At 64.6% G+C, this 57,510-nt stretch carries 48 protein-coding genes and 6 tRNA genes; 15 read left to right on the forward strand and 39 right to left on the reverse strand.

Going from position 1 to position 57,510, the window contains the following annotated elements; genetic code table 11:
* Nucleotides 1–112 precede the first annotated feature (112 nt).
* Nucleotides 113–505: a hypothetical protein gene (locus RBR52_RS11240; RefSeq protein ID WP_320377352.1), complete on the forward strand. Its 393-nt coding sequence runs from the start codon at nt 113–115 to the stop codon at nt 503–505.
* Between the two features lie 100 nt (nt 506–605).
* Here the strand turns inward: RBR52_RS11240 and RBR52_RS11245 are convergent.
* From RBR52_RS11245 to RBR52_RS11280, 8 genes are all read right to left on the reverse strand, one after another.
* A tRNA-Asp gene (locus RBR52_RS11245) sits at nt 606–682 on the reverse strand.
* A gap of 22 nt (nt 683–704) precedes the next feature.
* Nucleotides 705–780, reverse strand: a tRNA-Glu gene (locus tag RBR52_RS11250).
* A gap of 42 nt (nt 781–822) precedes the next feature.
* Nucleotides 823–898 (reverse strand) — tRNA-Ala (locus RBR52_RS11255).
* A gap of 220 nt (nt 899–1,118) precedes the next feature.
* A complete protein-coding gene (gene lon / locus RBR52_RS11260; RefSeq protein WP_320377353.1) occupies nt 1,119–3,539 on the reverse strand; it encodes an endopeptidase La in 2,421 nt (806 codons plus the stop codon).
* A gap of 99 nt (nt 3,540–3,638) precedes the next feature.
* Entirely contained in the window at nt 3,639–4,907 is a 1,269-nt protein-coding gene (gene clpX / locus RBR52_RS11265) for an ATP-dependent Clp protease ATP-binding subunit ClpX (protein WP_320377354.1), read from the reverse strand.
* Between the two features lie 28 nt (nt 4,908–4,935).
* Nucleotides 4,936–5,544 carry an ATP-dependent Clp endopeptidase proteolytic subunit ClpP gene (clpP, locus tag RBR52_RS11270; RefSeq protein ID WP_320377355.1) on the reverse strand — a complete coding sequence of 203 codons (609 nt, stop codon included), beginning with the start codon at nt 5,542–5,544 and terminating at the stop codon, nt 4,936–4,938.
* A gap of 181 nt (nt 5,545–5,725) precedes the next feature.
* A complete protein-coding gene (gene tig / locus RBR52_RS11275) occupies nt 5,726–7,060 on the reverse strand; it encodes a trigger factor (RefSeq protein WP_320377356.1) in 1,335 nt (444 codons plus the stop codon).
* A gap of 66 nt (nt 7,061–7,126) precedes the next feature.
* Nucleotides 7,127–7,213 (reverse strand) — tRNA-Leu (locus RBR52_RS11280).
* Between the two features lie 129 nt (nt 7,214–7,342).
* On the opposite strand from RBR52_RS11280, the gene RBR52_RS11285 reads away from it, so the two are divergent.
* Nucleotides 7,343–8,365: a squalene/phytoene synthase family protein gene (locus RBR52_RS11285; RefSeq protein ID WP_320377357.1), complete on the forward strand. Its 1,023-nt coding sequence runs from the start codon at nt 7,343–7,345 to the stop codon at nt 8,363–8,365.
* Nucleotides 8,366–8,371: 6 nt separating this feature from the next.
* Here RBR52_RS11285 and RBR52_RS11290 read toward each other — a convergent pair whose 3' ends face one another.
* Genes RBR52_RS11290 through RBR52_RS11300 form a run of 3 tightly spaced genes read right to left on the reverse strand, consistent with a single transcriptional unit; the run spans nt 8,372 to nt 11,642 of the window.
* On the reverse strand, nt 8,372–10,384 hold the full coding sequence (locus tag RBR52_RS11290; protein WP_320377358.1) for an acetoacetate--CoA ligase: 2,013 nt from the start codon (nt 10,382–10,384) through the stop codon (nt 8,372–8,374).
* Nucleotides 10,385–10,404: 20 nt separating this feature from the next.
* Nucleotides 10,405–10,848 (reverse strand): thioesterase family protein, encoded by a 444-nt coding sequence (locus tag RBR52_RS11295; protein ID WP_320377359.1) that lies wholly within the window; start codon nt 10,846–10,848, stop codon nt 10,405–10,407.
* A gap of 11 nt (nt 10,849–10,859) precedes the next feature.
* Nucleotides 10,860–11,642 (reverse strand): SDR family oxidoreductase, encoded by a 783-nt coding sequence (locus RBR52_RS11300; protein ID WP_320377360.1) that lies wholly within the window; start codon nt 11,640–11,642, stop codon nt 10,860–10,862.
* 189 nt (nt 11,643–11,831) lie between these two features.
* Between RBR52_RS11300 and RBR52_RS11305 the strand changes: the two genes are divergently transcribed.
* The 4 genes from RBR52_RS11305 to RBR52_RS11320 all read left to right on the forward strand — a co-directional run bounded on the left by RBR52_RS11305 (nt 11,832) and on the right by RBR52_RS11320 (nt 16,745).
* Nucleotides 11,832–12,380, forward strand: coding sequence for a phosphatase PAP2 family protein (locus RBR52_RS11305; RefSeq protein WP_320377361.1), 549 nt, complete (start codon nt 11,832–11,834; stop codon nt 12,378–12,380).
* 222 nt (nt 12,381–12,602) lie between these two features.
* Nucleotides 12,603–13,739, forward strand: coding sequence for a GTP 3',8-cyclase MoaA (gene moaA, locus RBR52_RS11310; protein WP_320377362.1), 1,137 nt, complete (start codon nt 12,603–12,605; stop codon nt 13,737–13,739).
* 9 nt (nt 13,740–13,748) lie between these two features.
* Nucleotides 13,749–15,665 carry an asparagine synthase (glutamine-hydrolyzing) gene (gene asnB / locus RBR52_RS11315; protein ID WP_320377364.1) on the forward strand — a complete coding sequence of 639 codons (1,917 nt, stop codon included), beginning with the start codon at nt 13,749–13,751 and terminating at the stop codon, nt 15,663–15,665.
* Between the two features lie 24 nt (nt 15,666–15,689).
* Entirely contained in the window at nt 15,690–16,745 is a 1,056-nt protein-coding gene (locus tag RBR52_RS11320) for a GNAT family N-acetyltransferase (protein ID WP_320377365.1), read from the forward strand.
* A gap of 109 nt (nt 16,746–16,854) precedes the next feature.
* Here RBR52_RS11320 and hemH read toward each other — a convergent pair whose 3' ends face one another.
* The 11 genes from hemH to RBR52_RS11375 all read right to left on the reverse strand — a co-directional run bounded on the left by hemH (nt 16,855) and on the right by RBR52_RS11375 (nt 28,271).
* Nucleotides 16,855–17,964, reverse strand: a complete 1,110-nt coding sequence (hemH, locus tag RBR52_RS11325; protein WP_320377366.1) for a ferrochelatase — start codon at nt 17,962–17,964, stop codon at nt 16,855–16,857.
* A 24-nt stretch (nt 17,965–17,988) separates the two neighbouring features.
* Nucleotides 17,989–18,909, reverse strand: a complete 921-nt coding sequence (locus RBR52_RS11330) for an adenylate/guanylate cyclase domain-containing protein (protein WP_320377367.1) — start codon at nt 18,907–18,909, stop codon at nt 17,989–17,991.
* A 56-nt stretch (nt 18,910–18,965) separates the two neighbouring features.
* Nucleotides 18,966–21,251, reverse strand: a complete 2,286-nt coding sequence (rpoD, locus tag RBR52_RS11335; RefSeq protein ID WP_320377368.1) for an RNA polymerase sigma factor RpoD — start codon at nt 21,249–21,251, stop codon at nt 18,966–18,968.
* 487 nt (nt 21,252–21,738) lie between these two features.
* Nucleotides 21,739–23,619, reverse strand: coding sequence for a DNA primase (gene dnaG, locus RBR52_RS11340; RefSeq protein WP_320377369.1), 1,881 nt, complete (start codon nt 23,617–23,619; stop codon nt 21,739–21,741).
* A gap of 51 nt (nt 23,620–23,670) precedes the next feature.
* Nucleotides 23,671–24,429, reverse strand: coding sequence for an SDR family NAD(P)-dependent oxidoreductase (locus RBR52_RS11345; RefSeq protein ID WP_320377370.1), 759 nt, complete (start codon nt 24,427–24,429; stop codon nt 23,671–23,673).
* A gap of 15 nt (nt 24,430–24,444) precedes the next feature.
* Nucleotides 24,445–25,101, reverse strand: a complete 657-nt coding sequence (gene adk / locus RBR52_RS11350) for an adenylate kinase (protein WP_320377371.1) — start codon at nt 25,099–25,101, stop codon at nt 24,445–24,447.
* Between the two features lie 63 nt (nt 25,102–25,164).
* Nucleotides 25,165–25,959 (reverse strand): 3-deoxy-manno-octulosonate cytidylyltransferase, encoded by a 795-nt coding sequence (gene kdsB, locus RBR52_RS11355; protein ID WP_320377372.1) that lies wholly within the window; start codon nt 25,957–25,959, stop codon nt 25,165–25,167.
* Nucleotides 25,956–26,171, reverse strand: coding sequence for a Trm112 family protein (locus RBR52_RS11360; protein ID WP_320377373.1), 216 nt, complete (start codon nt 26,169–26,171; stop codon nt 25,956–25,958). Before RBR52_RS11360 ends, kdsB begins: the two co-directional genes overlap by 4 nt.
* Nucleotides 26,152–27,201, reverse strand: a complete 1,050-nt coding sequence (gene lpxK / locus RBR52_RS11365) for a tetraacyldisaccharide 4'-kinase (protein WP_320377374.1) — start codon at nt 27,199–27,201, stop codon at nt 26,152–26,154. The genes RBR52_RS11360 and lpxK overlap by 20 nt, the downstream gene beginning before the upstream one ends.
* Entirely contained in the window at nt 27,201–27,620 is a 420-nt protein-coding gene (locus tag RBR52_RS11370) for a biopolymer transporter ExbD (RefSeq protein ID WP_320377375.1), read from the reverse strand. The genes lpxK and RBR52_RS11370 overlap by 1 nt, the downstream gene beginning before the upstream one ends.
* Nucleotides 27,621–27,650: 30 nt before the next feature.
* Nucleotides 27,651–28,271, reverse strand: a complete 621-nt coding sequence (locus tag RBR52_RS11375) for a MotA/TolQ/ExbB proton channel family protein (RefSeq protein ID WP_320377377.1) — start codon at nt 28,269–28,271, stop codon at nt 27,651–27,653.
* A gap of 571 nt (nt 28,272–28,842) precedes the next feature.
* Here RBR52_RS11375 and xseA point away from each other — a divergent pair.
* Nucleotides 28,843–30,216: an exodeoxyribonuclease VII large subunit gene (gene xseA, locus RBR52_RS11380; RefSeq protein WP_320377379.1), complete on the forward strand. Its 1,374-nt coding sequence runs from the start codon at nt 28,843–28,845 to the stop codon at nt 30,214–30,216.
* Between the two features lie 234 nt (nt 30,217–30,450).
* On the forward strand, nt 30,451–31,035 hold the full coding sequence (locus RBR52_RS11385) for a superoxide dismutase (protein ID WP_320377380.1): 585 nt from the start codon (nt 30,451–30,453) through the stop codon (nt 31,033–31,035).
* 408 nt (nt 31,036–31,443) lie between these two features.
* Here RBR52_RS11385 and RBR52_RS11390 read toward each other — a convergent pair.
* Nucleotides 31,444–31,520, reverse strand: a tRNA-Arg gene (locus RBR52_RS11390).
* Between the two features lie 155 nt (nt 31,521–31,675).
* Nucleotides 31,676–31,751: transfer RNA gene (locus RBR52_RS11395), tRNA-Arg, on the reverse strand.
* Nucleotides 31,752–31,970: 219 nt separating this feature from the next.
* Between RBR52_RS11395 and RBR52_RS11400 the strand changes: the two genes are divergently transcribed.
* The gene (locus RBR52_RS11400) at nt 31,971–32,699 is read left to right on the forward strand and encodes a c-type cytochrome (protein WP_320377381.1); all 729 of its coding nucleotides are present in this window, start codon (nt 31,971–31,973) and stop codon (nt 32,697–32,699) included.
* 238 nt (nt 32,700–32,937) lie between these two features.
* On the forward strand, nt 32,938–33,312 hold the full coding sequence (locus RBR52_RS11405; protein ID WP_320377382.1) for a hypothetical protein: 375 nt from the start codon (nt 32,938–32,940) through the stop codon (nt 33,310–33,312).
* Between the two features lie 138 nt (nt 33,313–33,450).
* Here RBR52_RS11405 and RBR52_RS11410 read toward each other — a convergent pair whose 3' ends face one another.
* From RBR52_RS11410 to RBR52_RS11450, 9 genes are all read right to left on the reverse strand, one after another.
* Nucleotides 33,451–35,877 (reverse strand): adenosylcobalamin-dependent ribonucleoside-diphosphate reductase, encoded by a 2,427-nt coding sequence (locus RBR52_RS11410; protein ID WP_320377383.1) that lies wholly within the window; start codon nt 35,875–35,877, stop codon nt 33,451–33,453.
* 67 nt (nt 35,878–35,944) lie between these two features.
* The gene (gene rmuC, locus RBR52_RS11415) at nt 35,945–37,474 is read right to left on the reverse strand and encodes a DNA recombination protein RmuC (RefSeq protein ID WP_320377453.1); all 1,530 of its coding nucleotides are present in this window, start codon (nt 37,472–37,474) and stop codon (nt 35,945–35,947) included.
* A gap of 6 nt (nt 37,475–37,480) precedes the next feature.
* Complete coding sequence (locus RBR52_RS11420; protein WP_320377384.1) at nt 37,481–38,464, reverse strand: D-glycerate dehydrogenase; 984 nt, start codon at nt 38,462–38,464, stop codon at nt 37,481–37,483.
* On the reverse strand, nt 38,461–39,843 hold the full coding sequence (locus RBR52_RS11425) for a sodium:proton antiporter (protein WP_413818321.1): 1,383 nt from the start codon (nt 39,841–39,843) through the stop codon (nt 38,461–38,463). Before RBR52_RS11425 ends, RBR52_RS11420 begins: the two co-directional genes overlap by 4 nt.
* 214 nt (nt 39,844–40,057) lie before the next feature.
* Complete coding sequence (locus tag RBR52_RS11430; protein ID WP_320377386.1) at nt 40,058–40,720, reverse strand: lactate utilization protein; 663 nt, start codon at nt 40,718–40,720, stop codon at nt 40,058–40,060.
* A gap of 10 nt (nt 40,721–40,730) precedes the next feature.
* On the reverse strand, nt 40,731–40,886 hold the full coding sequence (locus RBR52_RS11435; protein ID WP_320377387.1) for a hypothetical protein: 156 nt from the start codon (nt 40,884–40,886) through the stop codon (nt 40,731–40,733).
* Between the two features lie 71 nt (nt 40,887–40,957).
* Entirely contained in the window at nt 40,958–42,175 is a 1,218-nt protein-coding gene (pncB, locus tag RBR52_RS11440) for a nicotinate phosphoribosyltransferase (RefSeq protein ID WP_320377388.1), read from the reverse strand.
* Nucleotides 42,172–42,447 (reverse strand): DnaJ family domain-containing protein, encoded by a 276-nt coding sequence (locus RBR52_RS11445; protein WP_320377389.1) that lies wholly within the window; start codon nt 42,445–42,447, stop codon nt 42,172–42,174. Before RBR52_RS11445 ends, pncB begins: the two co-directional genes overlap by 4 nt.
* A complete protein-coding gene (locus RBR52_RS11450; protein ID WP_320377390.1) occupies nt 42,444–43,184 on the reverse strand; it encodes a nitroreductase in 741 nt (246 codons plus the stop codon). Before RBR52_RS11450 ends, RBR52_RS11445 begins: the two co-directional genes overlap by 4 nt.
* A gap of 146 nt (nt 43,185–43,330) precedes the next feature.
* Here RBR52_RS11450 and RBR52_RS11455 point away from each other — a divergent pair, with 146 nt between their 5' ends.
* Nucleotides 43,331–44,374: a DUF2235 domain-containing protein gene (locus RBR52_RS11455; protein ID WP_320377391.1), complete on the forward strand. Its 1,044-nt coding sequence runs from the start codon at nt 43,331–43,333 to the stop codon at nt 44,372–44,374.
* Here RBR52_RS11455 and RBR52_RS11460 read toward each other — a convergent pair.
* Complete coding sequence (locus RBR52_RS11460; RefSeq protein ID WP_320377392.1) at nt 44,362–48,195, reverse strand: DUF748 domain-containing protein; 3,834 nt, start codon at nt 48,193–48,195, stop codon at nt 44,362–44,364. The genes RBR52_RS11455 and RBR52_RS11460 overlap by 13 nt on opposite strands.
* A 114-nt stretch (nt 48,196–48,309) precedes the next feature.
* Here RBR52_RS11460 and RBR52_RS11465 point away from each other — a divergent pair, with 114 nt between their 5' ends.
* Both RBR52_RS11465 and RBR52_RS11470 read left to right on the forward strand, forming a co-directional pair.
* Nucleotides 48,310–49,590, forward strand: a complete 1,281-nt coding sequence (locus RBR52_RS11465) for a putative Na+/H+ antiporter (protein WP_320377393.1) — start codon at nt 48,310–48,312, stop codon at nt 49,588–49,590.
* 30 nt (nt 49,591–49,620) lie between these two features.
* A complete protein-coding gene (locus RBR52_RS11470) occupies nt 49,621–50,526 on the forward strand; it encodes an NAD(P)-dependent oxidoreductase (RefSeq protein WP_320377394.1) in 906 nt (301 codons plus the stop codon).
* Nucleotides 50,527–50,599: 73 nt separating this feature from the next.
* Here the strand turns inward: RBR52_RS11470 and ppa are convergent, their stop codons facing one another.
* From ppa to RBR52_RS11490, 4 genes are read right to left on the reverse strand one after another with little or no spacing between them, the layout of a single operon-like run.
* Complete coding sequence (gene ppa / locus RBR52_RS11475; protein WP_320377395.1) at nt 50,600–51,130, reverse strand: inorganic diphosphatase; 531 nt, start codon at nt 51,128–51,130, stop codon at nt 50,600–50,602.
* 35 nt (nt 51,131–51,165) lie between these two features.
* The gene (locus tag RBR52_RS11480; RefSeq protein ID WP_320377396.1) at nt 51,166–51,882 is read right to left on the reverse strand and encodes a BON domain-containing protein; all 717 of its coding nucleotides are present in this window, start codon (nt 51,880–51,882) and stop codon (nt 51,166–51,168) included.
* Complete coding sequence (locus RBR52_RS11485; protein WP_320377397.1) at nt 51,879–52,478, reverse strand: phosphoheptose isomerase; 600 nt, start codon at nt 52,476–52,478, stop codon at nt 51,879–51,881. The genes RBR52_RS11480 and RBR52_RS11485 overlap by 4 nt, the downstream gene beginning before the upstream one ends.
* Nucleotides 52,479–52,532: 54 nt before the next feature.
* Nucleotides 52,533–52,907, reverse strand: coding sequence for a YraN family protein (locus tag RBR52_RS11490; RefSeq protein ID WP_320377398.1), 375 nt, complete (start codon nt 52,905–52,907; stop codon nt 52,533–52,535).
* A 7-nt stretch (nt 52,908–52,914) separates the two neighbouring features.
* Between RBR52_RS11490 and rsmI the strand changes: the two genes are divergently transcribed.
* The gene (gene rsmI, locus RBR52_RS11495) at nt 52,915–53,796 is read left to right on the forward strand and encodes a 16S rRNA (cytidine(1402)-2'-O)-methyltransferase (RefSeq protein ID WP_320377399.1); all 882 of its coding nucleotides are present in this window, start codon (nt 52,915–52,917) and stop codon (nt 53,794–53,796) included.
* 156 nt (nt 53,797–53,952) lie between these two features.
* On the opposite strand, the gene RBR52_RS11500 is transcribed toward rsmI, so the two are convergent.
* Nucleotides 53,953–56,211 carry a diguanylate cyclase gene (locus tag RBR52_RS11500; protein WP_320377400.1) on the reverse strand — a complete coding sequence of 753 codons (2,259 nt, stop codon included), beginning with the start codon at nt 56,209–56,211 and terminating at the stop codon, nt 53,953–53,955.
* Nucleotides 56,212–56,880: 669 nt separating this feature from the next.
* On the opposite strand from RBR52_RS11500, the gene RBR52_RS11505 reads away from it, so the two are divergent.
* Nucleotides 56,881–57,381 (forward strand): heme-binding protein, encoded by a 501-nt coding sequence (locus RBR52_RS11505; protein ID WP_320377401.1) that lies wholly within the window; start codon nt 56,881–56,883, stop codon nt 57,379–57,381.
* Nucleotides 57,382–57,510: the final 129 nt, after the last annotated feature.

The following is a 57,510-nucleotide window of genomic DNA, read 5'->3' on the forward strand; positions in this document are numbered from 1 at the left end:
CGATGTCGGCCCCCTTCTCAGCGAGCTCGGTCAGTGCGATAGTTGCGTTGGTCATCGTGGTTCCTTCAGACAAGTTGGTTGGTTCGCACCTCAACCTTATCCGGACTTCACGATGGCCACCCCCATCTCCAGGGACGACCGGCGCGCGGTGAGCTGCTCCGGGCTACGCCCTTCGCAGCTCACCGCACCAAAGACTTACACCACGCCCGGGGACATTACCCCGGCAGAACGCAAAACGCTCTCGGCCAGGCTGCCCAAGGCCCAAGCGTGGCGCCAGCGGCCGGGGCGGGATGCGGCGCTGGCCGCCTGGCGAGGCATCCGCCATCGTGAGCAGCGCCACAAGATCGTGATGCACGACAAGGGGGAAAACTATCTGAAAGCCGCGCTGTGGCTGGCCGCGCAGAAGCATGGCAGCAAGGTGGACATACCGGCGGCGCAGGGGGGATTCTGGGGTGTCCAACAAAGAGACGTCTGGGGCAGTCTGTGGGAATCTTGGAGGAGTTGAAGGGGAATGCGCTCTCCCAAACCTCCGTTTCTGACACAAAAAAAGCCCACGTCGTTCGCGTGAGCTTTTCATTAACTCATTGATTTACTGCGAATTTTGTTGGCGGAGTGGACGGGACTCGAACCCGCGACCCCCGGCGTGACAGGCCGGTATTCTAACCAACTGAACTACCACTCCATGCAGATTCGGTTATCGAACCTGGCGTCCCCTACGAGATTCGAACTCGTGTTATCGCCGTGAAAGGGCGGTGTCCTAGGCCTCTAGACGAAGGGGACTGAACCTTCAACTTTGTTGTTTTTCGTTTTTTTTATTTTGCTTGGTGGAGGTAAGCGGGATCGAACCGCTGACCTCTTGCATGCCATGCAAGCGCTCTCCCAGCTGAGCTATACCCCCTTCAAAGCAAGCTAGCATTCTATACTGGATTTTCTTTTTGATGCAAGCACCCCGTTTGTTCACCTTGGCTCTGTCGGTTCAGCCCAGATCGTTCATCAGGACGCGGGTGCTGGGATACGGACACGAAGCGAGGGAGCAACGACGCCTCAAATCGGCCGCCGGCACCCGCATCCCCCCGTATCCGATAGGAGCAAAGCCTCACCTCATGGACGATCTGGGTTCAATGGCGGGCGCGCTCTGAGACAGGCAGGTCGACGGGCGTGACCGATACTTCGACGGCCTGGGTGGGTGCTTCATCTTCCAGCGCGACGGGAACGCGCTCAAGCGCCAAATCCAGCACCTGATCGATCCATTTCACCGGAATGATGTTGAGGTTGGACTTCACGTTCTCCGGCATTTCCTGCAGATCCTTGACATTCTCTTCGGGAATCAGCACGGTCTTGATCCCCCCGCGCAGAGCCGCGAGCAGCTTTTCCTTCAGGCCACCGATCCCAAGCACCTCGCCCCGCAGGGTGATTTCGCCCGTCATGGCGATTTCGGCCTTGACGGGAATTCCCGTCATTGCCGACACGATGGCCGTCGTCATGGCAATGCCGGCACTCGGCCCATCCTTGGGAGTCGCCCCTTCCGGCACGTGGATGTGAAGATCGCGTTTTTCAAACAACTCGTCTTTGATGCCCAGACGACGCGCGCGAACCCGTACCACGGTACGCGCCGCCTCGACCGACTCCTTCATCACATCGCCAAGCGAGCCCGTGCGCAGGATGGCACCTTTTCCGGGCATGGCCGTTGCCTCGATGGTCAGCAAGTCGCCCCCAACTTCGGTCCAGGCCAGGCCAACGACTTGCCCAACCTGATTCTGCTTCTCGGCAATACCAAAATTGAAGCGCCGCACGCCAAGGAAGTCGTGCAGGTTGTCCTCGGTGACGACGACCTGCTCTGTATACGTCTTCAACAGACGGCCCTTGACGGCCTTGCGACAGATCCGGGAGATTTCGCGCTCCAGGGAGCGCACCCCGGCCTCGCGCGTGTAATAGCGAATGATGCCCCTGATGGCGCTTTCCGTGACGTCGAGCTCGTCCTTCTCCACGCCGTTGTTTTTCATTTGCTTGGGCAGCAGATAACGCTGGGCGATGCTGACCTTCTCATCCTCGGTATAGCCGGCCAGACGAATCACTTCCATCCGGTCGAGCAGCGCCGGGGGAATGTTGAGCGAATTCGAGGTGGCGACGAACATCACATCGGAGAGATCGAAATCGACTTCGACGTAGTGATCGCTGAAGGTGTGATTCTGCTCAGGATCGAGCACTTCCAGCAAGGCCGAGGACGGGTCGCCGCGAAAATCCATGCCGAGCTTGTCCACCTCGTCGAGCAGGAACAAGGGATTGCGCACGGCCACTTTGTTCAGGCTCTGCAGGATCTTGCCAGGCATGGCGCCGATGTAGGTACGGCGGTGGCCACGAATCTCGGCCTCGTCGCGCACGCCGCCCAAGGCCATGCGCACGAACTTGCGTCCCGTCGCGCGGGCGATGGATTGGCCGAGCGAGGTCTTACCCACCCCGGGCGGCCCGACCAGGCAAAGGATGGGTGCCTTGACCTTGTCCACACGCTGCTGGACTGCGAGGTATTCGAGGATGCGCTCCTTGACCTTCTCCAGGCCGTAGTGATCTTCATCCAGCACCGCCTCGGCAAACGCCAGGTCATGGCGCACCTTGCTCTTCTTTGCCCAGGGCAGGCTGACCAATACGTCGAGGTAATTTCGCACCACGGTCGCCTCGGCCGACATCGGCGACATCAGCTTGAGTTTTTTCAGTTCGCCCTCGGCTTTCTTCTTGGCCTCCTTGGGCATGCGCGCAGCCTTGATCTTTTTCTCGATTTCCTCGATGTCCGCGCCCTCTTCGCCCTCGCCCAGTTCCTTCTGGATGGCCTTGACCTGCTCGTTCAGGTAGTACTCGCGCTGGCTCTTTTCCATCTGGCGGCGCACCCGTCCACGGATGCGCTTTTCGACCTGCAGAATGCCGACTTCGCGTTCGAGCTGTTCGAGCAGATTCTCCAGGCGGGCTTGCACATCATGCAAGTCCAGCACGGATTGTTTCTGTTCGAGCTTGAGTGGAAGATGCGCAGCGATGGTGTCGGCCAGACGACCCGGATCATCGATGCCGGAAATCGAAGTGAGAATTTCAGGAGGGATTTTTTTGTTCAGTTTGACATACTGGTCGAACTGCGCCACCACGGCGTGCCGCATGGCCTCAGATTCCGCACTCGACTCCGAACTCGATGCGATGGGAACGGCTTCGCAGGCAAAGAACTCTCCGTTATCCTGAATATTCAGTACCTTGGCCCGTTGTGCGCCTTCGACCAGCACCTTCACCGTGCCATCAGGCAGCTTGAGCATCTGCAGAATGCTCGACAGGCAGCCGATTTCGAACAGATCCTCGGGCTTGGGCTCGTCCTTGGCCGCCGCCTTCTGCGCAACCAGCATGATCTGCTTGCCGCTTTCCATGGCCGATTCAAGCGCCCTGATGGACTTCGGACGCCCAACGAACAATGGAATCACCATGTGAGGAAAAACGACCACATCGCGCAAGGGCAGCAAGGGCAGCGCGGTCAGATCGATGTTTTGTTCAAGGGTAGCGGACATAGAGGTCACCCGAAAAGAAGTTGGTGTGCAAATGGGGCCGTGCAGAGGATTTGCAAGCGGGGATCAGAGTGCCATCGAGATTGCCACCACCTGAGCGCCTTACGCTCCCGATGCCTTCGCGGCATCCTCATAGATGAGCAGCGGCTTGGCGCCCATCGTGATGACGTTCTCGTCGACGACGACACTGGCCACGCCCTTGGCATTGGGCAGATCGAACATCAGGTCGAGCAAAGCCTGCTCGACGATGGAGCGCAGCCCGCGCGCGCCCGTCTTGCGCTCAAGCGCCCTGCGAGCAATCGCATCGAGCGCCGCCGGACGAAACTCCAGCTTGATGCCATCCATCTCGAACAGCTTCTGATATTGCTTGACCAGCGAATTCTTCGGCACGGTGAGAATTTCGACCATGGCGGCCTCATCGAGTTCTTCCAGCGCGGCCACCACGGGCAGACGGCCCACCAGCTCGGGAATCAGGCCGAACTTGACGAGATCGTCGGGTTGCACTTGCTGAAAGGTCTCAGACACGCTTTGGTCGGACGGGGTTTTGACCGTGGCCGAAAATCCAATGCCGGACTTTTCGGAACGATTGCGGATGACCTTCTCCAGGCCATCGAACGCTCCACCGCAGATGAACAGGATATTGGTCGTGTCAACCTGAATGAAATCCTGATTCGGATGCTTGCGCCCACCCTGTGGCGGCACAGAGGCCATCGTGCCTTCGATGAGTTTGAGCAAAGCCTGCTGCACGCCTTCGCCCGACACATCGCGGGTAATGCTGGGGTTGTCCGATTTGCGGGAAATCTTGTCGATTTCGTCGATGTAGACAATCCCACGCTGCGCCCGCTCGATTTCATAGTTGCAGTTCTGCAACAGCTTTTGAATGATGTTCTCGACGTCTTCACCCACATAACCCGCCTCGGTCAGCGTGGTCGCGTCGGCGATGACGAAAGGCACGTTGAGCAAGCGCGCGAGCGTCTGCGCCAGCAAGGTCTTGCCCGAGCCGGTGGGCCCGATCAGCAGGATGTTGCTCTTGGCCAGCTCGACGTCGCCGTTCTGCCCGATGTGCTTGAGCCGTTTGTAGTGGTTGTAAACCGCGACGGCCAGAATGCGCTTGGCCGTTTCCTGGCCGATCACATACTGGTCGAGGATGGCCTTGATTTCAGACGGCGTCGGCAAATCGGTGCTGACCAACTTGCCATTGGCATCGGTCGCAGCCACTTCATCACGGATGATTTCGTTGCACAGGTCGATGCACTCGTCACAGATGAACACCGAAGGACCGGCGATGAGCTTCTTGACCTCGTGCTGGCTCTTTCCGCAGAACGAGCAGTACAGGGTCTTTTCACCGGAAGATGATTTTTTCTCAGCCATGGACGTATGTCTACTTTGAGGGTCGGGATCAGGCGCGCTTGGCGATGACTTCGTCGATCAAGCCATAGTCCTTGGCCTCGTCAGCCGACATGAAAAAGTCGCGCTCCGTGTCGATACCAATTTTGTCCAGGCTCTGACCAGTGCGCTCGGCAAGAATGCCATTGAGTCGTTCGCGCAGATAAAGAATTTCGCGGGCCTGGATCTCGATGTCCGTCGCCTGTCCCTGCGCCCCGCCGGAGGGTTGATGGATCATGATGCGCGAATTGGGCAGCGAATAGCGTTTTCCCTTGGCGCCGGCCGCCATCAGGAAAGCGCCCATGCTGGCCGCAATGCCGGTACACAAGGTGGACACATCGGGCTTGATGAACTGCATGGTGTCGAAAATCGCCATGCCGGCAGACACCGAGCCGCCGGGAGAATTGATGTAGAGCGAAATATCCTTGTCTGGATTTTCCGACTCGAGGAACAACAACTGCGCCACGACCAGATTGGCCATCTGATCATTGATGGCGCCAACCAGAAAAATCACCCGCTCACGCAGCAGGCGCGAGTAAATGTCGTAGGCGCGCTCACCGCGGCCGCTTTGCTCGATGACCATGGGCACCAGGCCCAGGTTTTGAATGTCAGTAGCGCTCATGGAAAAAAAAGACGTGAAGGTAGACACAGATTAGCACGCATGCGGCGCTGCCGATGCAAGCACGCAGGATTTCCGCATCGGCTTTGCGCTGGGCACGACAACGCGCCCAAAAACAAAAGCCACTGCACACGCCTGGGCGGACAGCGGCTTTCGAATGTGGATTGACGAGGCAGGTCAGCGATCAGCTTTTACCCATCAGCTCATCGAAACCGAGCGCTTTGTCCGTTGTCTGCGCCTGAGCGAACACGAATTCGGTCACATTGTTCTCCATGACGATGGCCTCGGCCTGCGCCAGGCGTTCCTGATCGGCGTAATACCAGCGCACCAGTTCCTGCGGCTGTTCGTAACTGGCCGCAATCTCCTCCACATAGGCGCGAACCTGCTCGGGTTTGGCCTGCAGATCGTGCTGCTTGACCAACTCGGAAACGATCAGGCCCAGACGGACGCGACGCTCGGCCTGCTCCTTGAACAGATCCACAGGCAGCGGCGCCTTGTCGGCATCTTTCATGCCGCGCTCGGCCAGATCCTGACGGGCGCCGGCCATCAATTCGTTGATTTCGTTCTGTACCAGTGCGCTGGGCAAGTCGACCGGCACGGCTTTTTGCAACAGCTCCATCACGGCCAGTTTGTTGCGCTGCATCAGGCGCGATTTGACTTCGCGGCTCAGGTTGTTGCGGATATCGTCGCGCAGACGCTGCACATCGCCGTCCTCCACGCCGAGCGCCTTGGCAAAATCCGCATCGACTGCGGGCAGCAACGGCCATTCGACCTGGGTGACTTTCAAGGTGAACTGGGCCGTCTTACCGGCAACGGCACGGCCTGGGTAGTCCTCGGGAAAGTGCAGTTCGAAAATCTTGCTCTGCCCGGCCTGCAGCCCTTTGGTGGCCGCTTCGAACTCGGGCAGCATGCGGCCCTCACCTTGAATGAAGGTGAAGTCTTCGGCCTTGCCGCCCTCGAAAGCGGTGCCGTCGATACGGCCTTCGAAGTCCACCGTGACGCGGTCGCCATCCTGGACTTCCAGCCCTTCGGAAGTCTGGCCATCCGGCGCCGATTGGCCGCGCACGAAATATTCGGTGCGCTGCTTGCGCAGCACATCGAGGGTCTTGTCGATGGCGGCCTCGTCCACCTCGGCGGTCACGCGCTCGATGCCGTGGGTCGAGAGGTCGGGAATCTGCACGTCGGGATAGACCTCGAACACGGCATCGAAAGCCATCACATCCGCTTCGACCCCTTCGGTCCTGGGCGTGAACTCGGGCGCACCGGCCACGCGCAGACGGGCGCTGGTGGCGACGTCGTAAAACGCATTGCCGATCTTGTCCTGCAGCACTTCCATCTCGACGGACGGGGCATAGCGCTGCGTCACCATGGACATCGGCACTTTGCCCGGACGGAAACCGGGCAGGCGCAGCGTGCGGCTCAGGCTCTTCAGGCGGGAATTGATTTCGTTCTGCACTATGGCCTTGGGCACGGTCACGGTCACACGGCGCTGCAGTTTGTCCAGGGTTTCGACAGTCATGGGAAAATCCAGTGTTCAAAAAGGGGTCAAAAACCGGCGAGCCTGCGCTTGTCGGCTGGTGCTGTCTGGTGCGAGAGGGGGGACTCGAACCCCCACGCCCGTGAAGGCGTCAGGACCTAAACCTGGTGCGTCTACCCATTTCGCCACCCTCGCCAGGTGATCTGTTGCCAAAAACATGATGCTCGTTTGTCCAGTTTCGTCCCCGTTTCTCTCCACAGGGGGATGAGAACCCGGCGGCATTGATTTTTGGGCAATCGGCTATTCTAGCCGCCTCCGGAGGGTGTGAATGAATCCGGCGTGGCCGAGCAGCGCGCCCAAAGCGCCCCAATCAAGGCGCAAAGCACAGCCGTGCCCGTCGGCACGGCGCGCATTTGCAACGCCGAGTGGGGCGCTTTGGGCGCGATGAGCGGGCATGGCGGATTTGTTCACACCCTCTCCAGCTTGCTTGATGCAGTGCTCAACATGCCCGCGTCTCAAATCCCTGATTCCTGCACCAAGCCGCCACCCGGCTCGTCAGCTTATTACGCGCTGCAACGGTGCCCGCCTGAGCGCCGCGTCGCGCTGACATTGTTGCTGGACGTGCATGTGCGGGTCCGCAGCATCGCCACCACCGTGAGCGATCCGGCCATTGCGCAAGCCAAGCTGGCCTGGTGGCGCGCACAGATCCAGGCGCTCGGCCAGCATCAGCCCGAGCACCCGTCCCTGCGGGCTCTCGCGGGGTATTTGCAGGAGCACGATCTGCGGCCAGAAACTCTGCTCGGCCTGATCGAAAGCGTGGAGATCGATCTGCGACAGAACCGATGGATGGATCGTGCTGCGCTGCTGCACTATTGCCGCGCGGGCAGCGGGCAGACGCTGCGCAATGCGGCGGCGCTGCAGGGTCTGATCACGCCCTCGGCCCTGGCTGCGGCGGAGGAACTGGGCGTGGCCCTGAGATTGGCCAGCAATATCCGGCATCTGGGGCGCGATGCCGCGCAGGGTCGGGTGTATCTGCCGCTCGATGCCCTGCAGCGGCATGTGGTCAAGACGGCGGAGCTGCAACAGCGAATCGTGAACCCGCCGATTCGCGCCCTGCTGCAGGAACAAACCACGCTGGCCCGCACGGCGCTGCGAGCCGCCTGCGATGCCCTCGCGTCCTACCCCAGCGCGCAGACCGCGCCGCTGCTGGCGCTGGGCGCCATGTCGGACGCGCTGCTGCGCGAAATCGAACGGGCCGACTATGCCGTGCTGCACCAGCGCATCAGCCTGACGCCATTGCGCAAGCTCTGGCTCAGCCGGACCTGCACCTGGCGGCGCGGAGAATAACTGCCATCAGGCCCGCTCAAGTTCCGTGCGCAACGCGCGGTATTCATCGAGCGCCTCGGGGTTGGCCAGCGCCGACACATTCTTCACTGGCTCGCCGTGAATCAGATTGCGCACCGCGATTTCCACGATTTTGTTGCTCTTGGTACGCGGAATGTCGTGCACCTGCACGATGCGCGCGGGCACATGGCGCGGCGTGGCGTTGTCGCGGATCTGGCGCTTGATCGTGTCGATCAGCGCCTCGTCGAGCACCACGCCATCGCGCAGGCGCACGAACAGCACCACGCGCACATCGCCGTAAGTCCCCGGCGGCCAGTTCTGCCCGATCACGATCGACTCCAGCACCGCGTCGATGCGCTCGACCTGGCGGTAGATCTCGGCCGTGCCGATGCGCACGCCGCCCGGATTGAGGGTGGCATCGGAGCGGCCGAAAATGATGTAGCCGCCATGCCCGGTGCGCATGATGTAGTCGCCATGCCACCAGACATTCGCAATCTGTGCAAAGTAGGCGTCGTGATACTTCTGCGCGCCTTTTTCCAGGCTGCCGTCGACCAGAAATCCCAATGGCATGGACGGGAACGGTTTGGTGCAGACCAGCTCGCCTTTTTGCCCGTCGGGCAGCGGCCGGCCCTCGTCATCGGCCACGATCACGGCCATGCCCAAAGCGCAGGCCTGAATTTCTCCGCGCCAGACCGGATTGAGCGGCGAGCCGACGATGAAGCAGGCCACCAGATCGGTGCCGCCCGACAGGGAACTGAGGCAGATGTCGGATTTCACCTTGTCGTAGACGGTGTCGAAACCCTCGGGGGCCAAAGGCGAACCGGTGGACATGAGGGTGCGCAGCGAAGTCAGACGATGCGTTTGTTTCGGCGCGATGCCCGACTTGCCCAGCGCCTCGATGAACTTGGCCGACGTGCCCAGATGCGTGAAATCCACGGCATCGGCGTAGTCGAACAGAATGGCGTTGCCGCGCACGCCGGGTGAGCCGTCGTACAGGCAGAGCGTGGCCCCCTGGCTGAGCGCGGACATCAGCCAGTTCCACATCATCCAGCCGCAAGTGGTGAAAAAGAACACGCGGTCATCGGCGTGGACATCGACCTGCAGACGCATCTCGGCCAGATGCTTGAGCAGCACGCCGCCTGCGCGATGCACGATGCATTTGGGCGCGCCGGTGGTGCCGCTGGAATACAGGATGTACACGGGATGGTCGAAGGGCAGCGCGGTGTATTGCACCGCCTGCGACGCGAACGGCGCCAGCGCCTCGTCCCAGACCTGCGCATCGGCAATCGCCGCAATCTTCGGGCTTTCGCCGCGCGTCTGCGCCACGTAGGGCACGATGACGGTCTTGACCAGCGAGGGCAGTTGCGGGGTCAGTTCGGCCAGCTTCTCCAGATTGGAAAAAGTCTTGCCGTTGTAGAAATAGCCGTCACAGGCGATCAGCACCTTGGGCTGCGTCTGGCCGAAGCGGTCGAGCACGCCCTGCACGCCGAAGTCGGGCGAGGCGGAAGTGAAAGTCGCACCGAGGCTGGTGGCCGCCAGCATGGCGATCACCGTCTCGGGCATATTGGGCAGATAGGCCGCGACCCGGTCTCCCGGCTGCACGCCCCACGCGGTCAATGCCTGCTGCAGACGGGAGACTTCGGCGTGCAGTTCGCGCCAGCTCAGGCGGCGTTGCACCCGATCCTCGCCCCAGAAGTGCAGCGCCACGGCATCGTCATCGCGGCGCAGCAGGTTCTGCGCAAAGTTGAGACGGGCGTCCGGGAAGAAACGCGCGCCAGGCATGCGCTCGGCATCGATCAGCACCCGCTCGCCCTTGTGCTCGGCGATCACGCCGGAGGTCTCCCACACCGCGTCCCAGAACCGGGACTGCTCGGCGATCGACCAATCCAGCAAGTCCTGGTAAGTCTGCAACTGCAGGCCGTGGTGCTCATTCACCCAATGACGAAACGCCTCGATATGCGAAGCGGCGATGCGCTGCGGAGATGGCGTCCACAGCGGCTGGTTTGTTTCGGACTCTGGCATGGTCCACTCCCGTTCGATATTCAGTCTCCGTCCACCCTGGCCTGCGCCGACAGCAGCTCACGCAGACTATCGGGCAAAGGGGCGCTCTTGCGCTTGGGAAAATCCACCCACACCACACGCGAGCCGCCGCTGGCGTAGATCGTATCGGGATCGTCGGTGCGGCTGAGCAGGGTGTAGGTATCGAAGCTGGAGCGGCCCACCTCGGTGGTGTAGAGCCGTGCCAGCACCTCGCCCGGATACCTCAATTCGATCTGGAAGTTGCAGAACGCATTGACGATCACCGGCCCCTGGCCTTGCGGGTTGGCAGGGATGCCGGTTTCACGCATCCACTCCAGACGGATGATCTCCATGTAGCGGAAATACAGGGTGTTGTTCACATGGCCCATCACATCCATGTCACCCCAGCGGATGGGCATGGTCATGGTGTGGACCAGACGCTTGTTTTCAGGGATTTCGAATCGCACAGACTTTTCCTTCAAATACCCAAACCATCGTCGGCAGTGAGAATCGCGCCGTTGACCAGGCCGCTTTGAGCGCTGGACAGCATGACCAAAAGGGCGTCGAGGTCTTCGGGCTTGCCCAGGCGCTTGCGCGGCAACGTCTGCAGCAGACGCTGGCCCGCCTCGGTCTGCCAGTGATGGTGATTCATTTCGGTGTCGATGTAACCGGGGCAGAGGGCGTTGACGTTGATGCCATACTTGCCCCACTCCACCGCCATGGCCCGCGTCATGTGGATGACGGCTGCCTTGCTCATGGCATAGACACCCAGTTTGGGCATGACCCGCAGCCCTGCGACGGATGCCACATTGATGATGCGCCCGCCCGCCCAGGTGCCCGGCGTCACGCCCAGGGAACGCGCCACCATGCGGCGCGCCACTTCCTGCGCCACGAAAAAGGCACCGTGCACATTGGTGCGGTAAACCTCGTCGACCTCTTCGGGCGTCGCATCGAGCAGCTTCTGCTGCGACGAAATGCCCGCGTTGTTGACCAGGATGTCGATCGGCCCCATTTCGGTTTCGGCATGCGCCACGGCCGCCTTGATGCTGGCCATGTCGGTGACATCGAGTTCCACCACATGGGCATCGCCCCCCTGACCTTCGATTCTCGCCCGCAGTTCCTTCAGGCGCTCCATGCGGCGGCCGCTGAGCACCACGGCGGCGCCCGCCTGCGCCAGCACTTCGGCAAATCGCCAGCCGAGCCCGCTTGATGCCCCAGTCACCAGGGCGACGCGGCCCGAGAGTTCGATGGTGTATGCCATATTGATCCTTGTGGAGAATGCGACTCGGGAAGCCAGCCTTTTGTGAACCGATCGACCGACCGCCTTGCGCAGATGACACAATGGTAGAGGCAGCAGGCAAGGGGTGGCATTTCCAGCCGCCCTAAGTCTGCAGTGAAACAATACGGCAACGTGCTCCCCGCGCCGCCATCGCCACCCGACTCCTCCACCATGCAACAGCGACAGCCCGGCCTGCTTCAGCGTTATCTGCATTGGGAAGAAGGTTTGACCCTCGCGGCCAATCGTTTGAGCCGCAAGCCCTGGGTTCGCCGCTTTTTTTCCGCCATCAGCCGCCTGGGCAATGGCTGGGGCTGGGGAGTGATTCTGTCTGTGCTGCTCCTGATCGACGGTCGTGCAGCGGTGTTGCCCATCATCTGGATGATGGTGACGACCTTCATCGGCACCGGCCTGTACTGGTCGATCAAGCGCCTGGCCGCCCGCCCCCGGCCGATCGAACAGTGCCAGCGCATCGTGCTCAGCGAGCCGCCGCTCGATCAGTTCAGCTTTCCTTCCGGCCATACGCTGCATGCGGTGAATTTCACCCTGCAGATCCTGTTTTTCGCCCCCATGCTGGGCTGGATCGCCGTACCGTTTGCCCTGCTGATCGCCGCGTCGCGGCTGATCCTGGGGCTGCATTACCTCTCCGATGTGCTCGTCGGCGCCGTGCTCGGCATGCTGCTCGCCACCTTTGCCCTGGCCTTTCGGATTTCATTGATGTGAACATGCCGAGGGGCCTGTCGGTCTTGGGGCGCGGAAAGCGAAAATGGGCGGTGTGGATGCCATGTGGCGGCGGGTTTGCAGCCCCATAGCCGAAGCTATGGGGCAAAAAACCGCTGCCGCAGGGCGCCGCGCCGTCCATTTGCAGCCCGCGATCCTCAAGTCCGACAGGCTCCTCGGAGCCAGGCCAGCGCGGCGCTCCTGTGCTTTGCCGATAATGGCGATATGTCCGAACGCATCATTCCCATCGTCGACCACCAATACGCCGCCAGCGTGCCGACCGTGCCTGCCGACACCGGCCACGGGCAGGGGCAGCCGACCGACCGTTTTCATCGTCCGCTGCACGATTTGCGCATTTCGGTGACCGACCGCTGCAATTTCCGCTGCACTTACTGCATGCCGAAAGAAATTTTCGACAAGCATTACGAATTTCTGCCTCACGCCGACCTGCTGAGCTTCGAGGAAATCACCCGCGCTGCGCGCGTGTTCATGGACCTGGGAGTGCGCAAAATCCGGCTCACCGGCGGCGAACCGCTGCTGCGCAAGAATCTCGAGCGGCTGGTGGAGATGCTGCACGACCTGCGCACCCCCGAAGGCCGGCCGCCCGAGCTGACGCTGACGACCAACGGCTCCATCCTCGCCCGCAAGGCGACCTTGCTCAAGGAGGCCGGGCTCGATCGCGTCACCGTCAGCCTCGACGCGCTGGACGACACCGTGTTCCGTCAGATGAACGATGTGGACTTCCCCGTGGCCGAGGTGCTGCGGGGTATCGACACCGCCCTGGCCGCCGGCCTCGGGCCGGTGAAGGTGAACATGGTGGTCAAGCGCGGCACCAACGAGGCGCAGATTCTGCCGATGGCCAGACATTTTCGCGGCACCGGCGTGGTGCTGCGCTTCATCGAATACATGGATGTGGGCAACACCAACGGCTGGCGCATGGACGAGGTGCTGCCCTCGCAAGAAGTCATCAACCGCATCCACGCCGTGCATCCGCTGCATCCGCTGGAGCCGCACAGCGCGGGAGAAACCGCCCAGCGCTGGGCCTACGACGATGGCGCGGGTGAGATCGGCGTGATTTCCAGCGTGACCCGGGCGTTTTGCGGCGACTGCAACCGCGCCCGGCTGTCGATGGAAGGCAAGCTCTACCTCTGCCTGTTCGCCACCCACGGCCATGACGTGCGCGCGCTGCTGCGCGGCGATCAGCGCACCGGCCTGGCCCCGGTCAGCGACGATCAGTTGCGCGCCGCGCTGGCGCAGGTCTGGACGGCGCGCGATGATCGCTATTCCCTGCTGCGCGGCACGGCGGCAGGCCTGGCCCAGCGCGACGAGCGCCGGGTCGAGATGTCTTACATCGGCGGCTGAGAGCAGCTCATGTGCGGCATCGCCGGACGTTTGAACTGGAACGCTCCCATAGATCCTGAGCAGCTTGCCGCGATGATCGGCCAGTTGCATCACCGCGGGCCCGATCGGCAAGGCTTCTACAACAAGGGGCCGATCGGCCTGGCGCACGCCCGCCTGAGCATCATCGACCTGTCCGGCGGCGTCCAGCCGATGGGCAACGAAGACGGCACGGTGTGGGTAGTGTTCAACGGCGAGATTTTCAATTACATCGAGCTGCGCGCCGAGCTGCAGCGCCGCGGCCATCGCTTCGCCACGCAGTCCGACACCGAAGTGCTGGTGCATCTGTACGAAGACTTGGGTGATGCGCTGGTCGATCGACTCAACGGCCAGTTCGCCTTCGCCTTGTGGGATGTGCCACGCCAGCGCCTGCTGCTGGCGCGCGACCGCACCGGCATCCGGCCGTTGTTCCACACCCGCGTGCCGGGCGGTCTGGCCTTTGCCTCCGAGGTCAAGGCGCTGTTCGCCCTGCCCGAAGTCCCGCGCCGTCTCGATGCGCAGGCGCTGGGCGAAGTCTTCACCTACTGGGCGCCGCTGCCGCCGCACGCGGTGTTCGAAGGCATTGAATCATTGCCGCCCGGCCATGTGATGTCGGTCGACGCACGCGGTACGACACTGCGCCGCTACTGGGACTGGAGCTTTCCCCCGGCGCCCATCGCGGACGACCGCTCGGCCGCCGCCTGCGCCGAAGAACTGCGCGACCTGCTGATCGACGCCGTGCGGCTGCAACTGCGCGCCGATGTGCCCGTGGCCGCCTATCTCAGCGGCGGCCTCGATTCCTCCATCGTCACCACGCTGATCCGCCACTACACCGACACGCCGCTGCGCACTTTCTCGCTCACTTTCGACGACGCCGAATTCGACGAAAGCCCCTGGCAGCAGCAACTGGTGCGGCATCTGGGCACCGACCACACCACGGTGCACTGCACCCGCGCCGACATCGCCGCCGCCTTTCCCCGCGCCATCGCCCACGCCGAAACGCCCATTGTGCGCACCGCGCCCGCCCCCATGATGCTGCTGGCCGCCGGGGTGCGCGCCGCGGGCTACAAGGTGGCGCTCACCGGTGAGGGCGCAGACGAGGTTTTCGGCGGCTACGACCTGTTCAAGGAAGCCCGCGTGCGCCGCTTCATCGCCCGGCAGCCGAATTCGCCGTGGCGCCCCCGACTGCTCGAACGCCTCTACCCCTACCTCAAACACTCGCCCGCAGCAGGCCGGGCGATGACCGAACGCTTTTTCCGTGAAGGCGAGGCGCATTTCCGCGAGCCCTGGTTCGCCCACCTGCCGCGCTGGACCACCACGCGGCGCATCACCGGTTTTCTGTCACCGGACTGGCGCGCCGCAGCCACGGCGGCCGACCCCATCGCCGCCATCGCCGCACAACTCCCCGCCGGCATCTCCCGCTGGGAGCCGCTCTGCCAGGATCAGTACATCGAGGCGCACACCCTGATGTCGGGCTATCTGTTGTGTTCGCAGGGCGACCGCATGGCCATGGCCGCGTCCATCGAGACCCGCTTTCCCTTTCTCGACCACCGGTTGATCGCCTTCGCCAGCCGACTGCCGCCGCGCTACAAGCTCATGGGGCTGACCGAAAAGTATCTGCTCAAACGCAGCATGGACGGCCTGCTGCCCGATGCGCTGCGCCATCGCACCAAGCAACCCTACCGCGCCCCCGACAGCCAGAGCTTCTTTCACGATGGCGAGCCCGTCGATTATGTGGCCGAGCTGTTCAGCGTGGCGCGTCTCAAAGAGGCGGGCTACTTCGACCCGCAGGCGGCGATCCGCCTGTTCGACAAGGCGCGCGCCGGAAAAGTCATCGGATTTGGTGACAATATGGCCTTCGTCGGCATGCTCTCCACCCTGCTGCTGCATGAGCAATTCATCCGGCGCTGAACCTTCACCAGCCTGCTTTCCGTCATGACCGCCGCATCGTCCCGTTACGTCGCGCTGCCCGCCGACCTGCAGACCGATCGCGCCACCATCGTGTCGCTTTGGGCCAGCAACCTCGGCCATCCCGAGCGTCGCCAGGACAAATTCGACTGGTTCTACCTGCGCAACCCGGCCGGCCTGCCGCAGGTGCTGTTGGCCTATGCCCTCGCCGAAAATGGCGTGGCGATAGGCGTCATCGGGCTGGGCGCCCGGCAGATGCTTCTGGCCGGTCAGCCGCTGAACGCCGGGCTTCTGGCCGATTTCGGCGTGGCGGCGGAACATCGCACGCTGTATCCCGCCATGCTGCTGCAGACCACGCTGCGCGACCGCTTTCTGCCGCAGCACGGGCTGATCTACGGGTTTCCCAATCCGAAGTCCGAACCCGTGGTCAAGCGCCTGGGCTACAAGGTGGCGGGGCGGATGGTGCGCTATGTCCGCGTACTGCGCAGCGCCAGCTACCTGCCCGAGCAGATCCCCCATCTGCTGCGCCGCGCTGTCGGGCACACCGCCGACTGGTGGCGGCATGCCCTGCGCAGAACGCGCTATGCGCACGACTTTCACGGCCGGCATGTGCAGTGGATGGAACGGCCCGATGCCCGCTTCGACGCGCTATGGGCGGCGCAGAAAAATCCCGCCGTGCTCATCGGCGTGCGCGATCGCCGCTATCTGGCCTGGCGTTTCGAGCAGAAGCCCTGGAGAAAATTCCGCTTTCTCACGCTCAGCGCCGGACGCGACGGCCTCATCGCCTATGCCGTCTGCGAAGTCGTCGGCAAGGTGCTGCATGTGCGCGATCTGCTCTGCCACCCCGACCACCCCGACAGCCTGAATCTGCTGTTCGACACGCTGTTCCATGACGCCTATGCGGATGGTCGCAGCAGCGTGTCTTTTGAATTCCTGGGACCGAATGACATGCAAGACGCGCTGCGCCGTCTGGGTATGCTGGCCCGGGATGCGCGCAATGTGTTTTGCACCATCGCCCCCGCCCGGACCGAGGCGCTGGAGAAAGCGCAGTGGTATCTCACCAGTGCCGACGAGGATTATTGAGGACGGGCCGAAAATTCCTGCTTGCCTGCCCCGAGGAAAATCCATTCACCAAATCGGTGTCGGGCTGCTGGTGCAATTCTGGCGCGAGGCGCACTCAACCCGTCGCGCTTCATCCCGCTGAATTTGTCAGATTGCCTGCGCCCATGGCCTGAGCCCGGGCGCGCGTCTGCGCGAGTTGTTCCTCGTCCACGGGCACGGTCGTGTCCCAGCCCTGCAGATGCGCGGCCAGCAGACTGCTCAAGCTCTGCGTCCAGTGCGCCTCGGCGTTCAGACAGTCGATGTAATGAAACGTCTTGCCGCCGCTCGACAGGAAGGCCTGCTTGCCTTCCACGGCGATTTCTTCCAGCGTTTCCAGGCAATCGACGCTGAAGCCGGGGCAAATCACGTCCACACGGCCCACGCCCTCCTTGGCCAGTTGACGCAAGGTGGGTTCGGTATAGGGCTGCAGCCACTTCTGCTTGCCGAAGCGCGACTGGAACGTCACCGCGTATTCAGAAGCCGCCAGCCCCAGACGCTGGGCGAGCAGGCGTGCGGTCTTGTGGCATTCGCAGTGATAGGGATCGCCCAGCTTGAGCGTGCGCGCGGGCATGCCGTGAAAGCTCATCACCAATTGGTCCGGCCGGCCGTTGCGCTGCCAGTGCGCCTCGATCTTTCGCGCCAGCGCCTCGATGTAAAGCGGCTCGTCGTGGAAGTGATTGAGCACGCGAAGTTCGGGCAGGCGCCGGCTGCGCCGCATCCAGGCGGTGACCGCATCCAGCGTGGACGCCGTGGTGGCTGCACAGTACTGCGGGTACAGCGGCACCAGCAGCATGCGGGTCACGTTCTGCCGCGCCATTTCTTCGAGCACGCTGGACACGGACGGATTGCCGTAGCGCATCGCATAACGCACCCGGACATGGTGGCCGAGCCGGGACATTTCGTCTGCAATGGCTTGCGTCAGATCGGCCGTGCCCGTCTGCAGGGGTGAGCCCCGCTCGGTCCAGATCGTGGCGTACTTCGCCGCGGATCTGGAAGAGCGAGTCGGCAGGATGATGCCATTGAGGATGAGCCACCACAGCGGTCTGGGAATCTCGACCACCCGCGGATCGCTCAGGAATTCGCCGAGGTAGCGTCGCAGGGCAGGTGCCGTCGGCGCATCGGGCGTGCCCAGATTGACGAGGAGGATGGCGGTTTGCGGTGGGCAGCCGTGCAGGCAAGCCGTGGAATCTGACGAGAGCATGAACGAGACAGGCGTTGATCCGGATCACTGGGGATGAATCTGGAACATCACCGTCGGCGCGGTCGGATCGGAGGGCTTGGCACCGAGGGTGATTTCGCCCTGGCCGTGCAGCACACACTCGTTGCGGCGCAGCGCCAGCGTCGTGTCATTTCCGGTGTAGCGCACCCAGGTGCCGTTGCTGCTGAGGTCGGTCAGCATGAAGTAACTGCCGCGCCAGTCGATGCGCGCATGCTGGCGCGATACCCGCAGATCGTTGACGAGAAAGTCCGCCCCGTTGGTGCGCCCGATGACGATGGGCATCTGATCGGCGGCATAGTCCACGCTGTCGTCGAGCCAGGAGAGGTTGAGCAACTGGCTGCTGTAGTCGATGCGCGAGGGTACTTGCGGCATGGTCTGCCCCAAGTCGACGGAGGCCTCCCAGTCGACCTGATGGACCGGCACCGGCACGTCGTAGCCGCGCAGAAAAATCGCGCCGAGACTGCGCAGACGGGCCAGCAATTCCAGCGGCAGCGCCTCCATGACGGCGTCGCCGATGAGAATCTGCCCGGCCCCGGCCGAGTCGGACAGCCGCGAGGCCGCATTCACCGGATCGCCAAAACAGTCGCCCGGAGCCAGCACGACCACGCCGCGGGCGATGCCGATCTTGAGGGGAAGTTTCTGCCGCGCCCCGGTGGCATCGACCGCGCCCGAGGTGGAACAGGTGCGCTGAATGTCGATGCAGGCATTGAGCGCCGGGGTGTTGTGCTCGAAGGTGGCCAGAATGCCGTCTCCCAGCGTTTTCACCACCTCGCCGCCCGCCGCCCTGAAGCTGCGCGCCATGTTCGACACCACCTGAGTGACCAGCGCCGTGGCCTCGGCATTGCCGAGGGATTGAAACAAGGCCGTGCTGCCGACGACATCGGCAAACACGATGGTGCGGACAGCCGTTTTTCGCGCGTGGGTCATGCCCGGAGTCTAGCGTGAGCGCCTGTGCGTTTCGCGGGCGGACAGGCGCGAGCAGGTCAAAGCGTATCGAGAAAGCTGCGCAGCTTGTCGGAGCGGGTGGGATGCTTGAGCTTGCGCAGCGCCTTGGCCTCGATCTGGCGGATGCGCTCACGCGTCACATCGAACTGCTTGCCGACTTCTTCGAGCGTGTGGTCGTTGGCCATCTCGATGCCGAAGCGCATGCGCAGCACCTTGGCCTCGCGCGGCGTGAGCGAATCGAGAATTTCCTTGACCACATCGCGCAGTCCCGCCTGCATGGCCGCTTCGGTCGGCGCCAGCGTGCCCGAATCCTCGATGAAATCGCCCAGATGCGAATCGTCGTCGTCGCCGATGGGGGTTTCCATGGAGATCGGCTCGCGCGCGATCTTGAGGATCTTGCGCACCTTGTCCTCGGGCATTTCCATTTTCTCTGCGAGCACGGCGGCGTCGGGCTCGGTGCCCGTTTCCTGCAGATGCTGGCGCGAGATGCGGTTGACCTTGTTGATGGTCTCGATCATGTGCACCGGGATGCGGATGGTGCGCGCCTGATCGGCAATCGAGCGGGTGATGGCCTGACGGATCCACCAGGTCGCGTAGGTCGAGAACTTGTAGCCGCGGCGATATTCGAACTTGTCTACCGCCTTCATCAGGCCGACGTTGCCCTCCTGGATCAGGTCGAGGAACTGCAGGCCGCGGTTGGTGTACTTCTTCGCGATCGAGATCACCAGCCGCAGGTTGGCCTCGATCATCTCGCGCTTGGCTTCGCGCGCAGCCTGCTCGCCCAGGCTCATCTGGGTGTTGATCTCCTTCAGGTCTTCCAGCGGCACGACGACGCGGTTCTGGATGTCGATGAGTTTTTGCTGCAGTTCCTTGATCGCCGGCACGTTGCGGCTGAGGATGACGGAATAGGGCTTGTTGGCGGCCACATGCCTGTCCACCCACTTCAGATCGAGCTGATGGCCGGGGAAGGACTTGATGAATTCTTCCTGCGGCATGCCGCAGCGATCCACCGCATAGCGCCGGATTTCACGCTCGTAGCGGCGCACTTCGTCCACCTGCGCGCGCAGCAGATTGCACAGCTTCTCGACGGTGCGCGCGGTGAAGCGCACTTCCATCAGCGCTGCAGAGATGGCCTCCTGCGCCTTGAGATAGCTCGGTGAACGGTAGCCGTCCTTGTCGTAGGCACGGCGCATTTTCATGAAGGCGTCGTGCACGTCGGCAAACGCCTCCAGCGCCTTGCCCTTGAGTTCTTCGAGCTTCATGGAAGTGGCGCCGGCGCCGCCGTCCTCGTCTTCTTCGCCGCTTTCGTCCAGCGAGTAGTCGACATCTTCTTCGGCCACGTAGTCGTCGGATTCGTCATCCGACACCATGCCGTCCACCACTTCATCCACCGGCAATTCGCCGTTGTGGATGCGTGCGGCCATCGCCAGGATTTCGGCGACCGTCGACGGCGAGGCGGAAATGGCCAGCATCATCTGGCGCAGGCCGTCTTCGATGCGCTTGGCGATGACGATTTCGCCTTCGCGCGTGAGCAGTTCGACGGTGCCCATTTCGCGCATATACATGCGCACCGGGTCGGTGGTGCGGCCGAATTCGGAGTCGACGTTGGACAGCGCCGCTTCGGCCTCCTCCTCGGCCTCCTCTTCGCTCGACGCGGTCGGGCCATGCTGGTTGAGCAACAGGGTCTGGGCATCGGGCGTGGTTTCGTACACCGCGATGCCCACGTCGTTGAGCATGGAAACGATGGTTTCCAGCAATTCGGGATCGGCCAGGTTGTCCGGGATGTGGTCGTTGATTTCCCCGTAGGTCAGGAACCCGCGGGTCTTGCCCATCTTGATCAGGCTTTTCAGGCGCGCGCGCCGCCGGCCCAGTTCCTCGTCGGTGATATTGGAGTCGTCATAACCAAACTCCTTGAGCAACTGCTTTTCGCGGGCGCGCGAGGCCTTGCGGGTCTTGGGCAGCGGCGCAGCAACGGCTTCCTCCACCACCTCGACCTCGGCGACCTCGCCAACGACCTCGGCATCGACCGCTTCATCCAGATGATCCGGCAGGTCATCGGCGACCTCTTCCACCTTGACCTTGCGGCCACGGCGCGCGAGGGGCTGTTCAGCCTCGGCCGCTGCTGCACTCGCCTTGGGAGGACGGCCCCGCTTGGGCGCCGGACTGGCGACCGATGCGGCGGCCGCAGCCGAGGCGCTGAGCGCCGGTTGATCGGCTCGCTTGGCCGCTGTCTTGGCCATCTTGGCCTCTGCGTCGACCGCCGCCTCATTGCGGGATGCGCCCCGCGGGGTGGGAGCCTGCGTTTTGGATGATGCTTTTGTCATGGTGGACCTCAACCGACCGTTGGTTCGGAAGGAAATATGGAAGGTGGGATAGCTGCAGTATGTAGGGTGGAACGCCAAAATTCAAAGGCAAAAATGCAAACAACTCTCGCCAGGAAGCCTACCTTGCGTCTCGCATCACTCTGGGGGTCTTGGTGCCGCGGTCCACGCAAGCCTGCACGAGGGTTCGGTTCAGGGTTCCTGCTCGGCGCCTGACATTCCAAGCGTCATACCTGCCTGCCTTTTCAGGCAGCCTTTTTGCCATCCACCATGACAAGCCAGAACCACAGACCAATCGGATAGACCTAACCTTGGTTTAGACCCGGCGCGGCGTTTTCGGTTCTTCCGCGCATCTGGCATCTGTTCTGGCATCTGTCCTGCCCCAGCTCGGTTTTTGGCAGTCAGTTTTTTTTGCAATGTTCACCCGCTGATGCCAACTTCTGCGGATTTTACAAAAAACCAAGTATTGTCTTGCGGCCCAACGTCGCTGTCAACGACGCTGCGCCTGATCGATCTCCCTGAGCCGAAGCGCCAGACTGCGATATTCGGCGCGGTCGGCGTCGGAAACCAGGCCACCGGCGACCAGCTCATCTTGCCGCTTTTGCAGCGCGGCGCGCTCCATGCGCACCAGGATGGCCAGCAAATCCTGCCGTGCCACGGTTTCATCCAGTTCCAGCGGATCCGGGGACTGGGCCAGCACGTCCTCGGGTGAATGCCCGGCCGCGCGCAATGCCTCCCACAACGCCGCAGCGGACAGTTCCGGCTGATTTTCCAGGAGGGACTCGACCGCCAGGATCAGCCCCTGCAGCGGGCCCGCCTCCTGCGAGAGTAGCGCATGCTGCGCCGGGTTGATGTCCCACCACAGCGCGGGCTGCGACAGCAACAAGGGCAACATTTGCCGCAGGGGGTCTTTGGGCGCAGCGGCAAACGCCCGCAGCGCCTCGCGGCCGCCACGTCGGCGCAACACGGCCGATGCCCCGCTGGCGCCGAACGACTCCACCTGCGCCGGCGGCCTGCGTGCCGGGGAAGACAGGCGCAACACCTCGCGTAGCTCGGCGCTGGGCATGTCCAGGCGGCGTGCCAGGTCGGTGAGCAACTGGCCGAGCAATGCAGGCGCGGCGATTTGCGACAACAACGGCCCGGCCTCGTGTATGGCCTGCGCGCGCCCTTCGGCAGTGGCCATCGCCACGCCGTCGAGCAGGCTGGAAAACAGAAATTCCGACAAGGGCTGCGCCTTGGCAATCTCCCGCTCGAACGCTTCGGCGCCTTTTTCGCGCACATAGGAATCCGGGTCATGCTGGGCGGGCAGGAACAGGAACTTCACCACCCGCGTGTCGCTGAGCAGCGGCAGCGCCTGCTCCATCGCCCGGCGCGCGGCGCGACGGCCCGCGGTATCGCCGTCGAAACTGAACACCACTTGGCTGGTATGGCGAAACAGCTTTTGCAATTGCTGCGCGGTGCAGGCGGTGCCCAGCGTGGCCACTGCCTGTTCCACGCCGAATTGGGCGAGCGCCACGACGTCCATATAACCTTCGACCACCAGCGCATGACCCGCGCGCGAAATGGCGGTGCGGGCTTCGAACAGGCCGTAGAGTTCTTCGCCCTTGTGGAACACCGCGGTTTCCGGCGAATTGAGGTATTTGGGTTCGCCCTGGTCGATGATGCGCCCGCCAAAGCCGATGACTTCTCCGCGCAGATTGCGAATCGGGAAGGTGATGCGATCGCGCAGCCGGTCGTAGCGGCGCTGCGCAGTGGCAAAAGACTCGGCAAGCGGGTCGAGCGCATTGCCCGCCGCATCGCGCGCCACCACCAGGCCGGATTGCACCAGGGCGTCGGCGTCGTAGTTGGCGAATGCGCCGGCCAGCGGCTGCCAGTCGTCGGGCGCATAGCCCAGGCCGAAGCGCTTGGCGACCTGGCCCTGCAGGCCCCGGGCAATGAGGTAGTTCTTCGCCCGCTCACTGTGACGCAGGCGATGCTGATAAAAACCGTCCGCAGTCTGCAGGACTTCCACGAGCGTGGCGTGCAGGCTGCGCTGTTGCTGAAGCTGGCGAGCCTGCTGCGGATCGAGGTCGGGCTCGGGCACGGTCATGCCGTAACGCCCGGCAAGCTCTTTCACCGCATCGACAAAACCCATCCCCGCGTGTTCCATCAGGAAGCCGATGGCGGTGCCATGCGCCCCGCAGCCGAAGCAGTGGTAGAACTGCTTGCTCGCACTGACGGTAAATGAAGGCGTCTTCTCGCTGTGAAAGGGGCACAGGCCTTTGTAGTTGCTGCCGGTCTTTTTCAGTTCGACATACTGGCCCACGACCTCGACGATGTCGGCACGGGCGAGCAAGTCCTGAATGAATCCAGACGGAATGCGTTGCTGCATGGATCGGTCGTCGCGGCGGCAATGGCCGCGAAACGGCTGGATCGGACGAGACTATTTGGGCTGCATGCGGATGGCGCCATCGAGCCGGATGACTTCGCCATTGAGCATGCGGTTGGTGAGGATGGCCTCGACCAGCGCCGCATATTCCTCGGGACGGCCCAGACGCTGCGGAAACGGCACCATCTGACCCAGCGCCTTCTGCACCTCGGGGGGCATGCCCATGAGCATCGGCGTCTCGAAAATGCCGGGCGCAATCGTCATGACGCGGATGCCGTCGCGAGACAGATCGCGTGCCAGCGGCAGGGTCATGCCCACGATGCCGGCCTTGGACGCGGCATAGGCCACCTGTCCGATCTGCCCGTCGAACGCCGCCACCGACGCGGTGTTGACGATCACCCCGCGTTCGCCATCTTCCAGCGGCGCCTGCTGCGCCATCGCGGCAGCAGCCAGGCGGGCGAGGTTGAAGCTGCCGACCAGATTGATGTCGATCACACGCTGGAAAAGCTCCAGTGCATGTGGGCCCTGCTTGCCCAGCGTGCGGGCTGCCGGGGCAATGCCGGCGCAGCTCACCACCACCCGCAAGGGTGCCAACGCGCCCGCGGCCTGCACCACGGCCTGCACATCACTTTCTCGCCTCACATCGCAGGGCATGAACTGGCAGCCGATCTCCGCCGCGGTCGCACGACCGGCCTCTTCCTGCAGATCGGCAATCAACACCTGCATGCCGCGCGAGACGAGCAGAGCGGCGGTGGCGCGGCCCAGACCCGATGCGCCGCCGCTGATGATCGCGCTGTGTCCGCAGAGTTGCATGGGGCGCTCCCGTGTTCAGACCTGCAATGCGGCGAAGATGCGCTGCCGCACTTCTTCTACAGGCCCGACGCCTGAGATGGTGACCAGACGCGGGGCGCCGGGCCGCCGCTGCGCCATGCGCTCGGCATAGAACTGCACCAGTGGCCGCGTCTGGGCGTGATAGACCTCCAGGCGTTTGCGCACCGTGTCCTCCTGATCGTCAGGGCGCTGCACCAGCGGCTCGCCGGTGAGATCGTCGACCCCGGCCACTTTGGGTGGGTTGAACGCCAGGTGATAGGTACGACCCGAAGCCGGATGCACCCAGCGGCCGCTCAGTCGCTCGATGATGGCGGCGTCGGGCACATCGAACTCGAGCACCACGTCGATGGCGATTCCCGCCTGTTCCAGGCCCTCGGCCTGGGCGATGGTGCGCGGAAAGCCGTCGAGCAGAAAACCCCGGGTGCAGTCCGGCGCGGACAGGCGCTCGCGCACCACGCCCAGCATGATGTCGTCAGGCACCAAGGCGCCGGCCTCCATGATTTTCTGCGCCTGTTGCCCCAGCGGGGTGCCGGCCTTCACGGCAGCGCGCAGCATGTCTCCGGTGGAAATCTGGGGAATGCCGAAACGCTCGGTGATGAAGGCGGCCTGTGTGCCTTTGCCCGCGCCCGGTGCACCCAAAAGGATCAATCGCATGAAGGTCTCTCAATCATTAAAATTCACGTTTCAGAATAGCAGACCGGTCTGCCGCGACGCTGACTAAGGCCCGAGCCGGAGCATCATCGCCCGCACCCGCTGCAGATCGTCTGGCGTATCGACGCCGGGGCCCGGAACCCGCTCGGTCACATGCACGGCGATGGCATGACCGTGCCAGAGGGCGCGCAATTGTTCCAGCGCTTCAGCCCGTTCCAGAGGGGCAACCTCCAGGCTCGCATAGCCGTGCAGAAAACGATGACGATAGGCGTACAGCCCGATGTGGCGATAGACCGGGTGCGGCGGTGAAGACGCCAGCAGCGTCCAGCCGCCCGCGCCCGGCCTGTAGGCCTCGCGCTGCCAGGGAATCGGCGCGCGGGAAAAATACAGCGCCCTGCCCTGCGCATCGAGAACGACCTTGACCACATTCGGATCGAAGATCTGCGCTGTCTCGCTAATGGGATGCGCGCAGGTCGCCATCGGCACGCGCGCATCGCGCTGCAGCAAGGCGGCGCAGGCAGCGGGCAGCGCCGGGTCGATCAAGGGCTCGTCGCCCTGCACATTGACCACGATGGCCTCTTCGGGCAGACCCAGCAGCGCCGCAGCCTCGGCCAGCCGGTCGGTGCCGCTGGCGTGGTCTTCCCGGGTGAGGACGGCGCGCACGCCGTGCGCCGCGCAGGCATCGGCGATCAACGGGCTGTCGCAGGCCACCACCACCTCCTGCGCGCCGCATTGCGCCACGCGCTGCGCCACGCGCACCACCATGGGCGCTCCGGCCAGGTCCGCCAGAGGCTTGTTGGGCAGACGGGTGGAGGCCAGCCGGGCCGGAATCAGCACCCAGAACGCCGCCGTCGCGCTCACGCCGCCGGTTCGGCAGTCGCGGCCGGGCTCTGCGTGGTCTCGGCTGGCAAGGTCATGTCGCGGGCGAGATCGACCAGCATCAGCGGAATGCCGTCACGGATCGGGTAGGCCAGCCTGTCGCGCGGACAGATCAGTTCCTGCGCAGCAGCGTCGTACTGAAGCGGGCCTTTGCAGATGGGGCAGACGAGCAGGTCAAGCAGTCGGGAGTCCATGGGTTTTCTCCAGTCGTTGTTGCAGCCAGGGCAGAAGGTCGGGGGGCAGTTGCAGCCGAAGGCCGACAACCCAGAGGCGCTCGCGCAAATCAGGCGGCAGATGAGCGGATTTTATGGCGTCCTTTTCGGTCAGCAGAACGGGTCGGCCTGACGGCAGGTCCGCGAAGGCTTCGGCATGCAGCGGCTGATGGTCGCGCAAAGCCCGACCCTGCACCGACAGACCCAGGTCTTGCAGCATCCCAAAAAACTGTCCGGGATGGCCGATTCCGGCGATCACGCCCAACGGTTCCACGCCAAAGCGCTGAACAAACTGCGCGGGGCTGAGCGTTTGCCCGCTCACCAGATGCGTGAAGTCGCCCGGGCTGCGCACCAGTGCGAAATGCAGGCCACCGCCGCGCACCTGCCGCAGCGCGCCTTCCGGCCCCAGCGTGGCGTCGCGCCGCCTGCCGGGCGATTCGCGCAGCGGCCCGGCGGGCAACAGCCAGCCGTTGCCCCAAAGTCGCTGATCGACCACGACCAGCTCGATGTCGCGCGCCAGCGCCAGGTGCTGCAGACCGTCGTCGCTCAGCATCACATCGACCTTGGGCGAAGCGGCGCGCAGGGCGAGTGCGGCCCGAGCACGCCGGCGTCCGACCATGACCGGGCAACCGGTGAGCCGAGCCAGCAGCACGGGCTCATCGCCACACAGCGCCGGATCACTCTGTGCATCGACCCGGATCGGTGCGCCGCCATCCGCAACGCGTCGTCCATAGCCCCGCGACACGATGCCCGGCCGCCATCCCGCCTGCTGCAGACCGCGCGCCAGTTCGGCAATCAGCGGCGTCTTGCCCGCGCCGCCCACGGTGAGGTTGCCCACCACGACCACCGGCACGCCGATGCGTTCAGCCCGCAGCATGCCTGCGCGATACAGGCCACGGCGCAGCGCCGTCAGCAGCGCGAACAGCAGCGACAGCGGCCACAGCAACCCACTCAGCAGACCGCGACGCAGCCACCAGCCGGGCCAGCCGCTGTGCGCAGCAGCTTGCGCCATCAGGCACCGGGCGACTTTTGCGTGGCGAAGGTCAGACGGCTCAGTCCTGCGGCCCGCGCAGCCTCCATCACGTTCACCACCGACTGCTGCGTGGCCTGGGCATCGGCGCTGATCACCACCATGGTGTCGGCCTTGCCTTTGGACGCATCGAGCAGCGACTGGGTCAGCGCACTCACCGTGCGGTTGGGCAGCAACTGCTTGTTGACCGCATACTCGCCGCCGCTGCTGACGGACACGATGACTTCCTGCGGATGGTTCTGCAGCTTTTCGGCATCGGCCGTCGGCAGGGTGATCTTGAGTTCGGTGAACTTCGAATAGGTGGTGCTGATCATCAGAAAAATCAGGATGACCAGCAGCACATCGATCAATGGAATGAGGTTGACCTCGGGGTCTTCCGTGGTCTGGCGTTTGAAATTCATGGCAGTCGGCGCAGGTCGCGGGTATGCGCTTCAGCGGCGCGGCACGTAGCTTTGCAGATGCGTGGCCAGACGCCGCGCAGCCTGTTCCAGTTCGACCGTGTAATCGTCCACACGGCCGCGGAAGTAACGGTAAAAAATCAGCGAAGGCACCGCCACGATCAGACCCAGCGCCGTGTTGTAGAGCGCCACGGAAATGCCGTGCGCCAGCACGGTCGGATCGGTTCCCGCCGTGCTCTGCGAGCCGAAAATCTCGATCATGCCCACGACCGTGCCCAGCAGACCGAGCAAAGGCGCCGCAGAGGCCACTGTGGCCAGCGCATTGAGATATTTCTGCAGTTGATAGACCTGATGCCTTCCGGCATTTTCCAGGTCTTCCTGCAGCCCCGCCAAGCTGGCGTGCGGCCGTGCCACCGAACGAAAGCCGCTGGCCAGCACGGCGCCCAAGGGCGAGTTGGCTTCGAGCTTGTCGATCACATCGGCCGCCGGGAGTTGCTTGGCCGAGACATTCAGCGCCTCATCGAGCAATTTGGCCGGCAGAATGCGGGCGCGGCGCAGCGAGACCAGTCGTTCGAAAATCACCGCGAGAGCCACGATCGAGCACAGAATCAAGGGCCAGATCGGCCAGCCTGCGGCTTCCACCATCTGCAACATGGGTCTTTTTCCTTTACGTCATTGCGCTGCAAAATCAGTCGCCGGGCGCACAGTCCCCCCGCACGCATCAGAGGGTGTGAATGAATCCGGCGTGACCGAGCAGCGCGCCAAAAGTGCCCCAATCAAGGCGCAAAGCACAGCAGTGCCGGGGTCGGCACGGCGCGCATTTGCAACGACGAGCGGGGCGCTTTGGGCGCGATGAGCAGGCATGGCGGATTTGTTCACACCCTCCCAGCTTTCAGCGCCGCATTATGCCGGGTCGGAGAAGTCGCGGACAATCGGCATTCTGTCCGCCCGGCGGCGTGCCCCCATGCGGACGAATAGGGCAAGCCGAGTTATCCCGTCTTTCTGTGGACAACTCTGTGGGAAAGCACTGAACGGCAGCGCCAAATCGCGCAGAATCAAGCCTTCCGCTTAATGTGACGCTTTTTTACTCAACATTTTTTTATTGTTTTTCAATGACTTGCAATGTGAACGCGTTATTTTCCGGCTTGTTCGCATCTTGAAAACTGCAACAGCAAAAATGTGCACATCTTCTTGACCTTTCGCAGCCGCTTACTCGATATCCCCCTTGAAAACTTCAGCTAACGGCGCCTTGGTGTGGACAGTTTCCGCACTGATCCAGGCCTTCTCTGATGCCCTCAACGCCCGCTTCAACAGCCTGAGCGTGCGCGGCGAAATCTCCGGCCTGGTGCGGGCCGCCAGCGGCCACCAATACTTCAACCTCAAGGACGGCGCGGCGCAACTGCGCTGCGTGTGGTTCCGGCAGCGGGCGGGCCATGCCGCGACGACCTTGCGCGACGGCATGAGCGTGCGCCTGCGCGCCACGGTGTCGATTTACGAACCGCGCGGCGACCTGCAACTCATCGTCGAGAGCGTGCAGCCCGACGGCGAAGGCGCGCTGCTCGAAGCGTTCATGCGCCTGAAGGCCAAATTGCAGGGCGAGGGCCTGTTCGATGCCACACGCAAGCGGGCGCTTCCGCCCATGCCGCAGTCCGTGGGCGTGATCACCTCGCTGCAGGCTGCGGCGCTGCGCGACGTGCTCACCACCTTGCGACGGCGCAGCCCGCAGGTGCGCGTCGTGGTCTATCCCGCCGGCGTGCAGGGCGCGGCCGCGCCCGCTGAATTGATCGCCGCGCTGCAAAAAGCCCAGGCGCGCAGGGAAGTCGATCTGCTCCTGCTGGTGCGCGGCGGCGGCAGTCTGGACGACCTCTGGGCCTTCAACGACGAGGCGCTGACCCGGGCGATAGCCGCCAGCACCCTGCCAGTGATCAGCGGCGTCGGCCACGAGACCGACTTCACCCTGGCCGATTTTGCCGCCGACCTGCGCGCACCCACCCCCACGGCTGCGGCCGAACTGGGCGTGCCCGCGCAGGCCGCGCTGCTCGATGCGCTGGCCCATATCGCGCACCGCCTGCGCAGCGCGCTCGGCCGTCATCTGCAGCGCGAGCAGCAGCGCTGCGACCGTCTGGCGCTGCGCTGGCCCCAGCCTGCCGCGCTGCTGGCGGCGCCGCAGCGTCACCTCGCGCAGTTGCAGTGGCGCCTGCAGCAGGCCCTGAGCGACCTGCCCCGTCGGCAGGCGCAGCGGCTGCAACTCCTGCAGCATCGGCTGACCCAGGCGCTGAGCCAGCGCGCACGGCATGAGCACGAGCGTCTGGGCCGATGGGAACAAGACTTGCCGCAAGCGCTGACGCGCCAGCTTGCCAACGCCCGGCTCCGCCTCGACCGGGCCGCGCAGCACCTGCAACTGCTCAGCCCGCGCGCCACGCTGTCCCGCGGCTATCTGCTGGGCATGGATGGGCAGGGCCGGGTGCTGCGCGACCTCTCGCAGCTCCACCCGCAACAGCCGCTGTTGCTGGCCGACGCGCAGCGCGCGGTGCGGCTGGCCATCGGTCGCATCGAAGCCCAGCCCCACCCGCTCGATGCGGACATCCCGCCGAATTGAGCGCCCCCAGGGTCGGCTCGCCGACCCGGTCCACCTCGCGGCTTGCAAGCCGCTCGGATTCGGCAGGCTTGCGTGGGCGAGCAGTCGCCCACGCATGTCCGGCCTCATCCCCCGTGGGGGGTCAAGGAAACTTGGGGCGGCCCTGCGTTTCCTTGAGTGAGCAAAGTCAAACCGCTGTTCCTAGAATGGCTCTGGTTTGATTTCCGCCACCGCCACTCACCCAAGGAGAAACTCATGCAACACGAACTGCCCCCCCTGCCCTTCGCCCCCGATGCACTCGCCCCGCACATGTCGCGCGAAACGCTGGAATATCACCACGGCAAGCACCATCAGGGCTATGTGAACAACACCAACAACCTGATCAAAGGCACCGAATTCGAGGACATGGCGCTGGAAGACATCATCCGCAAGGCGCCGCCCGGCGGCATTTTCAACAACAGTGCGCAGGTGTGGAATCACACCTTCTTCTGGAACTGCCTGAAAGCGGGCGGCGGCGGTGAACCCAAGGGTGCGCTGGCTGCCGCCATCACCGCCAAGTGGGGCAGCCATGCCGCGTTCAAGGAAGCCTTCCACAAGTCCGCCGTGGGCAATTTCGGCTCGGGCTGGACCTGGCTGGTGAAAAAGCCCGACGGCAGCGTGGACATCGTCAACACCTCCAACGGCCAGACCCCGCTGACCACCGACGACAAGGCGCTGCTGACCATCGACGTGTGGGAACACGCCTATTACATCGACTTCCGCAACCGCCGCCCTGACTTCGTCACCACCTTCCTCGACCATCTTGTGAACTGGGACTTCGCCGAAAAGAACTTCGGCTGATCGGCTTGCCTCGTATCGGGATAGGGGCGCTCAGGATACCTGACCGAGCCCCTCCCACACCAACCGGCATGCGGGTCCGCACCGGGCGGTTGAAGTGGTTGAGGTCATCGGGTTTGTGTTGCACCCGGCCCGATGCACAAGGTTGCATGATGCCGATTCGTCGACGCCGGTTCCTCGCTGCCGCGGCTCATCGGGCTTCACCCCATTCTCCAGATCGGCGAGCTTCGCTTGCGCGAACATCCTCCCCATACTCGGTCACCCTCATGCAGTTGCGCTTCGCTTCGCTCGCAGTGGTCAGCTCACGGCGGGACTTGCGCCCACAAGAGTGCGCCCGTGTAGGGTGCACCAAAAAAAGCCCACAGTGTTAGTGTGGGATTATTCTCTAATACCTTGATTTACTGTGATTTTTGGCCTGCCCGACTGGATTCGAACCAGTGGCCTACGGCTTAGAAGGCCGTTGCTCTATCCATCTGAGCTACGGGCAGCATGATGTGAGATTGGATCGATCGGGCTATCCACGATGGACGAGTGAAGATAGCGACGATCTTGCTGCAGCAGGTGCATCAGGACCGGGTTGAAGGTCGCGAATGAAGCGGGGCTGACCGCCTTCCAATGCACTCAAAGCATTCCAATCATTTTTTGGTGCGCCCGGCTGGGATCGAACCAGCGACCCTTGGCTTCGGAGGCCAATACTCTATCCACTGAGCTACGGGCGCAAACGCAGGACATCGGGAGGTTTCATACCGATTCTGTCGTTAAGTGTTGCATCTTAACTTGGTCGGGCAATCCGCGGCGACTGTTCTGTGCAGATTTCCGCACTTGCCACCTTCTCACTTCAATCCCATGCATTCACCCTGAGTGCGCGTCGTCATGTCGCATTACAGAATGTTACCTAACATGATGCAAATCAAATTTTTAACCTCTGAGAGGGGGCCTTGGGATTGACCCTTTCGAAGAATCGTGACCAACGCATATCATGCTGCTTGCCGCTTTTTGGATTCCCATTCTTTTTACTTTCGACCGTCATGAGCGCACCGCACTCGAACTCCCATTCAGCCTCTTCCAGTTCCGGCGACCTTTCCGATCTGCCTTTTGCGCCGACCTTGCGCAAGATTCTGGTCGTGATGGGCATCGGCTTCATTGTTCCTATCATCCTGTTGCTGCTGATTGCGTATTACATCGGCAGCAGCAGTCAGCCGCCTGCGGGTTCTGAGGCGTTGGCGACGGCTGCAGTGAATGCGCGAATTGCTCCTGCGGGTTCTGCTGCGGTTGCGGGCAGCAGTGAGGCTGCGGCGCAGCAGAATGCCGCCTCGATGTCGACGGTTGCTGCAACTCCGGCCGCCTCGGGGTCTGCCACGGCGGCAACACCTGCAGGTTCAGGCAGTGCATCGGCCATGCCGGTTGCCGCTGCCAAGGTGGATGGCAAGAGCGTGTATGAATCGACCTGTATCGCCTGTCATGGTGCGGGCGTGGCGGGCGCTCCCAAAGTGGGCGACAAGGCCGCTTGGGCGCCGATCATTGCCCAGGGCGACGCCGTGCTGTACGACCGCGCGATTCACGGTTACACGGGCAAGCGCGGCGTGATGCCGCCCAAGGGCGGTTCGACAGCGAGTGATGACGAGGTAAAAGCCGCCGTCGATTACATGGTGTCGCAGTCGAAATGAGTCCAATCGTCCGTTGATTTTCAGCGCCTTCAGGAAGTCGAAGAAGAACGCGCGCTGAGTCGAAATGAGTCCAATCGTCCGTTGATTTTCAGCGCTGAGCAAGCGCTGGTTTCACGGACGCGACTGGCATCGCATCCGCACCTGCGCGTTTACCGCTGCCGAGCATTCCGGCACACGGATCGGGCTGTGGCTTGAATCAGGATGACGAACAACTCCGTCCAGCTCCTTCTGTTGGCTCATGGTTCGAGATCAAGCGGGTGGCGAAGCGCTACGCTGGTCGGCGCTTGCCCAGTCCGGCCTGACCCTGGCGATCTATATGGGAGTCAACGAAGCCGCCTCGATCGAAGCAGGGCTGTTGCAAGGCGGACTTCCACCCGAAACCCCCGCGTTGCTCGTCCAGGCCGCAAGTGGCGAAGCCGAACGCCTCATCGCCACTCGCCTGGCCCATCTCTGCAGCACGATTCATGCTGAACAAGTGGCCTCGCCATGCGTGATGCTCATCGGACAAGCCATGCACGAAGCCGTGCCGTTATGGCAGGTACACAGGAATTTGCCGTCATCCGATGAAGCCGAGCATGCCCAACGTCCTGCTCGCCAATATGCGGGGACTTGAATGGCGTGAACAGTCCCTGACTCCGTTTTGCGTGCCCGCCAAGGAACGGCTATGAATCATCCTCACACATGAACGCTCTGGCACCGGCGACCCGGTGCCGCAACGCTGCACCCTACCCTTCCCTTCGCGCCATTGCGTTCACCCACAGCTCCCGATATACCCGCAGTTTTCGCATCGGTCGCAGCCGTCGACGCGGCGCAGGAAGGGGCCGCCGCATTCGGGGCAGATGCGACCGCCGGGCAGCAGGTCGGGCCTGGCTTCGGCGGATTCGAGGTCGATGCGCAGGGCTTCGGGCACAAAGGCGCGCTGCGCCAGCACGGACAGCGGTTGCTCGCGGCCTGCTGCGTCGAGATAGCCGCGGCGGCGCAGCAGTTCCTGCAGGGCGTAGGCGATGGCCGCCACTTCGGACTGGTGAAAGCGGGGCGCACGGCTGCCGTCGGACTTGATGACTTCGCCGCAGCGCACCGGGCCTTTGTCCCACACGACTTCGCGCATGTTCTGCAGGCTCTTGGCGATCGACCCGCCCGAGCGCGCCACCAAGGAGAGCAGCCGCATATTGGAGGCGATCCACTGCTGGCCTTCGTCGCGCTGGCCCGCGGGCATGAAGAACTCGATGGGCCGCTCGATGCGCACCGCCTCGCCGTTCACCCGGCCTTCGACCTCGGCGAAGGACACGGAGAGATAGACGGTCTTCTGTCCTTCCGAAGTCATATAGCTGATCTTGCTGGTCACGGCCTGCAGATCACCCGAGGGGCGGCCTTCGATGCGGCGGGTCAGCGGGTCGATGTCGCTGACGGGCTGGACCGATGCCGCTGCGGGCGCGGGTGCGGCCTGCAGCACCGAGCCGATCACGGTGTTGGGGCGGTAGGTGGCCAGTCCCTTGAGCCCGGCCTTCCAGGCCTGCAGGTAGAGATCCTTGAAGTCGTCGTAGGGGTAGTCTGCGGGGACGTTGACGGTCTTGCTGATGCTGGTGTCGATGTAGGGCTGCACGACCTGCAGCATTTTCATGTGGTCGAGCGCGCTCATTTCCAGCGCGGTGACGAAGTAAGGAGGCAACTGGCTCATGTCGTGACCCATGCTGCGGTACAGGCGCCAGGCGTGGTCGGCGACTTCGTAGTCGCGGGTGGTGTTGTCGGCCATGCGCTTCTTGCGGGTGTAGACCCAGGAGAACGCGGGCTCGATGCCGTTGCTGGCGTTGTCGGCAAAGGCCAGGCTGATGGTGCCGGTGGGCGCCACGGCGAGCAGGTGCGAATTGCGGATGCCGTGCAGGCGAATGGCCGTGCGGATGTCGTCGGGCAGGCGCAGGGCGAAGCCGCTGCTCAAGTATTTTTCTGCGTCGAGAAGCGGGAACGCGCCCTTCTCCTTCGCCAGATCGACCGAGGCGGAATACGCCGTGTCGCGCAGGGTGCGGGCCATGTCGGCGGCGAAGCGCCGGGCGTCGTCGCCGTCGTAGCGCAGGCCGAGCATCACGCAGGCGTCACCCAGGCCGAGGAAGCCCAGGCCGATGCGGCGCTTGTTCTGCGCCTCGTTGTGCTGCTCGATCAGCGGCCAGTAGGTCACGTCGAGCACGTTGTCGAGCATGCGCACCGCCGTGCGGATGACGGCCTGGAAGCCTTCGCTGTCGAAGCGCGCCTGCGGCGTGAAGGGGTCGCGCACGAAGCGGGTGAGGTTGATCGAGCCCAGGCAGCAGCAGCCGTAATCGGGCAGGAACTCTTCGGCGCAGGGGTTGGTCGCCTCGAAGGTCTCGCAGTAATAGAGGTTGTTGTCGGCGTTGGCGGTGTCGAGAAACAGAATGCCCGGTTCGGCGTGGTCGTAAGTCGACTGCATGATCTGGTCCCACAGATCGCGGGCGCGCACGCTGCGATAGACCCACAAGCCATCGGCGCGTGGGTGCGCTCCCGCAGCCAACTGATCGTCGCTCGGTCGGGCCTTGTGCACCAGATCGACCACGGCGTCGTCGCACACCGCCTGCATGAACGCGTCGGTCACCCCGACCGACAGGTTGAAGTTGCTGAACGCGCCGCTGTCCTTGGCGTGGATGAAGGCTTCGATGTCGGGGTGATCGATGCGCAGCACTCCCATCTGCGCGCCGCGGCGGCTGCCGGCGGATTCCACCGTTTCGCAAGAGGCGTCGAACACGCGCATGAACGACAGCGGGCCGCTGGCGCGGCTGTGGGTGCCGCCGACATGCGCGCCCGCCGGGCGGATGCGCGAAAAGTCGTAGCCCACGCCGCCGCCGCGGCGCATGGTTTCCGCAGCCTGCGCCAGCGCCTTGTAGATGCTGGGCTTGCCGTCCTTGTCGTCGGAGACCGAATCGCCCACGGGCTGGACGAAGCAGTTGATCAGCGTCGCCTGAATCTCGGTGCCCGCGGCCGACATGATGCGTCCGGCAGGCACGAAGCCGCCCGCCAGCGCCTGGCGGAACAGCGCCTCGCTGCGGGCCGGGTCGGCCTCTTCGACGGCGAGGGCGCGGGCGACGCGGGCGTGAATGTCTTCGATGCTGCGCTCGTCGCCCTTGGCGTATTTCTCCGCCAGAACGTCGAGGCTGATGTCTTGTGCTTGCATGATGGGAAGTGAGAGGATAAAAGGCCGCACGGCGCGATGCCTGCGGCGTTGAAAATCAAATCTGGCTTTATACCGCGTCTTCCTGCTCGTCGGTGTCGACTTCGCTCAAACCCAGCAGGGTTTGGGTCTGATCGACCGGCAGCGCTTCGACGGTCTTGAGCTGACGCGCCATGGCGCGGGTGCGCACCTCGGCGCTGCCGATGGTGTTGCTCGCTTCGTCGAGTTTCTTGCGCGTTTTGGCAAGAACGTCGCCGAATTTGGTGAATTCCGTCTTGACCGCGCCGAGCACCTTCCACACTTCGGTGGATCGCTGCTCCAGCGCCAGGGTGCGAAAACCCATGTGCAGGCTGTTGAGCAGGGCCAGCAGCGTGGTCGGCCCCGCGAGCATGACGCGGTGCTCGCGCTGCAGTGCTTCCACCAGACCGGGACGACGCAGCGCCTCGGCGTATAGCCCCTCGGTGGGCAGGAACAGAATGCCGAAATCCGCCGTGTGCGGCGCGGCGATGTATTTGGTCTGGATGGTGCGAGCCTCCTCGCGCAGCCGCAGTTCGAGCGCCTTGGAGGCGGCCTCGGCATCGGCCTTGTCGGCACGATCCTGCGCGTCGAGCAGGCGCTCGTAGTCTTCGCGCGGAAACTTGGCGTCGATCGGCAGCCAGACCGGGCCATCGTTTCTGCCCGGCAGGCGGATGGCGTATTCCACCCGGGCGTTGCTGCCGGGCACGGTTTCCACGTTCACGCCGTATTGCTCGGGAGTGAACACCTGCTCGATCAGGCCGGCGAGCTGGATTTCGCCGAACACACCGCGCGATTTCACATTGCTGAACACCCGCTGCAGATCGCCCACGCCCTGCGCCAGGGTCTGCATCTCGCCCAGGCCGCGGTGTACCAGCTCCAGCCGCTCGGCCACCTGCTTGAAGCTCTCGCCCAGGCGCTGCTCCAGCGTGGCGTGGAGCTTTTCGTCCACGGTGGCGCGCATCTGTTCGAGTTTTTTCTCGTTGTCCGCCTGCAACTCGCGCAGCCGCAGCTCGACCGTGGCGCGCATCTCGGCCAGATTCTTGTCGGTGGATTGGCGCAGTTCAGTCAGGCGCAACTCGGTGGACTCGCGCATCGCGGTCTGACCCTGCTCGGCGCTCTGGCGCGCCTCGATCAGGCGCTGGTCGGTGGTGTGGCGCAGGGCTTCGAGGCGCTCGACGAGCTGGGCCTGCAGCGTCTGCAGGCTCTGGGTGTTGGTCTGAGTGAGGTGGCCGACCTGCTGCACCAGGGTGTCGCCCACCGCCTTCTGCAGGCTCTGCAATTGCAGGTTGACGGCGTCGAGCTGGGCGTTTTGCGTGCGCGTGCTCTCGGCCTGCTGGTTGAGCAGCATCTGCTGGAACTGCGCCAGTTGCCCGGCCTGCTCGGTGCGCAGACTCTGGCCGCTGGCCTGCACCGCGCCGCGCACCTCGCGCTCCAGGCGTTCGAGTTGGGGCGCAAGTTCCGCGCCGAATTCGCGGCGCAGCTCGGCCAGGCCGCGCAGCCGCGCCAGCAGCGCCCAGCCCATGCCCAGCATCACGAGCAGCAACAGCGCGACGAGAACCAGCAAAATCCATTCAATCGACATAGCCATTCAAACCACCGGAGTGATCGGCGGCTGGCCCTGCAGCACCGCCAGAAGATTGTCCACCGCGAGCTGCGCCATGGCGCGGCGGGTGGGCAGGCTGCTGCTGGCGATGTGCGGCGTGAGCACCACACGCGGTGCGGCGAGCAGCTCAGGGTTGACGGCCGGCTCGTCCTCGAACACGTCCAGCCCGGCGGCGCCGAGGTGGCCGCTGTGCAGCGCGTGGGCAAGCGCGGCTTCGTCCACCACGCCGCCGCGGGCGATGTTGACCAGCGTAGCGCCGGGCTGCATCTGCGCCAGCTCGGCCGCGCCGATGAAGTGATAAGCGGCGGGACTGTAGGGCAGCGCCAGCAGCACATGCCGGCTCTCGCGCAGCAGCTCGGGCAGATCGCGGTAATTGGCGCGCAGCTCTTCCTCGATGTGCACGGAGAGCCGTTTGCGGTTGTGATAGAGCACTCGCATATTGAAGCCGTGCGCCGCGCGCCTCGCGATGGCCTGGCCGATGCGCCCCATGCCGACTATGCCCAGGGTGGCGCCATGCACATCGGCACCCGCGAACAGATCGACGCTCCACTTTTGCCACTGCCCCGCGCGCAGAAAGCGCTCGGCATCGCTCATCTGCCGGGCTGCGGCGAGCAGCAAGGCAAAGCCGAAATCGGCGGTGGTCTCGGTGAGCACGTCGGGCGCGTGGGTGACGGTCACGCCGCGCTCGGCGCAGGCGGCCAGGTCGATGTGATCGACGCCCACGGTCATGGTGCTCACGACGCGGAGCTGCGGGCAGGCATCGAGCAGCGCCGCGTCGATGCGCTCGCTGCCGGTGATGAAGGCGCCGTGCTTGTCGGCCAGGCGCGCGCGCAGCGCCTCAGGCGTGGAGACGGTGTCATCGGGCGTGGTTTCGACTTCAGCCACCGCGCGCAGCGGCTCGATGAGGTCGGGGAACACGGCGCGCGCCACCAGCACGCGCAGCGGGCCGTCGGATGCAAAGGGGTTCATCGGAAAAAAACCCAGGTGAGAACGAGAAAACACGGCAGCAGGATGGCAAACGACCACCCCATATAGCCGAAGAACGAAGGCATGCGCACACCGCGATGCTCGGCGATGGCCTTGACCATGAAGTTGGGCGCATTGCCGATGTAGGTGACCGCGCCCATGAACACCGCGCCGGCCGAAATGGCCATCAGCGTGGTGACATGCGCCATGAGCTGCGCCGCGTCGCCCCCCGCCAGATTGAAGAACACCAGATAGGTCGGGGCATTGTCGAGAAAGGATGACAGCGCCCCGGTAAGCCAGAAATACGCGGCCGCGATGGGCTGGCCCTGCGCGTCCGACGTGAGCTGTACCAGCGGCGCCAGCGCCCCGCCACTGCCCGCGCGCAGAATGGCGATGACCGGAATGATGGTGAGGAAGATGCCGAGAAAGAGCTTGCCCACCTCGATCATCGGCCCCCAGGCGAACTGGTTTTCATGCCGCGCCTGCCACGGCGTGGTCGCCAGCGACAGCAGCGCCACGAGGATGAGCGTCGCATCGCGCGTGAGGTTCTGCAACTCGAGGTGTTGCCCCAGCACCGGCACGGTCATGCCCGGCTTCCACAGGCCGCTGTGCAGCACCGCGATGACGATGACCGCCAGCCACAGCACATTCCACGCGCCGATGATGCCCAGCGGACTGTCGGGCGTGGGGTCGGTGGCGGGGTGCTCGGCTTCCTGACGCCAGAACCATCGATCCAGCGCATAAAACAGCGCCAGCAGCAGCGCGCAGAGCAAGGCCGTGGGCGCGAGAAGGTGTTCGAGGGTCCAGAAAAAATCCACGCCCTTGAGGAAGCCGAGAAACAGCGGTGGATCGCCCAGCGGCGTGAGCGCGCCGCCGGCATTGGCGACGAGGAAAATGAAGAACACCAGCACATGGGCGTTGTGCCTGCGGGCGTCGTTGGCGCGGATGACCGGGCGCACCATCAGCATGGCCGCCCCGGTCGTGCCCATGATGCTGGCGAGCACCGTGCCGATGGCCAGCAGCAGCGTGTTCTGCGCCGGGCTGCCGTGCAGATTGCCGCGCACGGCAATGCCGCCGCTCACCGTGTAGAGCGCGGTGAGCAGAATGACGAAGGGCAGGTATTCGTGCAGCAGGGTGTGCAGGGCGGCGTCCCAGGTGGCCTGCACGCCGAAGCTGATGGCGAAGGGAATGAGAAACAGCGCGGCCCAGCCCGCGGCGATCTTGCCCTGATGGTGATGCCACACTTGGCCAGCAAACAGCGGCATGAGCGCGATGGACAACAGCATGGCGGCGAACGGCAGCCCCCACCACAGCGAGAGCGTGGCCGGGTCGGGACCGCCGACGCTGGCGGCAAGCGCACGGGCAGGCAGCAGCGTCAACAACGCCAGCAACACCGCCCCGCCCGCCCCTGAACCGCGGCGCGCGTGCTCATTGATCCGGCACGTTGAAGTTAAAGACTGCGCCTCCCCACCCCGGCCCTCCCCACGCGTGGGGAGGGAGCAAAGCGGCCCCTCCCCCGCCTGCGGGGGAGGTTGGGAGGGGGAGATGCCGATGCACAGCATTGCCCATGAACCCTGCATGCTTCTCAATTCCGGATCAATCAGCCGCATCGACGATCACCACATGCACGCGGTACGGGCCATGCGCGCCCAGCACGATGGTCTGCTCGATGTCCCCGGTACGCGACGGCCCGGACACGGTGGACAGCGCCCGCGGCAGTTCCCCCAGCTCGGCCCGCAGCAGCGCGTAGGCGTCTTCCAGCGCGGCAACGATGCGGCGGGCCGGCACGATGGCGATATGCGTTTGCGGCAGCAGATGGGTGGACGCGGGCGTTTCGGGCGAACTCGCCAGCACCAGCGAGCCGGTCTCAGCCACCGCGCAGAAGCAGCCGGTGATGCCCAGTTTGTCTTCGTCACGCGGCGGGCGGTACTGCAGCGCCAGCCCGGCCTGCGTCCACGGCAACTCGGCCAAAGTCTCCCAGGCCACGCCCTGCAGGTCCAGCCCCTGCTCGCGCAGATAGGCGGCCACGGCGGAAGGCACGTCCTGCGCGCTGGCGACCCGGACGACGCTCGTCTGCAGCGCCAGCGCCTGCGTGGTGAACCCCGCAACGCGGTCGGCGATCGTCGGCTGCGGCCCACGCACATGGCGGCCGATATCGACCTCGACATCGGCCGCCTCCAGGTCATGCAGTGCGGCCGGTCGCCCTTGACGGGCTCGAATCTGCGCCAGGATCGCGGCGCGGGCGGTGTCTGTGTTCATCAATGGAGATTCAATCGTTTTGCCTCAGCCCCTGCGCCGTCAGGCGGCGGACGGCTGGAACACACATACCCTGGAAGCAAAGCCGTTGGATGGTCAAGCCCATCGGTCGCGTTAACTCTTCCAACAAGATTCCGCCAGGATGGATTTCTTCCAGAAAGGTTGTCATTTCGATTCTCCGCGTTCAGTATCTGTCAAGAAGACCCCGCAGTCTAGGAGCCTGTCGGACTTGAGGCCGCCCTACCCATCCTCCGCATCGTGCTCCACCAGTTGGCTGGCCGGAATCTGGAAGACTTCGCGCAGGTAGGCCAGATACGCCGGGTCGTCGCACATATTCTTGCCCGGCGCGTCGCTGACCTTGGCCACCGGCTGGCCGTTGCAGCGGGTCATCTTGATCACCATCTGCGGCGCCTCGTAGCCGAGATCGTGCATCAGATTGGTGCCGATGCCAAAGGCCAGGCCCACGCGCGCATGAAACTGCCGGTACAGCGCGATGACCCTGGGAATGGTGAGCATGTCGCTGAACACCAGCGTCTTGGTGCGCGGGTCGACGCGGTTTTTCATGTAGTGCGCAATGATCTGTTCGCCCCATGAAAACGGATCGCCCGAGTCGTGGCGGGCGCCGTCGAACAGCTTGCAAAAATACAGGTCGAAATCGCGCAGAAAGGCCTGCAGACCGTAGACGTCGGCCAACGCGATGCCGAGGTCGCCGCGGTATTCCCTGGCCCACGTCTCGAAGGCGAAAACCTGGGTGTCGCGCAGGCGCGGGCCGAGCGCCTGGCAGGCCTGCAGATATTCATGCGCCATGGTGCCCAACGGCGTGAGGCCCATTTGCCGGGCCAGCAGCACATTGCTGGTACCGGCAAGCTGGGGGCCGAGGCCGCTGCGCAGGCGACCGAGCACCTGCGCCTGCCAATGGCGCGAATAGCGGCGGCGGGTGCCGTAGTCGGCGATGCGGCAGTCCTGCAATCCGGGGGTGTGAAGCAGGGCGATCTTGTCGTCGATGCGCTGCAGGCCGGCCTGCAGATCGACGTCGGCATGGGCATGGCGGGCGTAGATCTCGCTGACGATGGCGAGCACCGGCACTTCGAACAGAATGGTGTGCAGCCAGGGGCCGCGGATGGCGAGGTCGATTTCGCCGCGCGCGCGGGCAGCGGGGTCGGCAACGGGTGTGGCGCTGATGCGCTGGCGGTTGAGGCGGAACAGTTCGAGAAAATCGACGAAATCGCTCTTGATGAAGCGCAGGGTGCGCAGGTAGTCGAGTTCGTCGGGCTTGAACTGCAGGGCGCAGAGCGCGTCGAGTTCGGCGTTGATTTCATCCAGCCGCGACACCAGATTGACCCCGGGCGTGCGGCATTTGAAGCGGTATTCCACCTGCGCACCCGGAAAGTGATGCAGCACCACCTGCATCATGGTGAACTTGTACAGGTCGGTGTCGAGCAGCGATTCGATGATCATGTGTCAGGCGAGTTGCGGTGGCGGCGCTGGCGCGCGAGCGCCTTGGCCCAGAGCAGGCGCAGCGCGGCGCGTTCGCGTTGTTCTTGTGCGGTTGTGCCTTGCGCCCGGCGGGCGCGTTCAAACAGCTCCAAGCTCAGACGCGCCGACTCTTCGAGCGCGCCGTCGCGCACGGTGAGATCGAGCGGTCGGCCTGCGCCGGGAAGATGGTCGAGCCTGCCCTCCTGCACGGCTTGGGCGATGCGGGCTTCGCCGATCCAGGCCAGCACGTTCATGCTTCGTGGAATTGCGCGAACTCGGCGACCGGCGCGCGTTCGGTCACCAGGGTGTTCTCGATGGCGTGCACGTCGGCCCAGCCCAGCGACATGCCGCAGACGATCTGCCGCGTCGCGGCGTCGATCTGCAATTCGTCTTCGATGAGGCGGTGAAACTGGGTGAACGCCGCCTGCGGGCAGGTGTCCAGACCGCGAGCGCGCGCGGCAATCATGATGTTCTGCAGGAACATGCCGTAGTCGAGCCAACTGCCCTGCTGCATCACCCGGGCTATGGTGAAGATCATCCCGACCGGCGCGTCGAAAAACCGGTAGTTGCGGCCATGCTGGGCGTGCATCGCCGCCTTGTCGCCCTTGGCGATGCCCAGCAGTCCGTACAGATCCCAGCCGACCTTGCGGCGGCGGTCGATATAGGGCGAGCGCCATTCACGCGGATAGTAGGCGTATTCCTCGGTGTGCTGTGCGGCCTGCGCCGGATCGTCATACGCGGCCAGGATGCGGGCGGACAGCCGGTCCTTGGCTGCGCCGGTGAGCACATGCACCTGCCAGGGCTGGGTGTTGGTACCCGAAGGGGCGCGCGCGGCCACTTGCAGGATGGCCTCGATGGTTTCGCGCGCAACCGGAGTGGGCAGAAAACGGCGGATGGAGCGGCGCGAAGTGATCGCGGCGTCCACCGCGGCCTGGGCGTCTGGCGCGGGCTGCGAGGATTCAGCCGAAAAGGTGGAATGGCGATGGGTCATGGTCGAAACGAAAGCTGTCACTCTGCATCAGTCTATCCCCCATGATCGAAGTCCAGTGCGACACCGGGTTTGGGGGTGGGCAAGTGGCGTGGGCCGCCCCATCATGCAGATGTGAAAAAACGTAAGCCCTTTGCCCATTTCCATCGATGAAACGCATCGCCCTGTTCGCCGACGGCACTTGGAGCAGGCCCGACCAGAACGACGGCAACACGCCCACGCCGACCAATGTGGTCAAACTCTCCGTGGCCGTGGCGCCGCAGGACAGCCACGGCATCGAACAGATCGTGTTCTACCAAAAAGGTCTGGGCGAACAGGGCGGCCTGTGGGACAGGCTCACCGGGGGCGCGTTCGGCCTGGGTATCTCGGCCAACATCCGCGAACTGTATCTGTTTCTGGTGCAAAACTATCACCCGGGCGACCCGATCTATTTGTTCGGTTACAGCCGCGGCGCGTATACGGTGCGCAGCGTGGGCGGGCTGATCCGCAATTGCGGCATCCTGCGTCCGCAGCACATCGGCCACGTCGGCGACGCCTACGCCCTCTACCGCGACCGCACGCCAGACAGCCACCCCAACGCGCCGCAGTCGATCGCCTTCCGCCAGGCCTACGCCTGGCCGGACGCGCCCATCGAACTCATCGGCGTCTGGGATACGGTGGGCGCCTTGGGCATTCCGGTCACGCCGCTGCGCTTCTGGACCAAGCCCCTCTATGAATTTCACGACGTGGCGCTGAGCAGCCATGTGCGCTATGGCTTCCAGGCGCTGGCGCTGGACGAGCGCCGCAAGCCTTTCGTGCCGACGCTGTGGCAGACGCAAAGCCATGCCACCGATCAGGTGGTGGAGCAGGCCTGGTTTCCGGGCGTGCATGGCGACGTGGGCGGGGGGCAGACGCTCACCGGCCTGTCCGACGGGGCGCTGCTGTGGATGGCCGACCGCGCCCAGCGCTGCGGTCTGGCGCTCGATGCGACCCTGCTTCCCCCGCATGGCGACCCCGCCGCACCCATGGGCGACACCCTGACGCTGTTCTACCGCCTGCTCGGCCAGCGCGAACGCCAGCCGGGGCTGACCAACCCCGCCGGGCGCGAGGGCGTGCATACCTCCACCCTCAGCCGGCATTCCGCCCTGCCCGACTACCGCCCCCCGGCGCTGGAGCGCTTTCTCGCCATGCGGCCGGTCACTTACCTGCCTTGATGGATGGCGGCAGGCGCCAGCTGGCCGCCAGGCGGCGCCCTCGTCACGTCGTTGCCTGCGCCCAGGCCGAGCGTGAGCACCACGCCGCTGTTCTCGCCCTTCTGCGCCGCCTTGCCTTCCGCCTGGATCACAGAACCCACCTGCACCCGCGCAACTGGCAAGGCCTTGGGGCCGGTGGTCAGCGCCGTGACCACGGCCTGGGCCCGCGCCTGCGCCAGCGCGTCCAACGTGGCCTGCGCAATCGTCACCGCCCTGGCCAGTTGCGCCAGCATGGCCTGCAGCAAGGCCTGCTCCTGATCGTCAGTCTTGGGCAGTGATTTTTTCAGCGCATCGAGCGCGCTGGTGGGATGCTGGTCGAGGTAGAGCGCATAGATGGCATTGCGGGTGCGGGCATTGCCCAGATCGAGCGGGCCGGGGTTGGCATCAGGCGGCACGGCTACACCCAGTTTGAGCAATACCTGGCGACGCACGGCAGCGTCCTGCAGCGCAGCGACATCCAGCGCAACATCGAGCGTGGGCGGCACCTGCAATTCCAGCCGCGGCCGCTCGAGCAGCGCCTCGCTGATCTGCAGCAGCTTTGCGCGCTCGGGCGGGGCCAGCACGGCGCTGCCGGGGGCGAAAACCACGTTCTGCGGCGTAGGTTCGCCGCCGCCGCCAAACAAGGCGCCCAAAGCGCGGAACGGCGCGGTGACGATCTTGGTCAGCACGTTGACCATGGCCTGCCAGACGATGCCGCCGTAGCTGAACTCGGGGTTGTTCAGGTCGCCATGCACCGGCAGGTCGATGTCGATCTGGCCGTCGCTGTTTTCCAGCACGGCAACGGCCAGATCGAGCGGCAGGTTCATCGCGCCGGGACTGTCCACGTGGGGGCCGAGCTTCAGGCGCGTGATGGTGAACCGGTTGTCGCCCTGCATCTGGGCCTTGACGATCTTGTATTCCAGCCGGGCATCGAGCCGCCCCGATTCGATGGTGCGACCGGCGAACTTGCCCGAATAGGGCGAAATCGAGGCCATGTTCAGGTTGCGGAAATCCAGCGTGACATCGGTGTTCCGGGTCGAGCGGAAAGGCTGCAACTGCCCGCGCACCTGGGCCGAGCCGTAGTTGTTGACCTGACCGTCGAGCTCGATCTGCGCGCTGCTGTCGGGGGCGTCGGACAGGCCGTTGATCACCCCGGAGAGTTTTTGCATGCGCACGCGGAACTCGGGCTTGATCGACTGGTCGGTGAAGTCCACATCGGCGTTTTCGATGGCGGTGCGGTCGATGCGCAGCGCCAGCGGCAGGGGCTTTTGCGCAGCGCTCGCCTGGGCAGCGGCCGCGGGAGGAAGCTGTGCCGGTTTGCGCGTGAGCAAAATGGCCTGCACATTGAGCGTGCGGTCGGGGTTGATGACGATGCGGCCATAAGGCTCCACCGCCTGCAACGCGGTCATGCGCACCGACAGCGGCGAGCTGTCGACGCTCAGCCCGGTGGCCGCGAGTTTGCGCCAGCCCAGAAACGGCGCGCGCCCTTCGGGTTCGACCAGCGCGAGGTTGTCCACCTGCGCGCTGCCGTCGTAACTCACTTTCGGCATGCTGCCCTGGCCCTTGCCCAGCTTCACCGTGCCGTCTGCCGAGGCCGTTGCGCTGGTCAGCTGCAGACGCACATAGGGCGCGAGCAGGCTGCCGAAGGGCGTGAGCGCGAGCTGTTGCAAGCTCACCTGCAGCGAGCCGGCCAGCGGCTGCGGCGCGATCTGGCCGCGGGCGCTGAATCGGCCGCCCTGCTTGAGCGCAAAGCGCATTTGCACCGCAACGGCCTTGCGCAAATCCAGGCTGAGGTTGCTGGCGCTGGCCTGGCCTTGCATCACGTCCAGACGGATCGGCGTGGGCGCCATGCGATCTTCGACCCGCGCCGAAAAGTCGCGCAGAGCAAGGCTCTTGAGTTGCAGATCGGGCGGCTTTGCAGCCGGGTTTCGTGCGGCAGGCGCTGTGGGCGCGTGCGTTGCGGCTGCGGGCGCAAAGGCCTGCGCCCAGTTCAGGCCGCTCCCGGCCAGAGTGACCTCGGTATGCAGACCGTCCACTTGCAGGGTTCCGGCACGAACATGGGCCACGCCCGAAGACGGCAGGTTGATTTCGCTGGTGCCGAGCTGCAGGCTTTTCCAGCTCGCCAGCGGCTGCCCTGCGCTGGCGAGCTGCAGGGCAGCCGTGTGCAGTTGCAGGCCTTTGGCCTGAACCCGCGCCGGGCTGCCCGCGGGCAGCGTCACCTGGGCCGAGGTATTGAGTTCGACGTCGCTGAGCCGCACCTGCAACGGCACCTCGAAGCCCTGGTCGGTGTAATCCAGCGACTGCACCCGGGTGGCGATGCGCTGCACATCCAGATTCCATGCGGGCTGCGGCTGGGTCGCAAGGGCCGCCGCCGTCGTCGCAGGTTTGACGGTTGCCTTCGACGCCCCTGCGCCGAGCGCCTGAAGCAGATCGATCTGCCCGTTGGCCAGACGCTTGAGCTGAACACGCGCCGCGTCGAGCTGGACGGCACCGAGCTGCACGCGGTGCTGCGCCAGATCGGCCTGCACCGCATCGACTTGGAACAAGGGCAGCGACAACCAGGGCTTGGCCTGCGCACCCTCGGTCTGCAACCGAGTGTCCTGCAAGGCCATCTGCGGCAGTTGCAGGGTGTGCCGGGTCAGGTCGACCGTGCCCGGCTGCGTCTGCAGGCTGCCCGCCTGGATCGCGGCCTGACCGATCTGTCCGCTGAGGTCTTGCACCTGCAGCGGCCCGAAACCTGCGCGCTGCCGACCCCAGTCGAGCTGCGCGCCTTGCAGTTGCGCTGTGGGGAATTTCAGGTGTTCGTTGCCCGATGCCGCGTTCAGCCCGTCGAGCGCCAGCATCTGCATCGACGCAGTGCGCGCCGCGCCGTCGATCCTGGCCCGATCCAGCTTCAGGCTTTGCCACTGCACCGCCGCTGCGGTCGTCCTGGCATCGAAGGATCGAATCTGCGCATCGAGATCGTTGACCGCCCATTGCCAACCTTGTTGGGTCAGCACGGCACTGTAGGCCGCACTGACAGTCGCCGCACCGGATGCGATCTGCAGGCGGCTGGACAGACCCGGCACCGCCCGCGCCACCGCGGCCAGATCGAGCCCGCTGAGTTCCGCCTGCCCGCCCGACACCGGCGGGTTGACGCCCACATAACCCTTCCAGCGCAGCGTGGCCTTCTGCTCGGGCAGCACCAGGCTGAGGGCATATCGCCCGCGCGCCCTGGGCAGGGTGGACAAGTCGTCGACCTGCAGATTCAGCGGCGTCAACTGCGTGGCATAGGGTTGGGTGCGGTTGGCATCGGCATAGCGCAGCATGCCGCCCGTGATCTGCAGGTGCTCGATCACCACGCGCGGGAGGGTGTTCGACGGTTTGGCTGGTTTGGGGCCGCGCTGCAGGGCATGCAGCAGAGCGTCCCAGTTCATCGCGCCGCCCTGCACGATGGCCACATTCACCTGCGGCTGGTCGACGCGGATTTGATGAAACGTCCAGGCCCAGCGAAACAGGCTCACCGGGGCGAAATCGACGAACAGCCTGCCAAACCCCGCCAGCGGCACGCCTTGCGGCGTGCTCAGTTGCAACTTGTCCACGGTGAGATCCAGACGCAGGGGATCGAACGCCACCTTGCCCACCGTGGCCCGGCTGTCGAGCTGCGACTGCGCCAGCCTGGGGATGACATACTCGGCCAGCGGCCCGACCGCGAGATAGCCGAAGGCCACGTAAAACACGAACAGGCCCGCCACAATGAGCACCGGCAGGCTGAGCAATATGCGGCGCAGTTGCCTCCAGACGGACGAAGCAGTGGCAGACATCAAAACCTCGCGAATCATCGGATGCGCTGCATTATGGCTCCACGACGTGCCGCGCCGCCGATTCAGCCGATACCATCAGACCTTGTTTCTTTTAGCCCCCACTCACCCGAACCGATGACCGACTCGATCCCTGCCTACGTGCAATACGTGGGCGCCGCGCTGTTCGCCATTGCGGTGATCCATACTTTTTCCACCAAATTCTTCGAGGGCCTGGCGCATCGGCAGCCCGCGCACGCCGGGCTGTGGCATCTGCTTGGCGAGGTCGAGGTGGTGTTCGGTTTCTGGGCGATGGTGCTGATGGTGTTTCTGTTCGCCGCGCTGGGCCAGCACGACGCGGTGGCGTATATCGACTCGCGCAACTTCACCGAGCCGCTGTTCGTGTTCGCCATCATGGTCATCGCGGGCACCCGGCCCATCCTCCAGGTAGCGGGCGACGGGGTCAACGGTCTGGCTCGCGCCCTTCCCCTGCCGGGCGCGGTGATGTTCTATTTGCTGCTGCTCGTGGTCGTGCCGCTGCTGGGCTCCTTCATCACCGAGCCGGCTGCCATGACCCTGGCCGCGCTGCTGCTGCGTGACCGCATTTTCCGTGCCGATGTGTCGCTGCGCCTCAAATACGTCACCCTGGGCGTGCTGTTCGTCAACGTGTCCATCGGCGGCACGCTCACTCATTTCGCCGCGCCGCCGGTGCTGATGGTGGCCTCGACCTGGCAGTGGGACCTGGGCTTCATGCTCACCCAGTTCGGCTGGAAGGCCGCCATCGCGGTGGCCCTCAACGCCTTGGGCGCCACCCTGCTGTTCCGCCGCGAACTCGCCGGGCTGGAACGACCCGCCAAGCCTGCCGCGGCCGACCCCGCCCAACCGCGCGCGCCGCTGAGCGTCATTGGCATCCACCTGCTGTTTCTCGTGGGCGTGGTGGTGTTCGCCCACCATCCGGCGGTGTTCATTCCGCTGCTGCTGTTTTTCGTCGGCTTTGCCACCGCTTACGCGCGCTATCAGGACACGCTGATGCTCAAGGAAGGCATGCTCGTCGGTTTCTTTCTGGGCGGGCTGGTGGTGCTGGGCGGCCTACAGCAATGGTGGCTGCAACCGCTGCTCACCCGCATGGATGCGACCGCGGTGTTTTTCGGCGCCACGGCGCTGACGGCCATCACCGACAATGCCGCGCTCACCTACCTCGGTTCGCTGGTGCAGGGCCTGAGCCCGGAATTCAAATACGCGCTGGTGGCGGGAGCGGTCAGCGGCGGCGGCCTCACGGTCATTGCCAACGCACCCAATCCGGCCGGCATCGCGCTGCTGCGCAGCAGCTTTGACGACGGCGCCGTGCAGCCGCTGGGACTGCTGGGCGCCGCGTTGCTGCCCACGGCGGTGGCCATGAGCTGCTTCTGGCTGCTGTGATTTTTTTACTCTTCCTGATCGACTTTCACCATGAGCAACCCCACCTCCACCGATACGCCCGCGCAGACCGTCGCCTTTCTCGGACTGGGCGTCATGGGCGACCCGATGGCCGGGCATCTGGCCCGCGCCGGACACCGCGTCACCGTTTACAACCGCACCGCCAGCAAGGCGCACGACTGGGTGCGTCGCAATGGCGGACATTCGGCGGCGACCCCGCGCGAAGCCGCGGCGGGGGCGGATTTCGTGTTCTCCTGCGTCGGCAACGATGACGATCTGCGCAGCGTGACCCTGGGCCCGGACGGCGCCTTTGCCGGCATGCAGCCGGGCGCGGTGTTCATCGACCACACCACGACCTCGGCCGATGTGGCGCGCGAACTCGGCCTGGCGGCGCGCGAACGCGGGCTGTTTTTCCTCGACGCCCCGGTCTCGGGCGGACAGGCCGGAGCGCAGAACGGCCTACTCACCGTGATGTGCGGCGGCGATGTGCAGGCCTTCGAGCGGGCGCAGCCGGTGATCGGCGCCTTCGCCCGCGCCGTCACCCGCCTGGGCGACAACGGCGCTGGGCAACTGTGCAAGATGGTGAACCAGATCGCGCTGGCGGGGCTGATCCAGAGCCTGGCGGAGGCCATCGCCTTCGGCGAGCGTGCCGGGCTCGATCTGCACAAGGTGCTGCAGGTCATCGGCAAGGGCGCGGCGCAGAGCTGGCAGATGGATAACCGCGGCCCGACCATGATCGAAGGCCGCTACGACTTCGGTTTTGCCGTCGATCTGATGCGCAAGGACTTCGGCCTGTGCCTGAACGAAGCGCGCCAAAACGGCGCGCGGCTGCCGGTGCTCGCGCTGGTCGATCAGTTCTATGCCGATGTGCAGGCAGCGGGCGGCGGCCGGCTCGATACCTCGTCGCTGCTGACGCGGTTGCGCGATCAAAACGGCTGAAACCGCAGCGCCACAAACGACAAAGGCCACCCGAGAGTGGCCTTTGTCTTGGGCTTTGTCGTACAGACGACGATTACTTGGCGGTGTAACGCGCGGCGCTGGAGCTGATTTCGGCCCGCGCGGCATCCGCCCCGACCCAGCCCTCGGTCTTCACCCACTTGCCCGCTTCGAGGTCTTTGTAGTGGTTGAAAAAGTGCTCGATCTGCTTGAGCAGTTCGGGCGGCAGGTCTTCGGGCTTCTGGATATGGCGGTATTGCGGCAACAGTTTTTCCACCGGCACGGCGATGAGCTTGGCGTCCACCCCGGCTTCATCGGTCATTTTCAGCATGCCAATGGGGCGGCAGCGCACGACGCAGCCGTGCACCAGAGGAATGGGGGTGACCACGAGCACGTCCACCGGGTCGCCGTCCTCCGACAGGGTCTGCGGAATATAGCCGTAGTTGCAGGGATAGTGCATCGCGGTGGACATGAAGCGGTCGACGAACAATGCGCCGCTGGCCTTGTCCACCTCGTACTTCACCGGCGGCGCATGGGCGGGAATCTCGATCACCACATTGAAATCGTCGGGCAGGCTCTTGCCGGCGGGCACGTCGCGCAAACTCATGGTCGGTCCTTATATTGGGAAGGGAGAAACAGGGTTCAGGGTTCATTGCCGTGCGGCTGGGACGGCGGCGCGTTTTCCTTTTGCGGATTCTGCATTTCCCGCAATTGCTGTTCGGTGATGATGTTGAACATGGTCACGACCTTGGATACGCCGGAGGTATCGCGCGCGATCTGGACGGCCCGGTCGGCCTCGCGCTGGGTGACGATGCCCATGAGATAGACCACGCTGTTGGACGTGGTGACCTTGAAGGCGTTGCCGAAAATGTCGTGCGCGTCGATCAGGCCGGCGCGCACCTTGGTGGTGATGAGGGTGTCGGTGGCGCTGCGGTTCAGGTCGGCCACCGGGCCGATGTCGATTTCGTTGAGCACGGCCTTGACATTGGGCACGCCCTTGACGATCTCTTCGGCCTTTTGCTTGTCGGCCTCGTTGGGCACCTGACCGACCAGCAGCACCTGCTGGTTGTAGCTCACAGCGCGCACATTGCAGTCGGGCCCGAGGGCGGACGAAATGCGGTTGTCGGCCTTGAGCCCAATGGTGTTGTCTTCGAGGATGGAGCCCGCCGTGCGCCGGTCGGATGCCACGTAGGCGGTCGTACCCACCGCGCCCAGCCCCAGCACGAAACAGCCCTGCAACTGCGTGGCCGCGAGCACGACGGCGAGCAGGCCGGCCGCACGCCACAGTCGGCGCCGACTGCGCCCGCCGCCCGCGGCTGCAACGGGCCGGGAAGAAATATGTGCGTTGATCTGTGTCATTCCGAGGACTCCGGTTCACCCATCAGCAGCCAGTCTAAGCCATCGCAAAGACAGTGCAGCGTCAGCAGATGCACCTCTTGAATGCGGGCGGTGCGGTCGTTGGGTACGGCAATGTGCACATCGACCTCGCGCAGCAGACCAGCCACCCGTCCGCCGCTGCGTCCGGTCAGCGCCACCACGCTCATCTCACGTTCCTGTGCGACCCGCACGGCTTCGACGATGCTCGACGAATTGCCGCTGGTGCTGAAAGCCACCAGCACGTCGCCGGGCAGTCCCAGTGCCCTGACCTGCTTGGAAAACACATGGTCGAAGCCGTAGTCGTTCGCCACGGCGGTGAGGATGGAGGTGTCGGTGGTCAGCGCGATGGCGGCCAGTTCGGGGCGCTCGCGCTCGAAACGGCCCACCAGTTCGGCGGCCAGGTGCTGGCTGTCGGCGGCCGAGCCGCCATTGCCGCAGATCAGAATCTTGTGTCCATTGGACACCGCCGTCGCCAGCACATCGACGGCGCGCGCAATCGGCCCGGTCAGCGACTCGGCGGACTGGTATTTCAGATCGGCGCTGTCGAAAAAATGCTGCTGGATGCGCTGCTCTAACATGGTGTGGGGAAGGTGCAAAACAGTGATGTTAGTCGCGGCTGCGGTTGCGCACATTCACTCCTCGACCGCAAACGCGCCGGGCAGCCACTCCAGCCTGTCGCCATCGAGCGTCACCACGTCGAAGCGGCACACCGGCTCCTCGGTCAGACGCGCCAGATAGTGACGCGCCGCCAGCACGATGCGGCGGCGCTTGCGCGCATCGACGCTGCCCGCCGCCCCGCCATACGCTGCCGCGTTGCTGCGGGCGCGCACCTCGACGAAGACCAGCGTGCCGTCGGCCGCGCGCATGATGAGGTCGATCTCGCCGCCGCGCACCCGATAATTGCGCTCGACCAGCCTCAATCCCCTGGCCTGCAGATCGGCGCAGGCCTGCGCTTCGGCCGACTGCCCCAGGCGGCGCGCCGCGCGTCGCTTCCACATTTGCATCATGCCCGCCATGTCCTCTCCCACCCAAGCTGCGCTGGCATTCTGCGCCCAGCAGGATTTTCCCCCCGCGCTCTACATGGTGGCCACGCCCATCGGCAATCTGGCCGACATCAGCCTGCGCGCCTTGGCCGTCTTGCACCAGGCCGACCGCATCGCCGCCGAGGACACCCGCGTGGCGCAACGCCTGCTCGAAGCGTATGGCCTGCGCAAACCTCTGCTGCGCTGCGACCGGCACCGCGAAGCGCAGGCGGCGCAGGCCGTAGTGGCGGCCATCGCCGCCGGCGAGCGCGTGGCCTTCGTCAGCGACGCCGGCACGCCGGGCATCAGCGATCCGGGCAGCCGCCTTGCCGCCGCGGTCCATGCCGCCGGGCTGAGGGTGATGCCCATACCGGGGGCCAGCGCGGTCACGGCGGCGCTCAGCGCCGGCGGGCTGGACCTGCGCGCGGGCTACTGCTTCGCCGGCTTCGCTCCCGAGAAGGCCACGGCGCGGTGCGAGTTCTTGCAGGCCGCGCTGCAAGGCCCGCGAGTGACAGTGTTTTTCGAAGCCCCGCACCGGCTGCGCGACTGCCTGCACACCTTGCTGGAACTCGATGCACAAGCCCAGCTCGTCCTCGCCAAGGAATTGAGCAAGCAGTTCGAAACCCTGCTGCCGTGCACACCGCAAACCGCGCTCGACTGGCTGGAGGCCGATCCCCGGCGGGCGCAGGGCGAATTCGTGCTGCTGCTGCAGCCGCGCGTGGCCGAGGCAGAACTCGATGCCCAGGCCGCCGCCCTGCTGCAACGTCTGGCGCAGGAACTGCCGATCTCACGCGCGGCCGCGGTGGCAGCCGATCTCACCGGGCTCAAGCGCGACGAGCTTTATCGCTGGCTGCTCGATCACAAGCAGCCTTGACCCCCTCCCGGCCTCCCCCACTACGTGGAGGAGGTGAGAACTGCGCTTCGCGCCTCCTTCGGATGCCCCTCCCAACCTCCCCCACGCCGTGGGGGAGGTCAGTTCACTCCCTCCCCACTCGTGGGGAGGGTTGGGGTGGGGAGGTGTGCCCGACGCTCACACCGGCCCCGGGGACTCGCCGCTCCAGATTTCCACCCGGTTGCGCCCGGACTGTTTGGCGCGGTAGAGCGCCTGGTCGGCGCGGTCGAGCAATTCGTCGGCGTCCCTGATCGTCGAAGTGGGCAGAAACTCGGCGATGCCGATACTGGTCGTCAGCGTCAGGCCGACCTGATCCGCCGAAGGCAGACAGCCCGCCTCCTGAATGGCCAGACGCAGGCGCTGCGCGACGTCGAAAGCGACCTGCCGCGTGGTCTGCGGCAGCAGGATGGCAAACTCGTCACCGCCCAGCCGTCCGCAAAGATCGGGGCCGCGCAACTGCTGCATGCAGGTCTGGGCGAAACAGCGGATCACCGCATCGCCCGCCTGATGGCCGAGCCGGTCGTTGATCTGCTTGAAGCGGTCGATGTCCAGCGCCAGCAGTGCGAACGGGCTGCCCTCGCGCTGCGCGCGGCGCAGTTCCAGCGCGGCGCGAGCCAGGAAGTGGCGCCGGTTCGGTATGCCCGTCAGCGTGTCGGTGTAGGCCAGATTGCGCAACTCGTCCTCGCGCGCCTTGACCTCGGTGATGTCCTTGAAGGCGAAGATCAGCGCGTCGTCGTCGCGGTAGCGCCCGCGGGTCACGGACAGCAGCAGCCAGACCCCCGTGCCGTCGAAACGGCGAAACTGCGCCTCCACGCCGCGCACCGTCCCGCCCTCGCGCTGCAGGCGCAGCAGCAATCGATCGCGATCGACTGCATCGCCCCAGAGATGGCGCACCGACTGCCCGGCAAGTTGCGCGTATGAGCCACGGAAAAGCGCTTCGGCCGCCTTGTTGGAGAACAGCAGCGCCGCGTCGCTCGTGCGGGTGATGACCAGCGGCACGGGCGATTCTTCCGCCAGAAAGCGAAAACGCTGCTCGTCCTCGCTGAGCTGCTGCTGAAGCTGCTTGATCGCGGTGATGTCCTGCATGCTCGTCACCACGCCGACGATCTGGCGGCTGACCGCGTCGCGCACCAGCGCCTTGTTCAGAATCCACACCGTGGGCTCGTGATCGGGATGCAGATAGGCCGCCTCGCGCGTGACCTGCAGACGGCCCGAGAGCAGTTCGCCGTCCATCTCTTCCCAGAGGCGGCCCAGCGCGGCGCCGAGGATCTGCGGCCCGGTGCGCCCGTGGATTTCGGGGCTGCTGAGCCCGACCAGCAGATTGAAGGCCACGTTGACCCGGGTGAACCGCCCGTGCGGATCGCTGAACGCCACCGGATTGGGCAGTGCGTTGAGCAGCGACTCCTGAAACCGCAACTGCGCCTGCGTGGTGGCCTGGCTGATCTGCAGCGCTGCGGTGCGGCGGTTGACCTTTTTCTCCAGCGTGGCGTTGATGTCGCGCACCTGCCTGATCGCCAAGGTGCGCTCGTTGGCCAGCAGCCCGGCCAGCAGCATGGCGCTGGCGAAAGCCAGCAGAATGATCTGCATGGACATGAAGCGGTCGCTGCCCAGCATGGCATACATCGGGCCATGCTGCAGCACGGTCGCCGCAACGATCAACAGGCTGACCACGGCCGTGAGCGAAGCGGATACCGCCAGCGGCAGGCGCATCGCCGACCACAGCATCGGCAGCATCACCAGGCTCGCCAGCCCAATGGGCAGCGCGCTCTGGCCCGTCGGCATGAGATAGACCAGCAGGGTGCCGACCACCGCCAGCGCCGGCAGCAGCACCATTTCGCCGTTCGAAGCCGAGCGCAAGGCCTGCGGCGACAGCCGACGCAACAGCTCCGCGGCGGGAGTGAGCACCACGATGCCGGTCATGTCGGTCACCCACCACTGCACGCCCAGGTCAGGCGTCACCGGCGACTGGTCAAAGCCATGGATCGCCGCGGCGATCGCGCCCAGTGCGGCTGAAACCCCGGCCCCCAGCAGGCCCATCGCCCCGATGAACCAGAGTCCGTCTGCCGTCGTCTCGAAACCCTGCCAGTGCACCCGCCGTCGCAGCAGCCACCAGCCGAGCAGCGGACCGAGCGCGTCGCCCGCGGCGATCAAGGCGCTGGCCTCCCATCCCCAACCCAGCAGCAGACGGTTGCTCACCCAGGAAGCGAGCACGATGGCCGGCGCCATCGACGGCCCGCGCGCGATCAGGCCGAACGCCGCGACGGCCGCAGAAGGCCACAGAATCAGCTCGCCCGACCGCACCCCGAGCACCAGCCAGGCCAGCAGGATGTAACACGCAGCCAGGCCCACTGACCAGAGCAGCCAGCGCAATACGGAGCGGGTGGGCACAGAGCGCATCGGGGCGTTGCAGCAGACAGAGTCAGTGAGTCAAATTTTCAGGGCTGAGAAACGGCGTTCGCGTGAAGAGGAAACATCCGAAAAAAACCGGGTGGAGACTGTCAACAAAGAACCAAACTTCTTGACAATCGGAGCGGACTGGCGAAATCAACGATAAATTTCCATTATTCCTGCACCCGATTCACAGGCTGTTCTGGTTTGAGTGAATTCTCCCGAAGCGGCGCCGTCTTGTCCGTGAAATCCGTCACGTTGTCGGCCCGGTGGTCTCGACGAAACGTCAAGAATTGTTCAAAATTGCACACCGTTCCAGGAAATCGGAGCTGCAAGCGAGGCTTGCTTCTGCTGCCTCTCTTGCCGATCCGTTTCCAATGCCCGGCCTGCAGCGCGAATACGGACGTCATGCCCTGCTCAATCCCGGCTTCATCGGCGACATGACCTGCAGTGATGGACGGAGTGCACCGGTTGCCGCCTCACACCCAGATGCTGCTGCACCCGGACGCGCAAGGCAAGGAGCGCATCGCGCAGGCGATCGCACCCACGCTGGACAAACTCATGCATCAGCCCCGGTGAATCGCCGCTGCTCCAGGGTGTGCAGGACGCGGGACGCTGTGGAATACTGCATCACGCACGCGCCCTGCCCATCGCCAAAAAATTTCTGCAGGAGACATCATGAATTGCTTTCGCTTTCGTTTGCCCGCGGCGCTCGGCCTGTGTGCCGTACTGTCCGCCCCCGCCTTCGCGGCCGAACCGCTCAGCGTGACCGTCCACCGCCTCACCCTCGATACCGCCGAGCGCATTGCGCAAGGCGCGATCAAGGCTTGCCGCGCCAAGGGCTTGCAGGTCAGCGCCACCGTGGTCGACCGCAACGGCATCGTGCAGGCCACGCTGCGCGACACCCTGGCCCCGCCCGTGTCGCTGGCCATCAGCCGGCAGAAGGCCTACACCGCAGCCATGTTCGGCATCAAGGGCACGGCCATGGGGCCGCAGGCCGCCTCGCCGCTGGCGCTGCTGGGTGACGGCCTGGCCTTCACCGCGGGCTCGGTGCCGATCGAGGCCGGCGGCCGTATATATGGCGCCGTGGGCGTGAGCGGCGCGCCGGACGGCAGGGTCGACGAGGAATGCGCCCAGGCCGGGCTGGACGCGGTCTTGCCCGATCTGGAAATGCAATAAACCCAGATTGTTCATTAGGACACGGGAAGATGGCGCGGCGGGTTGGGGATGGATTTGGCCCGACGCGACAAGCCCATAGCTCAAGCTATGGGCGCGAAGCGCCAGGACAAAGACGCCCCAAACCGACCA

The sequence above is a fragment of the Thiomonas sp. genome, from assembly GCF_034007205.1.
GTDB lineage: Bacteria > Pseudomonadota > Gammaproteobacteria > Burkholderiales > Burkholderiaceae_C > Thiomonas.

Coding starts and splice junctions, on each gene's coding strand:
- RBR52_RS11240 (WP_320377352.1), top strand. CDS start 113: ATGGCCACCCCCATCTCCAGGGACGACCGGCGCGCGGTGAGCTGCTCC.
- lon (WP_320377353.1), bottom strand. CDS start 3,539: ATGTCCGCTACCCTTGAACAAAACATCGATCTGACCGCGCTGCCCTTG.
- clpX (WP_320377354.1), bottom strand. CDS start 4,907: ATGGCTGAGAAAAAATCATCTTCCGGTGAAAAGACCCTGTACTGCTCG.
- clpP (WP_320377355.1), bottom strand. CDS start 5,544: ATGAGCGCTACTGACATTCAAAACCTGGGCCTGGTGCCCATGGTCATC.
- tig (WP_320377356.1), bottom strand. CDS start 7,060: ATGACTGTCGAAACCCTGGACAAACTGCAGCGCCGTGTGACCGTGACC.
- RBR52_RS11290 (WP_320377358.1), bottom strand. CDS start 10,384: ATGCCAGAGTCCGAAACAAACCAGCCGCTGTGGACGCCATCTCCGCAG.
- RBR52_RS11300 (WP_320377360.1), bottom strand. CDS start 11,642: ATGGCATACACCATCGAACTCTCGGGCCGCGTCGCCCTGGTGACTGGG.
- RBR52_RS11305 (WP_320377361.1), top strand. CDS start 11,832: ATGCAACAGCGACAGCCCGGCCTGCTTCAGCGTTATCTGCATTGGGAA.
- moaA (WP_320377362.1), top strand. CDS start 12,603: ATGTCCGAACGCATCATTCCCATCGTCGACCACCAATACGCCGCCAGC.
- asnB (WP_320377364.1), top strand. CDS start 13,749: ATGTGCGGCATCGCCGGACGTTTGAACTGGAACGCTCCCATAGATCCT.
- RBR52_RS11320 (WP_320377365.1), top strand. CDS start 15,690: ATGACCGCCGCATCGTCCCGTTACGTCGCGCTGCCCGCCGACCTGCAG.
- hemH (WP_320377366.1), bottom strand. CDS start 17,964: ATGCTCTCGTCAGATTCCACGGCTTGCCTGCACGGCTGCCCACCGCAA.
- RBR52_RS11330 (WP_320377367.1), bottom strand. CDS start 18,909: ATGACCCACGCGCGAAAAACGGCTGTCCGCACCATCGTGTTTGCCGAT.
- rpoD (WP_320377368.1), bottom strand. CDS start 21,251: ATGACAAAAGCATCATCCAAAACGCAGGCTCCCACCCCGCGGGGCGCA.
- dnaG (WP_320377369.1), bottom strand. CDS start 23,619: ATGCAGCAACGCATTCCGTCTGGATTCATTCAGGACTTGCTCGCCCGT.
- RBR52_RS11345 (WP_320377370.1), bottom strand. CDS start 24,429: ATGCAACTCTGCGGACACAGCGCGATCATCAGCGGCGGCGCATCGGGT.
- adk (WP_320377371.1), bottom strand. CDS start 25,101: ATGCGATTGATCCTTTTGGGTGCACCGGGCGCGGGCAAAGGCACACAG.
- RBR52_RS11360 (WP_320377373.1), bottom strand. CDS start 26,171: ATGGACTCCCGACTGCTTGACCTGCTCGTCTGCCCCATCTGCAAAGGC.
- lpxK (WP_320377374.1), bottom strand. CDS start 27,201: ATGGCGCAAGCTGCTGCGCACAGCGGCTGGCCCGGCTGGTGGCTGCGT.
- RBR52_RS11370 (WP_320377375.1), bottom strand. CDS start 27,620: ATGAATTTCAAACGCCAGACCACGGAAGACCCCGAGGTCAACCTCATT.
- RBR52_RS11375 (WP_320377377.1), bottom strand. CDS start 28,271: ATGTTGCAGATGGTGGAAGCCGCAGGCTGGCCGATCTGGCCCTTGATT.
- RBR52_RS11385 (WP_320377380.1), top strand. CDS start 30,451: ATGCAACACGAACTGCCCCCCCTGCCCTTCGCCCCCGATGCACTCGCC.
- RBR52_RS11405 (WP_320377382.1), top strand. CDS start 32,938: ATGGTTCGAGATCAAGCGGGTGGCGAAGCGCTACGCTGGTCGGCGCTT.
- RBR52_RS11410 (WP_320377383.1), bottom strand. CDS start 35,877: ATGCAAGCACAAGACATCAGCCTCGACGTTCTGGCGGAGAAATACGCC.
- rmuC (WP_320377453.1), bottom strand. CDS start 37,474: ATGTCGATTGAATGGATTTTGCTGGTTCTCGTCGCGCTGTTGCTGCTC.
- RBR52_RS11420 (WP_320377384.1), bottom strand. CDS start 38,464: ATGAACCCCTTTGCATCCGACGGCCCGCTGCGCGTGCTGGTGGCGCGC.
- RBR52_RS11430 (WP_320377386.1), bottom strand. CDS start 40,720: ATGAACACAGACACCGCCCGCGCCGCGATCCTGGCGCAGATTCGAGCC.
- RBR52_RS11435 (WP_320377387.1), bottom strand. CDS start 40,886: ATGACAACCTTTCTGGAAGAAATCCATCCTGGCGGAATCTTGTTGGAA.
- pncB (WP_320377388.1), bottom strand. CDS start 42,175: ATGATCATCGAATCGCTGCTCGACACCGACCTGTACAAGTTCACCATG.
- RBR52_RS11445 (WP_320377389.1), bottom strand. CDS start 42,447: ATGAACGTGCTGGCCTGGATCGGCGAAGCCCGCATCGCCCAAGCCGTG.
- RBR52_RS11450 (WP_320377390.1), bottom strand. CDS start 43,184: ATGACCCATCGCCATTCCACCTTTTCGGCTGAATCCTCGCAGCCCGCG.
- RBR52_RS11455 (WP_320377391.1), top strand. CDS start 43,331: ATGAAACGCATCGCCCTGTTCGCCGACGGCACTTGGAGCAGGCCCGAC.
- RBR52_RS11460 (WP_320377392.1), bottom strand. CDS start 48,195: ATGTCTGCCACTGCTTCGTCCGTCTGGAGGCAACTGCGCCGCATATTG.
- RBR52_RS11465 (WP_320377393.1), top strand. CDS start 48,310: ATGACCGACTCGATCCCTGCCTACGTGCAATACGTGGGCGCCGCGCTG.
- RBR52_RS11470 (WP_320377394.1), top strand. CDS start 49,621: ATGAGCAACCCCACCTCCACCGATACGCCCGCGCAGACCGTCGCCTTT.
- ppa (WP_320377395.1), bottom strand. CDS start 51,130: ATGAGTTTGCGCGACGTGCCCGCCGGCAAGAGCCTGCCCGACGATTTC.
- RBR52_RS11480 (WP_320377396.1), bottom strand. CDS start 51,882: ATGACACAGATCAACGCACATATTTCTTCCCGGCCCGTTGCAGCCGCG.
- RBR52_RS11485 (WP_320377397.1), bottom strand. CDS start 52,478: ATGTTAGAGCAGCGCATCCAGCAGCATTTTTTCGACAGCGCCGATCTG.
- RBR52_RS11490 (WP_320377398.1), bottom strand. CDS start 52,907: ATGATGCAAATGTGGAAGCGACGCGCGGCGCGCCGCCTGGGGCAGTCG.
- rsmI (WP_320377399.1), top strand. CDS start 52,915: ATGTCCTCTCCCACCCAAGCTGCGCTGGCATTCTGCGCCCAGCAGGAT.
- RBR52_RS11500 (WP_320377400.1), bottom strand. CDS start 56,211: ATGCGCTCTGTGCCCACCCGCTCCGTATTGCGCTGGCTGCTCTGGTCA.
- RBR52_RS11505 (WP_320377401.1), top strand. CDS start 56,881: ATGAATTGCTTTCGCTTTCGTTTGCCCGCGGCGCTCGGCCTGTGTGCC.